Below are 57,671 nucleotides of genomic sequence, written 5' to 3' on the forward strand. Positions count from 1 at the left end.
CGCCGAACAATTTTTCAGCCTCAGGCCCCGAGTGTTATCACTCGGGGCCTGAGGCATTTTTGCGTTCAGGACGTTTTCCCTGAATCCCCTTGCCTGCTCGGCTGCATTCCTTCAGGAAGGAATGCAGCCGAGCAGCAGCAATTGCTCTTATTCGCCCGCCGCCCGTGCGAGCTCGATGTCGAGGGACTCGCGTCGAATGCGCTGGTCCATGTACAGCAGCGCCGTCATGCCGGCCGTGACCGGAAGCGTGATCGTGGCGCTGATGACCGCCGCTATACCGATGGAAATGAGAGAGGCCCAGTCGGTCGCATCGGCAGCCGACTGTTCTCCGTAACCGTGGATGAGGACGTCGAAGACGATAACGACGGCCTGGGCCATGAGAGCGACCAGCAGCGTGATCATCACGGACATGAGCTGGATTCCGAAGACCCGCCACCAGGCGCCCTGCACCAGCTTCGCCGACCGCCTCATTGCTCCGAGCACGCTCTGCTTCTCCAGCATCAGCGCCGGTGCGGCGAGGCTGTAGCGAATCCAGAGCCAGGTCGCCACGGCCATGGACACCAGGCCGCCCAGAGCCATGAGCGACATCCCTGCCTGCTCGGCTCCGGCCGCGGCCGCCAGCAGGCCCCAGACGATACCTACGGCGAACACACCCACCAGGAGCATCGGCACCAGGACCAGTAGCCCCGCCATCCGTGCCAGCTGCGGCCTGGCGCTCCGCCATGCCTCCCGGGCGGTGACCGGGCGGCCGAGCACCGCTCGGCTGACGATCACCGTGAGCAGGGCTGCGGCGGTGATGGAGCCGACCAGGCTGAGCAGCCAGGTCACCCCGAGGCTGCCGAGGCCGTTGCCTATGGCGTCGACCAGTTCCTTCGGCGTCTGCGGGGTCTCCCCGTTGAGCGCGTCGAGCTCCTTCGTGCCGCGTGGCCACAACCGCTCGATCACCGTCGCCACGGTCTGCGTGCCCACGGCCACCGTCAGGGAGATGCCGACGACCGAGCGCCAGTGGAGGCGCATCGTGCGGACCGAGCCCTCCACGATCTCCCCGGTCTGCAGCGGGCGCAGCGGGATCACCCCGGGCTGGGGCGCCTGCGGCCGGCCCCCCGCCCACTGGTTCCAGCCCGGCTGCGGTCCCGCACCACCACGGCTTGCCCGGTTCTGTGGGCTCGGTGTACCCGGTGCACCCGCACCCGGCGCCCCCGGCGCTCCCGAGGACGTGTTCGCCCGGGCGCGTGTGCGCTGGCGGGGCGGGCTCGGGGAGGAGGTCGACCAGTCACCCGGTGGCGGCTGTTCCTGTGCCCACTGGGCTCTTTCCTGCGCCTGTGCCTGCCCTTGGGTCTCTGTCTGTGCCTGTGCCTGCTCCGGCTGCTTCTGTTCCTGTGTCGCCTCCTGCGTCGCCGCCGGGTCGCGCTCGTCGGACGGGGAGGATCCGGGCGAGGTCCGGCCCGGAGAGTCAGTCATGTGCGTCTCGCTCCTTCTCAGTGCCCGCCCGTCCGCCGGTTCGGCGGCGAGCGACTTCCGGCAATCGTGTCACGGTGATCCGAGCGGCTCGCGAGCTCGTACGAGGGAGTAATCCCAAGGCGACCTTCAATAGTCGGGGCACGAGCGGCAGACTGGATGGATGGCTGATCAGTTCGCGGCATCCATGGCGTCCGTCGAGCCCGGCTCCGTTCCAGCGCTGAGATGGGAGGAGCCGCCGGAGGGACCCGTGCTCGTGGTCCTGGACCAGCGCCGGTTGCCCGCGGAGGAGGTCGGGCTGGTGTGCACGGACGTGCCGGCGCTGGTCGACGCGGTCCGTGTGCTCGCCGTGCGGGGCGCTCCGCTGCTGGGCATCGCCGGGGCGTACGGGGTGGCGCTGGCCGCCGTCCGCGGCTTCGACGTCGTGGAGGCAGCCGACCTGCTCGCGCACGCACGCCCCACGGCCGTGAACCTCGCCTACGGGGTGCGGCGTGCCCTGGGGGCGTACGAGAAGGCCCTGAAGGACGGTGGCGGGCCCGAGGAGGCCGCCGCGGCCACGCTCGCGGAGGCGCGTGCCCTGCACCGTGAGGACGCGGAGGCGAGTGCGCGGATGGCGGCGCACGGGTTGGCCCTGCTGGAGGAGCTGGTGCCCGGCGGCGGGTTCCGGGTTCTCACGCACTGCAACACCGGTGCCCTGGTCTCCGGGGGCGAGGGCACGGCGCTGGCCGTGGCGGGCGCGGCGCACCGTGTGGGGCGGCTGAGGCGCCTGTGGGTGGACGAGACGCGACCGCTGCTGCAGGGGGCGCGGCTCACCGCGTACGAGGCGGCCCGGGCCGGGATGGCGTACACGCTGCTCGCCGACAATGCGGCGGGGTCGCTGTTCGCCGCGGGCGAGGTGGATGCCGTGCTGATCGGTGCGGACCGGATAGCCGCGGACGGTTCCGTGGCGAACAAGGTGGGCAGCTATCCGCTGGCTGTGCTGGCCCGCTATCACCACGTGCCGTTCCTCGTGGTGGCGCCGGTGACGACCGTGGACCTCGGTACGCAGACGGGTTCGGAGATCGAGGTGGAGCAGCGCCCGGGGCACGAGATCACGGAGTTTACGGTCGTGCCGCCGGGGGCAGGCGCGGAGCCGGGCACGGGGGTGCCGGTGGCTCCCCTGGGGACGCAGGCGTACAACCCTGCGTTCGACGTCACACCACCGGAACTGGTGACTGCCATCGTCACGGAGAACGGAGTCGTCTCGCCGGTGACCCGGGCGGGGCTGGCGGAGCTCTGCGGCAGGTCACAGCGGGGATCCGGGAGTGGGCCGGCCTGATCCGCACGTGTACTGTCCACCCCTGGCGGCGAACGCTGTCGGTGTCCCGGGTCAACGGGACACACCGAAGTGTGTCAGTCGCGCCAGGTGAGCTCCGTCACCCGGCTCTATGGACCGGATGCGAAAATGGGATGATGTCGATATGAAGGGACGCGTCCTTGTCGTCGACGACGACACCGCACTGGCCGAGATGCTCGGCATTGTGCTGCGTGGTGAGGGGTTCGAGCCGTCGTTCGTAGCGGACGGCGACAAGGCACTTGCTGCTTTTCGTGAGGTCAAGCCCGATCTTGTGCTGCTCGATCTGATGCTGCCCGGCCGGGACGGCATCGAGGTCTGCCGGCTCATCCGCGCCGAGTCCGGCGTGCCGATCGTGATGCTGACGGCGAAGAGCGACACGGTCGACGTCGTCGTCGGCCTGGAGTCGGGGGCCGACGACTACATCGTCAAGCCGTTCAAGCCGAAGGAGCTGGTGGCGCGGATCCGCGCCCGTCTGCGCCGCTCCGAGGAGCCCGCGCCGGAGCAGCTGGCGATAGGGGACCTGGTCATCGACGTGGCCGGGCACTCGGTCAAGCGCGACGGGCAGTCGATCGCGCTGACGCCGCTCGAGTTCGACCTGCTGGTCGCGCTCGCCCGCAAGCCGTGGCAGGTCTTCACCCGTGAGGTGCTCCTGGAGCAGGTGTGGGGCTACCGTCACGCGGCCGACACCCGCCTCGTCAACGTGCACGTGCAGCGGCTGCGCTCCAAGGTCGAGAAGGACCCGGAGCGGCCGGAGATCGTGGTGACCGTCCGTGGTGTGGGCTACAAGGCCGGGCCGAGCTGACATGTCGGGCAACGGTGCCGCCCCGGAGCGGGGCGTGGGGCGGCCCGTCGAGACGGCGGGCGGCATATCTTTCTTCCGGCGGCTGTGGCGGGCCGGGCGGATGCTGTCCGACGGCGCGGCCGCAGGGCCGGTCCACCCGGTACTGAGGCTGTACGTGCGCTGGGTGCGCCGTCCGCTGCTGCCCGCGATGCGCCTGTGGCGGCGCAACATCCAGCTGCGGGTCGTCGCGACCACGCTGCTGATGTCGATGGGCGTGGTGCTGCTGCTCGGCGTCGTGGTCATCGGGCAGGTCCGCAACGGCCTGCTGGAAGCCAAGCGGCATGCGTCGCAGAGCCAGGCCGAGGGCGGCTTCAAGGCGGCGCGGGACGCCGCCGACACCGCGGGGGACACCCGCGGGCAGGACGCCCAGTCGGGCAGCCGCGGCGGCACGGATCCCGGGGCCTGGCTGACGGCCCAGGTGCAGCAGCTCTCCAGCGGCGGGCAGGGCGTCTACCACGTGGTGGCGCTCAGCTCCGGCGGCGGCGACCTCGTCTACGGCGACCTGGGGTACAACGACATGACGTCCGCCGGAGCGCGCGGCCCGCGGGCCTCCGGTGACATCGACCCCGAGGCCAGCATCCCCGCCGACCTGCGGAAACAGGTGGATTCCAAGACCGGGGCGCTGTGGAAGTCCGCGTCGGTCAAGCACAACTCCTCGGACGAGGGCGAGCCGGCGCTGGTCGTCGGCAAGCGGATGTACGACCCCAACGGCAAGGCGTACCAGCTGTACTACCTCTTCCCGTACACCCAGGAGGAGAAGTCGCTGAGCCTGGTCAAGGGCACGCTCGCGACGGCCGGGGTGTTCGTGGTCGTGCTGCTCGGGGCCATCGCCTGGCTCGTGGTGCGGCAGATCGTCACGCCCGTGCGGATGGCCGCGAGCATCTCCGAGCGGCTGGCGGCGGGCGTCCTGCAGGAGCGCATGAAGGTCACCGGTGAGGATGACATCGCGCGCCTCGGTGAGGCCTTCAACAAGATGGCGCAGAACCTCCAGGTCAAGATCCAGCAGCTGGAGCAGCTGTCGCGGATGCAGCGCAGGTTCGTCTCGGACGTCTCGCACGAGCTGCGGACGCCGCTGACGACCGTGCGCATGGCCGCCGAGGTCATCCACGAGGCCCGTGAGGACTTCGATCCGGTCACCGCGCGCTCGGCGGAGCTGCTGTACGGGCAGGTCGACCGCTTCGAGTCGCTGCTGGCCGACCTGCTGGAGATCAGCCGGTTCGACGCGGGGGCCGCGGCCCTGGAGGCCGAGCCGATCGATCTGCGGGACGTCGTCAACCGTGTGATCGAAGGGGCGCTGCCGCTCGCGGAGCGCAAGGGCAGCAAGCTGCTGGTGCAGGGCGCCGAGCAGCCGGTGATCGCGGAAGCGGACTCCCGGCGCGTGGAGCGCGTGCTGCGCAACCTGGTCGTCAACGCTGTGGAGCACGGCGAGGGCCGGGACGTGGTCGTGCGGCTGGCTGCGGCCGGCGGCGCGGTCGCGGTGGCCGTCCGCGACTACGGCGTGGGTCTCAAGCCCGGCGAGGCGGTCCGGGTGTTCAACCGCTTCTGGCGGGCCGACCCCGCGCGCGCCCGCACCACGGGCGGTACGGGCCTGGGCCTGTCGATCGCCGTGGAGGACGCGCGGCTGCACGGCGGCTGGCTGCAGGCGTGGGGCGAGCCGGGCGGCGGTTCGCAGTTCCGGCTGACGCTGCCGGGCACGGCCGGCGAGACCCTGCGCGGATCGCCGATCCCGCTGGAGCCGGAGGACTCCCGGCGCAACCGCGGGCTGAGCGAGGCCGGGGTGCCGGTGGCCGTGGCCGGGCGGTCCGGCGGCGTGCCGCCGCAGGGCGCCGGGCTGACGCCCGTACCGCCGCAGAACAAGAACGTGCCCGCCGTGGATCCTGCGGCGCTGCCGGGCAGTGGTGCCCGTGTGGTGCGCCCGGGAAGCCAGGACGGCGGCAAGCCCGCGGCTGGGGCCGCGGGGGAACGTGAGGGGCGGGCGCGTGGGCGCTGAACGCAATCGCCGCAGACGGGCGGGCAGCCCGCGGCGGCGGACCGCGGGGTTCGGCGCGCTCGCCGTCAGCGCCGCGCTGCTGGCCGGGTGCGCCTCGATGCCCGACAGCGGCGAGGTGACGGCGGTCGACTCGTCGCAGCGCGCCGACGCGGACTCGCAGGTGCGCGTCTACGGCGTGCCGCCGCACAAGGGCGAGCGGCCGCAGGAGCTGGTGACGGGCTTCCTGGAGGCCACCACCAGCGACGATCCGGACTACGGCACGGCCCGCATGTACCTGGCCAAGGGCAAGCAGCGGGAGTGGGACCCCTCGTGGGGCACGGTCGTGCTGGCGGAGCCGCCGCAGGTGCAGGTGGAGCACTCCGGCGACCGTGACCGGGACTACACGATCACCCTGATCGGCAAGCAGGTCGCCAGGATCGACGCCAAGCACGCCTACAAGCCGGAAGAGGCTTCGTACAAGGAGCGGATCCACGTCGCGCGCGAGGGCGGCGAGTGGCGCATCGACAGGCTGCCGGCCGGGCTGGTGCTCGGCCTCGCCGACTTCCAGCGGATCTACCGGTCCGTCAACAAGTACTACTTCGCGGAGCTGGGCACGTCCGGCTCCGGCAAGGGCCGGGACGTGCTCGTCGCCGACCCCGTCTACCTGCGCAAGCGCATAGACCCCGTGACGTCCACGGTCAACGCGCTGCTGGACGGGCCGACCAACTGGCTGGACCCGGTCGCCGCGACGGCGTTCCCGACGGGCACCAAGGTCGTGGACCGGCGGCTCTCCGTGGACGACTCCAACGCCCTCAGGATCCGGCTCAACGATAAGGCCGCGGGCACCAACCAGGCGCAGTGCCTGCGCATGGCCGCGCAGCTCCTGTACACCGTCCAGGACCAGTCGGCGAAGGTCGGCCAGGTGGTGCTGCAGCGGGACAACGGCTCGCAGCTGTGCTCGCTGGGACGGGAGGACGCGCGCAAGTACGCGCCCGACCAGGCCGCCGGCCGCGGCGCCGACCAGCAGTACTTCGTGGACGCGCAGCACCGGATGGTGAGCCTGGCCGACGGCGACGAGGAGCCGCGGCGGGTGCCGGGACCCTTCGGAGCCGACGGGGCCGTGCAGCTGAGGTCGGTGGGAGTGGACCGCAGCGAGCACCACGCCGCGGGCGTGGCCGCCAACGGCCAGGCGCTGTACGTCACCCGCCTGGAGACCGGATCGGCGCTGGGCGAGCCCCGGGTGACCGCGCGCGGCGGGGCGAAGGCCGGGCTGACCGCCCCGAGCTGGGACGGGCTCGGCGACCTGTGGGTGGCCGACCAGGACCCGGAGCGGCCGCGGCTGCTGCGGCTGCCCGGCGGCACGGGCACCCCGGAGGAGGTCCAGGTGCCCCGGCTCGACGGGCGCATCACCGGGTTGCGGGTGGCGGCCGACGGCGTGCGGATCGCGCTGCTGGTGACCAAGGACGACCGTACGAGCCTGAAGCTGGGGCGGGTCGAACGGCACGCGGGCTCCGGGCGGCTGAGCCTGTCGGTGCAGGAACTGCGCTCGGTGGCCCCGCGGTTGGAGCAGGTCGACGCGGTGTCGTGGGCCGGCGGGAGCCGGCTGCTGGTCGCGGGGAACGAACAGGGCGGGCTGCAGCAGCTGCAGTACATCGACACGGACGGCTCGCTGTCGAACACCTCCGCACTGCCCGGCATCACGGGAGTGCGGGGCGTAGCGGCCTCGGAGAGCACGGCGAAGGCGCCGGCGCTGGTGGCCGAGCGGGACGGCGGGATCGTACGCCTGCTGCCGGACAGCAACTGGAAGCTGGTGACCAAGGAAGGCTCCGCGCCGGTCTACCCGGGTTAGCCGCCGGGCGCGGTTGCGCAGCGCAGGGTTTTCCACAGGGGTGGCGGGGCGCCGCGGCCGGCGGGACAGTGGATCTGTGCGCGCGTGGTGGCAGGAGATCGCGGGCCTGGTGCTGCCGGGCGAGTGCGCGGGGTGCGGACGGCCGCGGTCCGTGCTGTGCGAAGCGTGCCGGGCGGCGCTGGGCGGAGGCGCGGTGCCGGGCGCGGGTGCGGCGTGGCGCGTCAGGCCGGATCCTGTGCCGGCCGGGCTGCCGCCGGTCCATGCCGCCGCGCGGTACGAGGGCCCGGTGCGCTCGGCCCTGCTCGCGCACAAGGAGCGCGGAGCGCTGGGGCTGGCGGGGCCGCTGGGGGCTGCCCTGGCGGGTGCGGTGCGCGCTGCGGCCAGTTGTCCGGGTGGTGGCCGGTGGGGCGGGGGAGGGGCCCTGGAGGCCGGTGAAAGACCCTTGCTGCTCGTTCCCGTCCCCTCGGCCCGCCGTGCCGTCGCGGCCCGGGGCCACGATGCCGGCCGGCGCCTGGCCCTCGCCGCCGCGCGGGCCCTGCGTGCCGGCGGCCTGCCCGCCCGCGCGGCGCCCGTGTTGCGCCAGTGCAGGGCCGTCGCCGATCAGGCCGGGCTGGGCGCCCGGCAGCGCAGGGCGAATGTGGCCGGTGCACTGGGGGTACGCATGGGAGGAGAGGGACTCTTGATGCGCGAGGGGCCGGTGGTGCTGGTAGACGATCTGATGACCACGGGGGCTTCGCTCGCCGAGGCGGCCCGTGCCGTCTCCCTCGCGGGCGCAGAAGTGCTGGGCGCCGCCGTCGTGGCCGCGTCCGGAGTTCCCCCGCGCGAGGCCGAAAAGAAGCGGAACTGAAGGGCAACGTCATTCGTTGCTGATGGTAACGGCAGGGAAACACCTGAATGGAGGTACGTCCCGGTAGGGGCTACCGACAGGCGTCCGAGCGAGATATGTTCGGTTGTGAGGAATGGCAGGGGCTATGCCTCGCATTTCCGAATGGCGCGCTTCGCTCGCTTTCACGGAAGCTTGAAGTCGATGGGGTGCAGACCTTGCCGATGGGGGAGGAGGAGGTGAAAACCGCCAAGTCGGTGGCTCCGGGTATCCCCGGAGTCTGATGCAAGAGGGATGCGCTCCGCACCTTCGGCGGGGCGATCCGGGAACGGAGTTCTGCGTGGACATCGTCGTCAAAGGCCGCAAGACCGAGGTGCCCGAGCGCTTTCGCAAGCACGTGGCCGAGAAGCTGAAGCTGGACAAGATCCAGAAGCTCGACGGCAAGGTGATCAGCCTCGACGTCGAGGTGTCCAAGGAGCCCAACCCCAGGCAGGCCGACCGCTCCGACCGGGTGGAGATCACGGTGCGTTCCCGTGGACCGGTGATCCGGGCGGAGGCCGCAGCAACCGATCCGTATGTCGCACTGGACCTGGCCACCAGCAAGCTCGAAGCACGACTGCGCAAGCAGAACGACAAGCGCCACACCCGGCGGGGCAACGGCCGCATCCCCGCGAGCGATGTCGCTTCGACCGTCATCGGCGCCGCCGAGCTCACCGACAGCGGTGAACTCGCCGTCGAGCACGCGTCGGACGGGGTGCCGGTCACCCGCATGGGATCCCTGGAGATCCGGGGCGAAGGCCCCCTGGTGGTCCGCGAGAAGACCCACGCCGCAGCGCCCATGACCCTCGACCAGGCGCTGTACGAAATGGAGTTGGTCGGGCACGACTTCTACCTGTTCGTCGACTCCGACACCAAACAACCCAGTGTCGTCTACCGGCGGCACGCCTACGACTACGGCGTCATCCACCTCAATGCCGACCCGCTCTTCGAAGGAGAGCCCGGTGGTGCGGGCGGGGAGCTGGGCGGCTGAGCCGGGAGGCTCCGGCCTCCCGCGCCATCTGCCGTAACCGTCGGTCCGGTGCCCTCGGGGCGCGCCCCCCGCGCCCCCGGGGCGCCGTCGTGCGACGACGGAAGCGGCATCCGGCCCCCCGGCATGAAATCATGACCCGACGGCCAACCACCGGCGCCGGGGAACCGGTTGGGCGGCGCAGCACGCAACACAGTGCAACCGCGAGGGGCTCTGGGCCTTCAGGGGTCTTCAGGGGGAGGAACAATGGCGGACAGGTTCGGGCCCGTACTCGAGCCCGGCGAGGACGACGACGAGGCCTGCACGGGCAGGGGAGCGGCGCGCGAGGAGCCCATCCGGGTCCTGGTCGTGGACGACCACGCGCTCTTCCGCCGGGGCCTGGAGATCGTCCTGGCGCAGGAGGAGGACATCCAGGTCGTCGGCGAGGCCGGGGACGGCGCGGAGGCCGTGGACAAGGCGGCGGACCTGCTGCCCGACATCGTGCTGATGGACGTACGCATGCCCAAACGCGGCGGCATCGAGGCGTGCACCTCCATCAAGGAGGTGGCCCCCAGCGCGAAAATCATCATGCTGACGATCAGCGATGAGGAAGCCGACCTCTACGACGCCATCAAGGCCGGGGCGACCGGCTATCTCCTCAAGGAGATCTCCACCGACGAAGTGGCGACCGCCATCCGGGCCGTTGCCGACGGGCAGTCGCAGATCAGCCCGTCGATGGCGTCCAAGCTGCTCACCGAGTTCAAGTCGATGATCCAGCGCACGGACGAGCGCCGGCTGGTGCCGGCGCCCCGGCTGACGGACCGCGAGCTGGAAGTCCTCAAGCTCGTCGCCACGGGAATGAACAACCGCGATATCGCCAAGGAATTGTTCATCTCCGAGAACACCGTCAAGAACCACGTGCGCAACATCCTGGAGAAGCTGCAGCTGCACTCCAGGATGGAGGCGGTGGTGTACGCGATGCGCGAGAAGATCCTGGAGATCCGTTAGCTAATCCAGGGCGGTGATCAGCGCTGCGGCCAGCTTCGCGTCGTCGCAGCGCTCGATCCGGACGGCGTCGCAGCCCACCCACTCGGCCGCCTCGCGCAGCGCCGCGGCCATCGGGGCCACGGCCTTGGGCCCGTCGAGGGAGACCTGGCGGGCCACCAGCGTGGCTCCGTCGCGCGCGGGGTCGACACGCCCGAGCAGCCGGCCGCCCGACAGCAGGGGCATCGCGAAATAGCCGTGTATCCGCTTCTCCCTCGGGACGTACGCCTCCAGGCGGTGCGTGAAGCCGAAGATCCGCTCCGTGCGGGGGCGGTCCCAGACCAGCGAGTCGAACGGCGACAGCAGCGTCGTGCGGTGCCGGCCGCGCGGCTGTTCGGCCAGGAGCGCGGGGTCGGCCCACGCCGGCTTCGCCCAGCCCGCCACCTCGACCGGCACCAGACCGGTGTCGTCGATGACGGCGTCCACCTGCTCGCCCTTGAGGCGGTGGTAGTCCGCGAGGTCCGCCCGGGTGGCCACGCCCATCGCGGCACCGGCCTGCGCCACCAGGCGGCGGATGCACGCGGCGTCGTCCAGGTTGTCGTGGAAGAGGGCGGTGGGGACGGCGCGCTCCGCCAGGTCGTACACGCGCTTCCAGCCGCGCCGGCGGGTGCACACCACCTCGCCGGTGTCCAGCAGCCACTCCACCGCGATCTTCGTCTCGGACCAGTCGTACCACTCTCCCCCAGCTACCGCTGGGAGGTGCCCCCAGCCGTTCTTGGCGCCGCCCAGCTCCGTGGCCGTCAGCGGGCCGTCGGCCTTGAGCCGGTCGCGGACCGCCGCGCACGAGCGCTCGGCGTCCTCCATGACGTGCCAGCGGTGGCCGCGGGCCTGGAAGGCCCGGCGGCGGAAGGCGAACAGCGGCCACTCCTCGACGGGCAGGATGCACGCGGCGTGCGACCAGTACTCGAAGGCGTGGTCCCCCGACCAGTAGGCCTCCTCGACCGTGGACCGGCCGACCGCGCCCAGCCGTGCGTACGGCACCAGCTCGTGCGAGCGGGCCAGCACCGAGATCGTGTCCAGCTGGACGGCCCCCAGGCGCCGCAGCACGCCGCGCGTGCCCGCCCGCCGGTCCGGCGCGCCCAGCAGGCCCTGGGCGCGCAGCGCCAGCCGGCGCGCGTCATCGGCGGACAGGTGGTGCTCGGGCTTACGGGCCTTGGCGGAGGCGGCAGTTGTCATGGCGGCCACCCTAGGCGGGGGCACTGACAACGGCCGGGCTCGCGCCCGGGGCCGCCAGGCAGCCGGTCAGCCGCGCTCGGGAAACGGCAGGTAGGGGGCGGCGGTGGGCAGGCCCAGGTCCGAGGGGAGCAGGGAGCCGGTCCACGCGTCGCGCCGCGTGCCCCCGTAGACGATCTTCGACCGCATGACGCCCTCCATCCGGAAGCCGGTCTTCAGGGCCACCGCGCGCGAGCCCTCGTTGCCCGCCTCCGCGTACCACTCCATGCGCTCGACGCCGAGGGTCCCGAAGGCCCAGCGGACCACCGCGCGGGCCGCCTCCGCGGTGTACCCGCGGCCGCGCCGCTCCTTGGCGGTCCAGTAGCCGAGCTCGGCCTGGCGTTCGGGGGAGCGCAGCTGTGCGAGCCGCACCAGGCACATCGAACCGGCGAGCCGGCCGTCCTCCCGGGTGAAGGCGCCCCAGGTGTAGAGGGTGTCGTCGCGCCAGCCGGCCGGGCAGGTCTCCTCGATGAAGGTCCGGGCGTCCTCGGGCGTGTACGGAGAGGGCACGCTCGTGTACCGGGGGATGTCCGGGTCCTGGCAGGCGGCGTGCACCGCGTCCGCGTCGGAGGGGGCGAAGGGACGCAGCAGCAGACGCTCGGTCGTGAGCTCCATGGGGTCCATGGGCGGAGTGTAAAGACCCTCAGCCCGGCACCTTCGGGATTATTCGCTCGTTCCATAACCGGGTGACACCGCGGGTGACACCCGGCCCGGGTGATGACGGACCTCCCGGCGCAGCGGGGTCCTCGCTTACGATGGCCGTTGCGGCGGGGACTGTCCCGTCGTGCCCGCGTACCCGCCCCCTGCCCACGGCGGGGGAGAACCGGTGCCAGGCCCGACCGGCAAGGAGCTAGCCTACGTGTCCGTCTTCGGCAAGATCATGCGTGCAGGAGAAGGCAAGATCCTGCGCAAGCTGCACCGCATCGCGGACCAGGTCAATTCCATCGAAGAGGACTTCCTCAACCTCTCCGACGCCGAGCTGCGCGCCCTGACCGACGAGTACAAGCAGCGCTACGCCGACGGGGAGAGCCTGGACGACCTGCTCCCCGAGGCCTTCGCGACCGTCCGCGAGGGCGCCAAGCGCGTCCTCGGCCAGCGTCACTACGACGTCCAGCTCATGGGCGGCGCCGCCCTGCACCTGGGCTACGTGGCGGAGATGAAGACCGGTGAGGGCAAGACCCTGGTCGGCACGCTGCCCGCGTACCTGAACGCCCTGTCGGGCAAGGGCGTCCACCTCATCACGGTCAACGACTACCTGGCCGAGCGCGACTCCGAGCTGATGGGCCGGGTGCACAAGTTCCTGGGCCTGTCGGTCGGCTGCATCCTGGCGAACATGACGCCGGCGCAGCGCCGCGAGCAGTACGGCTGCGACATCACGTACGGCACGAACAACGAGTTCGGCTTCGACTACCTGCGCGACAACATGGCGTGGTCGCAGGAGGAGCTGGTCCAGCGCGGGCACAACTTCGCCGTGGTCGACGAGGTCGACTCGATCCTGGTCGACGAGGCCCGTACGCCGCTGATCATCTCCGGCCCGGCCGACCAGGCCACCAAGTGGTACGGCGACTTCGCCAAGCTGGTCACGCGCCTGAAGAAGGGCGAGCCGGCCAACCCGCAGAAGGGCGTCGAGGAGACCGGCGACTACGAGGTCGACGAGAAGAAGCGCACGGTCGCCATCCACGAGGCCGGCGTCGCCAAGGTCGAGGACTGGCTGGGCATCGACAACCTCTACGAGTCGGTCAACACCCCCCTCGTCGGGTATCTGAACAACGCCATCAAGGCGAAGGAACTGTTCAAGAAGGACAAGGACTACGTCGTCATGGACGGCGAAGTCATGATCGTCGACGAGCACACCGGCCGTATCCTCGCCGGCCGCCGCTACAACGAGGGCATGCACCAGGCGATCGAGGCGAAGGAAGGGGTGGACATCAAGGACGAGAACCAGACGCTCGCCACGATCACCCTGCAGAACTTCTTCCGCCTCTACAGCAAGCTGTCCGGCATGACCGGTACGGCCATGACCGAGGCCGCCGAGTTCCACCAGATCTACAAGCTCGGCGTGGTGCCGATCCCGACCAACCGGCCGATGGTCCGCATGGACCAGTCCGACCTCATCTACCGCACCGAGGTCGCCAAGTTCGACGCCGTGGTGAAGGACATCGCCGAGAAGCACGAGAAGGGGCAGCCGATCCTGGTCGGCACCACTTCCGTGGAGAAGTCGGAGTACCTGTCCCAGCAGCTCGCCAAGCGCGGCATCCAGCACGAGGTGCTCAACGCCAAGCACCACGAGCGCGAGGCCTCGATCGTCGCGCAGGCCGGCCGCAAGGGCGCCGTCACCGTCGCCACGAACATGGCCGGCCGCGGCACCGACATCAAGCTCGGCGGCAACCCGGACGACCTCGCCGAGGCGGAGCTGCGCCAGATGGGTCTCGACCCGGTGGAGCACGTCGAGGAGTGGGCGGCCGCGCTGCCCGGCGCCCTGGAGCGGGCCGAGGCCGCGGTCAAGGCCGAGTTCGAGGAGGTCAAGGACCTCGGCGGCCTCTACGTGCTCGGCACGGAGCGCCACGAGTCGCGCCGTATCGACAACCAGCTGCGCGGTCGTTCCGGCCGTCAGGGCGACCCGGGCGAGTCCCGCTTCTACCTGTCCCTGGGCGACGACCTGATGCGCCTGTTCAAGGCCCAGATGGTCGAGCGCGTGATGGCCATGGCCAACGTGCCCGACGACGTGCCGATCGAGAACAAGATGGTCACCCGGGCCATCGCCTCCGCGCAGTCCCAGGTCGAGCAGCAGAACTTCGAGACGCGCAAGAACGTCCTGAAGTACGACGAGGTGCTCAACCGCCAGCGCGAGGTCATCTACGGCGAGCGCCGCCGCGTCCTGGAGGGCGAGGACCTGCAGGAGCAGATCCAGCACTTCATGGACGACACCATCGACGACTACATCCGCCAGGAGACCGTCGAGGGCTTCGCCGAGGAGTGGGACCTGGAGCGGCTGTGGGGCGCCTTCAAGCAGCTCTACCCGGTGAAGGTCACCATCGACGAGCTGGAGGAGGCGGCGGGCGACCGCGCGGGCATCACGGCCGAGTTCATCGCCGAGTCCATCAAGGACGACATCAACGAGCAGTACGCGGCGCGCGAGGAGCAGCTGGGCTCCGACATCATGCGCGAGCTGGAGCGCCGCGTGGTGCTGTCGGTGCTGGACCGCAAGTGGCGTGAGCACCTCTACGAGATGGACTACCTCCAGGAGGGCATCGGCCTGCGGGCCATGGCCCAGAAGGACCCGCTGGTGGAGTACCAGCGCGAGGGCTTCGACATGTTCCAGGCCATGATGGAGGGCATCAAGGAGGAGTCCGTCGGCTACCTGTTCAACCTGGAGGTCCAGGTCGACCAGCAGCTGGAGGAGGTCCCGGTCGAGGAGGCCGCGCCGTCCCTGGACAAGGTCCAGGACACCATCCCCGCCGCCCGTCCCGAGATCCGTGCGAAGGGTCTCGCGCAGCCGCAGCGGCCGGACCGGCTGCACTTCTCGGCCCCGACGGTCGACGGTGCGGGCGGCACGATCGAGACCGACTACGCCAGCGACGACACCGGCGAGTTCCGCTCGGCGGCGGACGGCATGACCCGCGCCGAGCGCCGCAAGGCGCAGAAGAACAGCGGCGGCCGTCGCCGTAAGAAGTGATCCCGGCGGTTCGCCGGGCGTGAGCCTTCGGGCATGAGCCTTCGGGCATGAGCCTTCGGGCATGAGGCGGGGCGGGACACCCAGGTGTCCCGCCCCGCCTCACGCGTGTCAGCGGCGGGTGCCGCCGAGCTCCACGGCCGAGCACCGCCAGCGCTGGTCGGCGCAGCGCTCCAGGCGGAAGGCGAGCGCGAGCAGCCGGTCCCCGGAGGTGATCCGGGCGAAGGCCTCGATGACGCCGGGGGAGGGGCGGAACTCGTCGCAGTGCCTGACGGCGGGGCTGCGGCCCGGCGGGGCGGGCAGCAGCGGCGCGTGGGGCGCCATGGCGGCCAGCTGGTCGTAGGCGGCGCCCAGGGTGTGGCCGAGCATCCAGTGGACGGGGCGCTGGCCGCTGAGGGTGAGCAGGAGCCGCTCGGCGAACCAGTAGCGCGGCAGGCGCTCGCGTTCGCGGCGGCGTGCGGCGGGGTCCGGGGCCGGGCGGCGGGAGTCGGTGCGCCGCGCGGGTGCCGTCCGGGCGGCGGGCCTGCCGGTGCGGGCGGTCGTCCTGCCGCCGGTGGTCCTGTTGATGCCGGTCCTCATGCTGGCCGCCCCCTCGCGGTGCCTGGCCCGGTGGGATTACCGGGCGGTAGCTTCCGTCGGGTGATCTTCTATCGGGGGTGGCGGAGGGCGGCAAGGACGGAGCCCGGGCCCGTGCCGCCCACGGGTGTTTCACCTATTCGGGGGACCCGGGGGCGGCGCGGGGCGGCCGGGTGCCGCACGGCACGACACGGGGTGCCGAGGAGCCGCCCGCAAGCGGCTCACCTGCACTTCGAAGGGGGACCCGCGCCCGTATGCTGACCTCACAACCGAAACGTCCCCAGGATCGAAGGAAAGCGGCGGTCATGCGCGTCTACGTCCCCTTGACCCTCCCCGGTCTCGCCGAGGTGCACAAGGCGGGAGTGCTGGGCCCGGCCCCGCTGGACGCCTTCGCCGTCACTCCGGCCCTGCGCGAGTGGTACCGCTCCGACGACGTCGAGGAGCTGGAGTACGCGGCCCTGGGGCGCGCCGCCCAGGGTTCCCTGCGCCTGCTCGCCGCCGACCCGGAGGCGCCCCGCCGCCGCGTGGTCGTCGCGGTCGACGTGCCCGAGGGCGCCGTGGCCACCGACCCCGAGCGCGGGCTGGACCAGTCCGCGTACGGCGAGGTGCGGCTCGCGGAGGCGGTGCCGCTGGCGAAGGCCGCGGCCGTGCACATCGACTCCGGCGACGCCGAGGAGGACGTCGCGGCGGCCGCCGCGGCGCTGGGCGCCGCCGACCGCGGTGACGACGACGCGCAGTTCACGGTCGACGGGGCCGAGGACCACGAGCTGATGTGGTTCGGCGTGCAGGAGATCCCCAACCTGATGTAGGACCGGCTCCGGTTCAGGGCCGGCTCCGATCCGGGGGCGGCGTTGTCACAGCCGCCCCGTACAGTTTCCGCATGGGGAAGCACGAGGCCCACATCGTGTGGGACTGGAACGGCACGCTCTTTCACGACGTCGACGCGGTCATGACGGCGACGAACGCCGCCTTCGCGGAGATCGGCCTGGAGCCGATCACCCTGGAGCGCTACCGCGCGCTGTACTGCGTCCCCATCCCGCGCTTCTACGAGCGGCTGATGGGCCGCCTCCCCACCGCCGCCGAGTGGGAGCACATGGACGGGGCCTTCCAGCGGCACTACCACGACCACCACCTGCGCTGCGGCCTCGCGGACGACGCCGAGAAGCTGCTGAAGCACTGGCAGGAGTCCGGCGGCACCCAGTCGATCATGTCGATGTACGGGCACGAGGACCTCCTGCCGCTCGTGCGCATGTTCGGCATCGAGCGGAGATTCGTCCGGGTGGACGGGCGGACGGGCCCCTCCGGCGGCAGCAAGGCCGAGCACATGGCCCGCCACATCGCCGGCCTGGCGGGCGAGGGCATACCCGCGGCGCGCACGGTCGTCATCGGCGACGCCCTCGACGACGCGGTGGCGGCGGCCCACGTGGGTGCGCACGCGGTGTTGTACACGGGCGGCTCGCACGACCGGGCCGGGCTCGCCGGGGCCGGGGTGCCCGTCGTGGACACGCTGGTGGAGGCCGTCGCGGAGGCTGAGCGGCTGACCCGCTGACCGCGCTGTCCATATCGTCAAAGATGGGCCCCGGGTTTTGTACACAAACCGCTCGTGACGCCTCCCGGGGGAAGAGCGATAGCCTTACGGGGTGATCAGCGCGATATCCAGCGGGGGCGACGGCGCCCCTGTCCTGCGCCCGGAGTGCCACGGCACCCGGGAAGCCGCTGGTCGCCCGGGCGGAGCGCATTCGGCCGAATCGGCCCGGACCGCTCCGGTCATCCCTCATTCCGGCATACCGTCGAAGACGACCGGAGACCCCGCGTCGCGGCGTGATGCCTTCACCACCTATGTCACGCAACGGCGCGCGACAGGAGCCAGAGGACATGCAGACCAAGCTGGACGAAGCCAAGGCAGAGCTGCTCGAGAGGGCGGCCCGCGTCGCTGAGAACAGCCCTGCCGGGGGGCAACAACCGACCGGGCCGAAGGGCGAGGCGGGACTCGACCAGGAGACCCTGACCGCGTACCTCCAGCGCTACTACCTGCACACGGCGCCGGAGGACCTCACGGGTCGCGACCCGGTCGACGTCTACGGCGCCGCGGTCTCGCACTACCGCCTCGCCGAGAACCGCCCGCAGGGCACGGCCAACGTCCGGGTGCACACCCCGACCGTCGAGGAGAACGGCTGGACCTGCAGCCACTCCGTCGTCGAGGTCGTCACCGACGACATGCCCTTCCTGGTCGACTCGGTCACCAACGAGCTCTCCCGCCAGGGTCGCGGCATCCACGTCGTGATCCACCCGCAGGTCATCGTGCGCCGTGACGTCACCGGCCGCCTGCTCGAGGTCCTCGGCTCCAACTGCGAAGCCCACGGCAGCGGCAAGGACGCCGTCCTGCCGCACGACGCGCTCACCGAGTCCTGGATCCACGTCGAGATCGACCGCGAGACCGACCGCGGCGACCTCAAGCAGATCACCAACGACCTGCTGCGCGTCCTCTCCGACGTCCGCGAGGCCGTCGAGGACTGGTCCAAGATGCGCGACGCCGCCCTGCGCATCGCCGACGACCTCCCCGGCGAGCCCCTCCCCGGCGATGTCGCCGCGTCGGACACCACCGAGGCCGGCGAGCTGCTGCGCTGGCTGGCCGCGGACCACTTCACCTTCCTCGGCTACCGCGAGTACGAGCTGACGAAGGTCGCCACCGAAGGCGGCGAGGAGGACGTGCTCAGCGCCGTCCCCGGCACCGGCCTCGGCATCCTGCGCTCCGACCCCCACCACGACGAGCAGCAGCGCGCGGGCGGCCCGCACTCGCACCTGCCCCGCCCGGCGTCCCCCTCGTTCAACCGGCTGCCCGCCGACGCCCGCGCCAAGGCCCGCGAGCACAAGCTGCTCGTCCTCACCAAGGCCAACAGCCGCGCCACGGTCCACCGCCCCTCCTACCTCGACTACGTCGGGGTGAAGAAGTTCGACGCCGACGGCAACGTGGTCGGCGAGCGCCGCTTCCTCGGCCTGTTCTCCTCCGCCGCGTACACCGAGTCCGTGCGCCGCGTGCCCGTCGTCCGCCGCAAGGTCCAGCAGGTCCTCGCCGACGCCGGCTTCACGCCCGACAGCCACGACGGCCGCGACCTCCTCCAGATCCTGGAGACCTACCCGCGCGACGAGCTCTTCCAGATCGCCGCCGAGCAGCTGCGCTCCATCGCCACGAGCGTGCTCTACCTCCAGGAGCGCCGCCGGCTGCGGCTGTACCTGCGCCAGGAGGAGTACGGGCGCTACTACTCGGCGCTGGTCTACCTCCCGCGCGACCGCTACACCACCGGGGTGCGGCTGCGCCTGATCGACATCCTCAAGGAGGAGCTCGGCGGTTCCAGCGTCGACTTCACCGCGTGGAACACCGAGTCGGTCCTCTCCCGGCTGCACTTCGTCGTCCGCGTCGAGCCGGGCGCGACCCTGCGCGAGCTCACCGACGCCGACGCCGACCGCATCGAGGCCCGCCTGGTCGAGGCCGCCCGCTCCTGGGCGGACGGCTTCGCCGAGACGCTGACCGCCGAGGTCGGCGAGGAGCGCGCCGCCGAGCTGCTGCGCCGCTACGGCCAGGCCTTCCCCGAGGGCTACAAGGCCGACCACAGCCCCCGCAGCGCCGTCTCCGACCTCGGTCACCTGGAGAAGCTCACCGTCGCCGGCGGCGACCGCGACTTCGAGCTCAGCCTGTACGAGCCGGTCGGCGCGGCCCCCGGCGAGCGCCGCTTCAAGATCTACCGCACGGGTGAGCCCGTCTCGCTGTCCGCCGTGCTGCCGGTGCTCCACCGCCTCGGCGTCGAGGTCGTCGACGAGCGCCCGTACGAGCTGCGCTGCTCGGACCGCACCACCGCCTGGATCTACGACTTCGGTCTGCGGATGCCCGAGCGGATCGAGGGCGACGACGCCCGCATCCGCTTCCAGGAGGCCTTCGCGGCCGTGTGGACCGGCGCCGCGGAGAACGACAACTTCAACAACCTGGTGCTGCGCGCCGGCCTGGACTGGCGGCAGGCCATGGTGCTGCGGGCCTACGCCAAGTACCTCCGGCAGGCCGCCTGGCCGTTCAGCCAGGCGTACATGGAGGACACCCTCAGCAACAACGTCCACACCACCCGCCTGCTGGTCAACCTCTTCGAGGCCCGGATGTCGCCCGCGCTCCAGCGCGCCGGCAACGAGCTCATCGACGGCCTGCTGGAGGAGCTGGACGGCGCCCTGGACCAGGTCGCCAGCCTGGACGAGGACCGCATCCTGCGGGCCTTCCTCACGGTCATCAAGGCCACGCTGCGCACCAACCACTTCCAGCGCAACGCCGACGGCACGCCGCGCCCCTACCTGTCCCTCAAGCTCGACCCGCAGGCCATCCCCGAGCTGCCGGCGCCCCGCCCGGCCTTCGAGATCTGGGTGTACTCGCCGCGGGTGGAGGGCGTGCACCTGCGCTTCGGCAAGGTCGCGCGCGGCGGTCTGCGCTGGTCCGACCGGCGCGAGGACTTCCGCACCGAGATCCTCGGCCTGGTCAAGGCCCAGATGGTGAAGAACACCGTCATCGTGCCGGTGGGCGCCAAGGGCGGCTTCGTCGGCAAGCGCCTGCCCGACCCGTCGGTGGACCGCGACGCGTGGCTGGCCGAGGGCATCGCCTCGTACAAGACGTTCATCTCCGGTCTCCTCGACATCACCGACAACATGGTCGGCGGCGAGGTCGTGCCCCCGAAGGACGTCGTCCGCCACGACGAGGACGACACCTACCTCGTCGTCGCCGCCGACAAGGGCACCGCGACGTTCTCCGACATCGCCAACGAGGTCGCCCAGTCCTACGGCTTCTGGCTCGGCGACGCCTTCGCCTCCGGCGGCTCGGCCGGCTACGACCACAAGGGCATGGGCATCACCGCCCGCGGCGCCTGGGAGTCGGTCAAGCGCCACTTCCGCGAGCTGGGCCACAACACCCAGACGCAGGACTTCACGGTCGTCGGCGTCGGCGACATGTCCGGTGACGTCTTCGGCAACGGCATGCTGCTCTCCGAGCACATCCGCCTGGTGGCCGCCTTCGACCACCGCCACATCTTCATCGACCCGACCCCGGACGCGGCCGTCTCCTACGCCGAGCGGCGCCGCCTGTTCGAGCTGCCCCGCTCGTCCTGGGCCGACTACGACACAGGGCTGCTCTCCCAGGGCGGCGGCATCCACCCGCGCACCGCCAAGTCGATCCCGGTCAACGCCCACGTGCGGCAGGCCCTCGGCATCGAGCAGGGCATCACCAAGATGACCCCCGCCGAGCTGATGAAGGCCATCCTGCGCGCCCAGGTCGACCTGCTGTGGAACGGCGGCATCGGCACATACGTCAAGGCCTCGGCCGAGTCCCACGCGGACGTCGGCGACAAGGCCAACGACGCCATCCGCGTCGACGGCCAGGACCTGCGCGTCAAGGTCGTCGGCGAGGGCGGCAACCTGGGCCTGACCCAGCTCGGCCGGATCGAGTTCGCCTCCAACGGCGGCCGGATCAACACCGACGCCATCGACAACAGCGCCGGCGTGGACACCTCGGACCACGAGGTGAACATCAAGATCCTGCTCAACGCGCTCGTCATCGACGGCGACATGACCGTCAAGCAGCGCAACAAGCTCCTCGCCGAGATGACCGACGAGGTCGGCGAGCTGGTCCTGCGCAACAACTACGCGCAGAACGTGGCCCTGGCCAACGCCGTGGAACAGGCCCCCAGCCTGCTCCACGCCCACCAGCGGATCATGCGCCGCCTCGGCCGGGACGGCCACCTGGACCGGGCCCTGGAGTTCCTGCCCAACGACCGGCAGATCCGCGAGCGGCTCTCCGCGGGCCGCGGGCTGACCCAGCCGGAGCTGGCCGTCCTGCTGGCCTACATCAAGATCACCACGGCCGAGGAGCTGCTCGGCACCGGGCTGCCGGACGACCCGTACCTGGAGCGGCTGCTGCACGCCTACTTCCCGCAGGCGCTGCGCAGCGGCTTCGCCGAGCAGGTCGACGCCCACGCCCTGCGCCGGGAGATCATCACCACCGTCCTGGTCAACGACACCGTCAACAGCGGCGGCTCGACCTTCCTGCACCGCCTGCGGGAGGAGACCGGGGCCTCGCTGGAGGAGATCGTCCGGGCGCAGGCCGCCGCCCGCGCCATCTTCGAGCTGGGCTCCGTGTGGGACGCCGTCGAGGGCCTGGACAACGTGGTCGCGGCCGACGTGCAGACCCGCATCCGGCTGCACTCGCGGCGCCTGGTCGAGCGCGGCACCCGCTGGCTGCTCAACAACCGGCCGCAGCCGCTGGAGCTGGCCGGGACGATCGAGTTCTTCCACGACGGCGTCGCCAAGGTCTGGGCCGAGCTGCCCAAGCTGCTCAAGGGCGCCGACATGGAGTGGTGGCAGTCCATCCGCGACGAGCTGGTGGACGGCGGGGTGCCGGACGAGCTGGCCGTGCGCGTGGCGGGCTTCTCCTCCGTCTTCCCGGCCCTGGACGTCGTCGCGGTCGCCGACCGCGCCGGCAAGGAGCCGCTGGACGTGGCCGAGGTCTACTACGACCTCGGGGACCGGCTGCACATCACCCAGCTGATGGACCGGATCATCGAGCTGCCGCGCGCGGACCGCTGGCAGTCCATGGCCCGCGCCTCCATCCGCGAGGACCTGTACGCGGCCCACGCCGCGCTGACGGCCGACATCCTCTCGGTGGGCAACGGCTCCTCGACGCCGGAGCAGCGCTTCCAGGCCTGGGAGGAGAAGAACGCGGCGATCCTCAGCCGGGCGCGCACCACGCTCGACGAGATCCACGGATCGGACGCGTTCGACCTGGCCAACCTGTCGGTGGCCATGCGGACGATGCGCACCCTGCTGCGGACGCACACCTGAGCGGTGTGCCGGAGCGTGCGCCCGGGCAGCCCGCCCGGGCCGCGCGCCGCGGCGAATTGACGCACGGCTGACGCCGGAGTGAACAAAGGACGGCCCTGGGGACAAAACCCCCGGGGTCGTCCTTTTGCCGTGCTAAGAGGGACGGATGAAGGCCGTTTCCCGGTTGACGTCCGGGCCCTCCTCCGATGCCCTGTCCGACGGCGCGCGCCGCGCCGCGCCGCCCCCGCCGCCCGCGCTCCCGCGCCACGGGACGGCCCGCGCGGTGGCCCTCTACCTGGCGGTGTCGGCGGTCGGATTCGCGGTGCTCCTGCTGGTGAGCCGCCATCTCGGGCGAGGCCCGGAGGTGCTGCTGTACCGGTGGGACAGCGGCAACTACCTGCACATCGCCAAGCGCGGCTATCCGGGGGAGATCCCCTACGGCCCGGACGGGGAGCCGAAGTTCAGCAGGCTCGCGTTCTTCCCGCTGGTGCCCGGGCTGATCCGGTCGGTGCGGCTGGTGACGGGGCTGTCCCTGGCGTGGTCCGGGGTGGTGGTGTCGTGGACGGGCGCCGCGGTGGCCGCCGCGGGGGTGTTCCGGCTCGTGCGCGCCGTCGGCGGGCGTCCGGGCGCCGGGTACGCGTGCGTGGCGCTGTGGGCCTGCTCGCCGTACGCGTTCGCGCTGTGGGTGCCGTACTCGGAGGGCGTGTTCAGCGCGGCCCTGATCTGGGCGCTGGTGGCCATACTGGCGCGGCGCTGGCTGACGGCGGCCGCGCTGTGCGTCGTGGCGGGGACGGTGCGGCCGAGCGCCACGGTGCTGGTCGGCACGGTCGTGCTGGCCGCCGGGTGGGAGCTGGTGCAGCGCCGGGGCGGCCGGCGGGCCTGGGTCGCGCTGCTGACGGCGCCCCTGGGGCTGCTGGGGAGCTGGCTGTACCTGGGGAGCAAGGTGGGCCGGGTGGACGGCTGGTTCGAGGCGGAGCGCGCGTGGGGCCAGTCCTTCGACTTCGGCGCGGGCACCGTGCAGGTGCTGAAGGGGATGCTGCTCTACCGGCACGCGGGCCGGATAGGCGACCTGCGGTCGGCCGCGGTGATCGCGGTGGTGGTGCTGGGGGCGATCGGGGTGCTGGCGCTGGCGCGGGACCGGAAGGTGCCGTGGCAGCTGGTCGTGGCGGTCGCCGGGGCGTGGGTGCTGATGGTGGGGACGCCGGGTTCGCCGCTGTCCAAGCCACGCTTCATGCTGCCGTTCCTGCCGGTTCTGCTGCTGTTGGCGGCCAGGCCGCTCGCCCGTGCTCCGCTTGGGGTGCGGGTGTGTCTCTACGGTGGGGGTGCGGTGGTCTCGGGGTGGTACGCGGCGGGGTTGCTGGTGCTGTTCGAGGGGTCGCCGTGAGGGGCGCCGGGCGCCAGGGCCCTGAACACCCAGGCGCGGTAGGACCAGAAGCGGAAGAGCGTGGCGGCGCCGATGCCCAGGAACTTGAAGAGGTTGTTCTGGAACGGGGTGTCCCAGCCGAAGGAGTACGTGGCGACGTAGAGCACCCCGTTCTCGATGACCAGCCCGATGGCGCTGAAGGCGGCGAAGAGGGCGACCTGGCGGCTGCGCCGGCTCCGGTCGCGGTCGCGGTAGGCGAAGTGACGCAGGCCCAGGTAGTTGAAGGCGATGGCGACCACGGTCGCGATCACGCTGCAGCGCACCACCGGGAGGCCGGTGACGGTACGGCAGAGGTTGAAGACCGCGAGGTTGACGACGATGCCGAGGCCGCCGACGGCGCCGAACTTGGCGAATTCCCGGCCGAGGGCCGCGAGCCCCGACGTCGCCGCTGGTCGCAAGGGTCGCAAGGGCCTCTCCCATTACGGTCGTCCCGGTATGGCCGCCACGCAAAGCAGACATTTGCCGCAGAGAACTGATTGTAGTGTAAATTGCCGCAAAAACTGACACAGTGCGAAGATGACGGCGAGGACAGTGGCATGACAGAGGCGGTACTGCTCGTCGGCGGCAAGGGGACCCGGCTCCGGCCGCTCACCCTCAACACGCCGAAGCCGATGGTCCCGGCCGCCGGAGTGCCCTTCATCGCCCACCAGCTGGCCCGCGCCCGGGCCGCCGGCGTCGGCCACGTCGTCCTCGCCACCTCCTACCTCGCCGAGGTCTTCGAGCCCTACTTCGGCGACGGGACCGCCCACGGCCTGCGCCTGACGTACGTCACCGAGAAGGAGCCGCTCGGCACCGGCGGCGCCATCCGCAGCGCGGCGGAGGCCCTCACCACCGGCCCGCGCGGCCCCGTCCTCGTCTTCAACGGCGACATCCTCACCGGGCTGGACATCCGGGGCCTGCTGCGCCGTCACGAACAGGCCCGGGCCGACGTCACCCTGCACCTGACCAGGGTGGCCGATCCCAGGGCCTTCGGTCTCGTCCCCACCGACGCCGACGGGCGCGTGCTGGCCTTCACGGAGAAGCCCGGCCGCCCCGAGGAGATCGTCACCGACCAGATCAACGCCGGCGCCTACGTCTTCCGCCGCGACGTCATCGACACCATCCCCGCCGGCCGCCCGGTCTCCGTCGAGCGCGAGACCTTCCCCGGCCTGCTGGCCTCCGGCGCGCTGCTGCACGGCGTGGTCGACGCCTCGTACTGGCTGGACCTCGGCCGCCCCGCCTCCTTCGTCCAGGCGTCGGCCGACCTCGTCCGCGGGGTGGTCCGCTCGCCCGCCGTCCCCGGCGAACCGGGCGAGCACCTGGTGCTGCCCGGCGCCCGCGTCGAGGAAGGGGCCCGCCTGTCCGGCGGGACCGTCGTCGGCGCCGGTGCGCACGTCGAGGCCGGTGCGGACGTCGAGGGGTCCGTCGTGCTGGACGGCGCGCACATCGGGGCGGGCGCCCGGATCCGCGCCAGCATGATCGGCCGGGACGCCCGGGTCGGCCCGCGCACCGCCCTGGACGGCGTGGTGATCGGCGACCGTGCGGAGGTCGGCGCCGACAACGAACTGTGCGACGGCGCCCGCGTCTGGTGCGGCACGGCCATCCCCGACGCGGCCATCCGCTTCTCCGCCGCCTGACGCCGGGTCGGCCCCGGCTCCCTCCGGCTCCCAGAAGTCTCCGATGTCTCCGATGCCTCCGACGCCCTCCGGCCCCTGCAGTCCCCCTGCCGACGAACCCACGAGGACCGAGCCCATGAGCGCACCACACACCCCCGCCGCGGCGCCCCCGCTGCCCGCCGAGTGGGGCAGCACCGCGACGACCGTCGTCATGCCGACGTACAACGAGGCGGCGAACCTGGCCACCATGGCGGAGGCGCTCATGGCCCTGCCGCTGGAGGGCCTGCGGCTGCTGGTCGTCGACGACAACAGCCCCGACGGCACCGGGGCCATCGCCGAACAGCTGGCCGAGAAGTACAACGAGCCCGGCCGGACCCGGGTGGGCGTCCTGCACCGCACCACCAAGGACGGGCTCGGCCGCGCCTACGCCGCCGGCATGGCCCGGGCCGTCGCCGAAGGCGCCTCCTACGTCCTGCAGATGGACGCCGACGGCAGCCACCCCGCGGAGAAGATCCCCGAGCTGCTCGGGGTCGCCCTCGCCACCGGCGCGGACGTCGTCGTCGGCAGCCGCTACGTGCCCGGCGGCTCCCTCTCCGACGCGTGGGGCGCGCACAGAAAGGCCCTCTCCCGCTGGGCCAACGCCTACGCCAGCACGATCCTGGGCACCCGCGTGCGGGACATCACCGGCGGCTTCAACCTCTGGTCCGCCGCCGCCCTGGACGCCATCGACCTGGAGACCGTCGACAGCGCCGGCTACAGCTTCCAGGTGGAGATGAAGTACCGCGCGCTCAAGGCCGGGTACACGGTCATGGAGGTGCCCATCCACTTCGAGGACCGCACCGCCGGCGAGTCGAAGATGAACCTGGCCGTCCAGCTCGAATCGGTGGTCATGCCGTGGCGGCTGCGCACGAGGTCGGCCCGTGCTTCCGGCCACCGTCCCCGCTGAGCGGGCGGCCCCGCCCGGGGCCGCCCGCCCGGCCCGCGCAGCGGCGGCCCGCGGGCCCGCTGCCGCCGCCGTCCTGCTGCTGGCCGTCCTCCTGCTGCTGATGACCGTACGGCTGCCGTGGTCCGGCGACCTCGGCATGCACGCGGCCGTCCTCGAACGGCTGCGCGCCGATCCCCTCCACCCCGGCAACCCCCTGGTCGACGCCCCGACCCCGAGCCCGTACTACTCGCCGTGGACCGTCCTGCTCGCCCTCACCGGATCGGCCACCGGCTGGGGCACCTTCACTGTGCTGCGCCTGGGAGCGCTCGCCGGGCTCGTCCTCCTCGGCACCGGCGTCCACGCCTTCGTGCGGACGTTCACGCGCAGTAGGACGGCGGTGCTGCTGGCGGTGCTGTGCCTGCTCCTGCTGTACGGAGTGAGGCTTTTCGCGTGGAGCGGCGTCCTCGGGCTCACCTCGATTTCGCTCACTCTCGCCTACCCGAGCACGTTCGCCTTCGGCATGGCCTTCCATCTGTGGGCGCTGCTGCGGCGCGGCCCGGCCGCCGCGTGGGGCACGGCGGCCTTCCTGGGGCTCGGGCTGCTGCTCGCCGGGATCCTGCTCACCCATCAGTTCACGGGCGCCGTCGCGGCGCTCGGGGCCGCCGCGGTGCTGCTCGGCGCGCGGCCGTGGCCCGGACGGGCGGTGTGGGTACGGGTCGCCGCAGCGTGCGCCCTGGCCGCGGCGGTGCTCGCCTGCTGGCCGTACTACGCGTTCTTCTCCCTGCTCGGGACGGGCGGCCTGGACGGCATCCACCGGCCGCTCTACGACCACCTCGCGACGAAGTTCTGCCTGATCGGTCTCGGCGCGGCCGCGCTCGTGCTGCGGGCCCGGCGCGACCGCCGTGACCCGCTGGTGATCTTCTTCTTGCTGGGGCTCGCCGTCTTCGCGGCCGGCGGCCTGAGCGGCCATCAGGCGTGGGGCCGGATCCTGCCCGCCGTCCTCGTCCCCGCACAGCTCGCCCTCGCTCTCGAAGCGGCCACCGGCAGCCGCCGCACACGGATGGCGCTCGTCCCGCTGACGGCCGTCGCCCTGTTGGCGGGCGCGTGGACGCAAGCGGGGGTGCTCACGTACGTCCTGCGCCCCCAGGCCCTTCCGCCCGTCCTGCGCCACATCCACACCGTCGCGCTCTGGCCGCGGTTCACCTGGGCGGCGCGTGAGGTGCCCGCGCGGCAGACGGTGATGACCGACAACTACTACGCGCTGCGGATGCTGCCCGCCTACGGGCCGTACACCGTCGCCCCCGCCTATCCCGACGTCTTCCTCCGCGACGCGGCACGCCGCCACGACGCGACCCGCCGCTACTTCGCCCCGGCCACCTCCCGGGCCGAGCGGCTCGGCATCCTCAAGGAGTACCGCGTGCGCTGGGTCCTGCAGAAGAACGGCGGGCCGGGCCTGGACCGGGGCGATCCGGCCCTGCGCCGGACCGTCCGGGGCCCGGCCGGCTTCCTCCTCGCCGAGGTCGCGCCGTGAGCGCCGCGGAGGCCGCGAGCCGCCCCGACGCCCTCGGGAGGTGGCTGCGCGGACGGGCCCCGTGGCCGGTGCTGTCCGCGGCCCTGCTGGTGCTCGCACTGGACGTCGTGCGGGTGGTGCAGGGGCCGCGGATGCCCGGGATAGACAACGCGGTGGTCGTACGGGCGGCGCGGGCGCTGCTCGACGGCGGCTCGCCGTACGCGGACAAACGGTTCCTCTATCTGCCGGGCGCGGTGTTCGCCGCGGTCCCCGAGACCGTGTTCGGCAACGAAGCGCTGGCCAGGGCGGTGCCCGTCGTCACCGCGCTGCTCGTCCTTGCCGGGGTGGTGCTGGCCTTGCGGATCTTCGGGGTACGGGCCGACAGCCGGCTCGCGGCGGGCGTCGTCGCGGCGCTCGGCGTCTTCGAGCCCTTCCACGGCGTCGTCTACCTCGGCAACTGGACGGCCCTGTCGGCCGTCGCCTTCCCCGCCGCCCTGCTGCTCGCCCGCCACGGGCGCTGGTGCGCGGCCGGGGCGGTGGTGGGGGCGGCCATAGCGCTGAAGCCGATGCTCGTGCCGCTGCTGCTGCTGTTCGTGCTCGCCCGGCGGTGGCGGGCGCTGGCCTGGGCCGTGGGCGTTCCCGCCGCCGTGTCGCTGGCGGCGGCCCTGGCGATGCCGCGGCCCGGGCTGTTCTTCACCCGGACGCTGCCGTTCCTGCTGCGCGGGCAGGACGCGTACGCCCGCCCGTTCGACGCCGCGTGGCCGTCCGTGCTGCCCCGGCTCGGCGTGCCGGAGCCGCTGGCCCTCGCGCTCGCGGCCGGCGCGGCGGTCGCGGTCCTGCTGTGCGCCCGCCTGCGGTGGCGGGCCGGCGGCGATCCGGCCCTGCGGCTGGTGGAGTGCGCGTCGCTGCTGATGCTCGCGGCGTTCCTGGTGTCACGGCCGTCGTTCCAGCACTACATGCTGGTCGTGCTGCCCTCGCTCGCCGCGTCGCTGGTGGTGCGCGCCGCCGCGGCGCGCTCGGTGTGGCTGTGGCTGCCGCTGCTGCCGGAGGTCGCCGGGGTGTCGTGGCCGCACCTGGAGACGGCCCGCAGGCACGCCTTCCGCGACGTCGTACTGATCACCGGGGTGACCGCGGCCCTGGCCCTGCACGCCTGGCGCACCCGCTCGGACCCCTCGGGGGAGGTGACTGTCAGTGCTCGCGTCTACGCTTTGAGTAATCGCGAATCCGTCCGCGCGGATGGCGGGCCGCCCGAGCGTGCCCGCGATGCGCCGGACCGCACCGAGACGAGGTGACCGTGACCGCCGCACATCCCGCCCCCGGCCCCGATGTCAGCGTCGTCGTGATCGTCCACAACGACGCCGACCGCCTGCCGCGCGCCGTGCGGTCGGTCCTCGCCCAGTCCCTGCGCAACCTCGAAGTGATCATCGTCGACGACTGCTCGACGGACGGTACCTTCGCGGCCGCCGAGCGCCTCACCACCGCCGATCCCCGCGTGCGGCTCATCCGGCTGCCCGTCAACAGCGGCGGCTGCGGCGCCCCGCGCAACGCCGGGATCGACGCGGCCCGCGCCCCCCACCTCATGTTCCTCGACAGCGACGACGAACTGCCGTACCACGCCTGCAAGTCCCTGCTGCTCACCGCCGAGGAGACCGGCGCCGACCTCGTCACCGGCGAGGTCACCCGCCTCTTCGAGGAGTCCGGCACCACCGGCCTGTGGTACCCCGAGCTCTTCGGGGACGTGCGCCTGGTCCACGGCATCCGCTCCGCCCCCGAGTTCTTTCTCGACCACCTCTCCACCAACAAGCTCTACCGCGCGGACTTCCTCGCCCGCCACGGCCTCCGCTTCCCGGAGGACATGCACTACGAGGACCAGCTCTTCACCGCCCGCGCCCTCACCCTCGCCCGCACCTTCGCCGTCGTCCCCTGGCCCGTCTACACCTGGCGGCTCGCCGCCGACCCCGCCACGCTCTCCATCTCCTCCAGCCGCCACAAGCTGCGCAACGCCGTCGACCGCATCAAGGCCGCCCGGCTCATCGATGCCTTCCTGGAGGAGTCCGGCAACGCCGCCCTGCGGCCCGCGAAGGACGAGAAGTTCCTCCGCCACGACTTCCGCCTCTACCTCGGCGACCTCCCCTTCCGCGACCCCGAGTGGATCGCCGGCTTCGCCGCCGCCGTCACCCCCTACCTCGCGGAGATCGCCCCCGAGGCCCTCGCCGCCATGCCCCGCGAACAGCAGATCTGTCAGTTCCTGCTGTGCGCCGGGCGGTACGAGGAGGCCGCCGAGTGCGCCCGCACCCTCGACCGGCCCCGGCTCGCCCCCCGCCACGTCGTCCGCGAAGCCGGCCGCACGTACTGGGGCCTGTCCCTGCCGCTGAACGCCGAGGAGGCCGCCGGCCTCGACATCACCGCCTGGCGCCTGGACGACCAGCCCTTCACCGCCGGCCCCCTGCGCCACGAAGTGGCCGAAGTCGCCCCCGACGGGCCCCTCCTGCGGATCCGGCTGCGCACCTACGACCCCGCCCTGCTGCTCACCGCACCGAGCCCGGTCGGCACCGAGCTGCGCATCGCCACCACCGGCGAGCCGCTGACCGTGCCCTTCGCGTACGACCCCGCCGCGCCCGGCGAGGACGGCCGCTTCGCCTACCGCACCGCCGAGGCCGTTCTCGACCTGCGCCGCATCCCCGTCGGCCCCAAGGGCTTCCGCGGCCGCAGACACCCCGTCGTCGTCCTCGAACGCCTCGGCCTCACCCGCACCGACCCCCTGCTGGCCCCCGCGGGCCTCGCCCCGCTGCAGGCGAGGATCCCCCAGCGCGGCCCGCTCGCCGCCCACACCGTGCGCGTGGCCTGCGAGGGGCACGGCGCCGGCCGGCTGGAGCTGTCCTGGGAGCGCGCCGGCGCCCTCGGCCGGGCGGAGGCCGCGGCCGGTCGGCTGCAGCCCGTCCGGCGCAGCGTCCAGCGGCTCACCCGCCGCGTCACGGGCCCCCGCATCAAGGCCCTCACCTACCACGAGCTGCAGAAACTGCCCGTGGACGAGGGCCTCGTCGTCTTCGAGGCCCTGGAGGGCCGCGGCTACGCGGACAGCCCCCGAGCCATCCACGAGGAGCTGCAGCGGCGCGAGCTTCCCCTGCACGCCGTCTGGTCCTACTCCGGCAACCGCTCCTCCTACCCCGAGGGGCTCCCGCTGGTCCGCCGCGGCAGCTGGGAGTACGTCCACGCCCTCGCCCGCGCCCGCTACTGGGTGGACTCCCACGGCTTCCCCACGCTCTACGGCAAGCGCCCCGCCACCCGCTATCTGCAGACCTGGCACGGACAGGCCTTCAAGCACATGGGTTTCGACGTGCCCGAGCTGCGGCTGGCCGGCCCCGAGCGGCGGCAGCGCCACCGCGAGACGATCGCCCGCTGGGACGCCCTCATCGCCCCCAGCGAGGAGTTCGAGCGCACGTTCGTCCGCGCCAACGGCTACACGGGCGAGCTCCTGCGCACCGGCCTGCCCCGCAACGACGACCTCGTCCGCTGGGACGACCCCGGCCGCCGCGAGCGCGCCGCCGCCACCCGCGAGCGCCTGCAGATCCCCGACGGCCGCCGCGTCCTGCTCTACGCCCCCACCTTCCGCGACGGCGCGCGCGGCAGCGGCGAGTCCGTCCGGGCCGACCTGGCCGAGCTCGTGCGCTACCTCGGCGAGGAGTGGACGATCGTCGTCCGGCCGCACTACTACGAGCGGTACACCGTCCCCCGCGAGCTCGGCCACGCCGTGCGCGACGGACGCGACTTCGCCGACCTCAACGACCTCCTGCTCGCCTCCGACGCCCTCCTCACGGACTACTCGTCCCTGATGTTCGACTACGCCAACCTCGGCCGCCCCATCCTCTTCTTCACCGACGACTACGAGCACTACCGCGCCACCGCCCGCGGCACCTACTACGACCTGCCCGACATCGCGCCCGGCCCGATGCTCACCACGACCGACCAGCTCATCGCCGCCCTGCGGGACCTGAAGGCGGTGCAGGAGGAGTGGGCCGGGGCCTACGCCCGCTTCCGGGAGCGGTTCAACCCCTACGAGACGGGCAAGTCGAGCGAGACCGTGGTGGACCTGTTCTTCGCACGGGTCCTCGCAGGGGGCGAGGCCCGGTGAAGCGGCGCAACCTCTTCCTCCTCGGGATCGACGTCGACTCCATGGGCGGCTCGCAGCGCGTCCTGCACACGCTCGCCCAGGGCTTCGCCGAGCGCGGCCACCGCGTCGAACTCATCGGCATCCGCCCCAGCCCGGAGCCCCACACCTTCCTGGCCGCCCCCGCCTACCGCCGCACCACCCTCTACCGCACCCCGCCCCCGCCCGCCTGGCGCGCCGTCTCCTTCGGCGAGCGGCTGAGCCCCGCGCGGCTGCGGGCGGCGCGCGCCGAGCGGCAGGAGCGGGAGCGGGCGCGGGAGCGGCTGGCCCGCCGTTTCGCCGACGTCCGCGACGGCATGGTCGTCATCGGCTCGCCCTGGGCGGCGGTGTGGCTGCAGGCGGTCGAGTGGTCCCACCTGAAGGGCATCGGGCAGTACCACGAGTCCTTCCACCAGGCGTGCACCTCCGAGAACCTCCAGCTCATCCTGCGCCACTACCCGGCCCTGGAGAAGGCGGTGTTCCTCAGCGAGCCGGACGCCGCCGAGTTCCGGCGCCGCCGGCTGCCCAACGCCACCGTCCTGCCCAACCCCCTGCCCTTCGCCCCCACGGGCCGGGCCTCCCTGGACACCCGGCGCGTCGGCGCGGTCGGCCGACTGGAGGCCGTCAAGCGCCTGGACCGGCTGCTCGACGCCTTCGCCGCGGCCGCCGCCGCACAGCCGGGGGAGTGGGAGCTGCACCTCTTCGGGGACGGCCCGCTGGAGCAGGAGCTGCGCGCCCGGGCCGACCGCCTGGGCATCGCCGGGCGCGTCCACTTCCGCGGCAGCGTGCGGGACATGGCGGCCGCCTACCGCGAGCTCTCCGTCGTCGCCCTCACCAGCGAGCGCGAAGGCCGTCCCATGGCGCTCGCCGAGGCCTCCGCGCTCGGCGTCCCCTGCGTGAGCTTCGACCTGTCGGGCGGCGTCCGCGAGCTGGTCCGCCACGGCCGCACGGGCACGCTCGTGCCTCCCGGCGAGGTGGAGGCCTTCGCCGCCGCGCTCGGGGAGCTCATGGCGGACGGCGCCCTCCGCGAGCGTTACGGCTGCGCCGCGCGTCAGCACGTCTCGCCGCTGCAGTTGCCTGCCGTGCTCGACCGGTGGGAAGCGTTGTTCGAGGAAATCGACCGTTAGCCGATGGCAGGGGGGAACATGGGCATGAAGCTCGACTGCGAGTTGTCCGTGGCTGGGCGCGCAGTTCCCCGCGCCCCTTTCGGGGCGCGAAGCCGCCCCGGCCTGTCAGCGCCGCGCCACCGCCCACGCGCCGCGCACGCCCGACGCCAGGCGCAGCGCGAGCGAGCCGTTCACCGTCGCGTAGGGCCGGGCCAGCAGGACGCCGTGGCGGAGGCTCGGCAGGGCCGCGCGGTGCAGCCCGCCGCCCACGGCCCGGACGGTCGTGCGGAACGCCCCGCCCGCGCACTGCACCCGCACGCGCACGTCCCACGTCTGCGGCGGGGCCGCGCCGTCGCGGCGGTCGCGGCCCGCGAGCACGGACAGGGGCAGGACGACGCGCGCGGTCCACGCCGTGCCCTCGTCCGCCAGCGGCACGGCGCGCCGCAGCACCGGCCCGCCGTCCCTGCGGCGCAGCTCGACCTCCGCGGCCTCGGGACGGATGGTGGCCAGCCGCCCGTAGAGGTCGTGGACGCGCAGCTGCAGCCGGGCGCGGGCCCGGGCCGCGAGGCGCAGTTCGGCGTCCACGGTCACCGGCAGGTGGTGCGGCGGCACGGCCTCCGGCCCGAGGACGCCGTCCAGCGCGGCCCCGGGCAGGTCCGCCGACCAGACGGGGACGGCGTCGTCCTCCGCGTACGGCGGCAGCAGCCGTGCGGGCCGGGCGGCGAGCTGGGCCAGCCGCCCCAGGTCCCGCGGGGCCTCCGCGGCCAGCACGACCCGGGCGATCCAGCGGGCCGGCGGCCGGGCGGCGCTCAGCTCGGCCTCGTCGTAGCCGGCGAGGTAGCCGCGGGTCACGCGCCACCACGCGTGCCGGTATCCGGCGCTGCGCAGGGGCAGTTCGCGCACGTACATCCGCAGGTCGTGGTCGAGGAACTTCACCCGGGCGGCGCGGGCGAGGGGCTTGCTGCCCGCGTCGAGGAAGACGTCGACGCTGCGCCGGTGGGCGGCCACGCGCGCCTGCCAGTTGGCGATGCGCTCGCGGTCCAGGGACATGGAGGGCGCGGCGGCGTCGCGCCGCACGTGCCAGATGTAGACGGTGTCGGTGACGGTCGCCACGCGCGGCGCCGCCGCCATGACCCGGGCCGTGAAGACGAAGTCCTCGTAGAGGAAGCGGCCTTCGGGGAAGGCGATGCCGTGCTCGGCCAGGAAGCCCCGCGCGTAGAGCTTGTTGACGCACAGGGTGTCGCGCAGGAGCGCCGGGCGGGTCTCGGGGCTGCTGTGCACGGCGGCCCGCCGGTAGAGGGCGGGCTGCCAGCCGGTGTCGCGCCGCTGGGGGAGTTCGCGGCGCACGCACAGGCCGGCCGCCACGGGGGCGCGGTGGCGCAGGGCGGCGCCGAGGAGGGCGTCGACGGCGCCCTCGGGGAGGGTGTCGTCGCTGTCGAGGAACATCACGTACGGGGCCGTCGCGGCCCGTACGCCGTCGTTGCGGGGGGTGCCGCAGCCGCCGCTGTTGGCCGCGCGGTGGATGACGCGCAGGCGCGGGTCGCCGTCGGCCAGCTCGTCGAGGATCGCGGCGGTGCCGTCGGTGGAGGCGTCGTCGACGGCGATGACCTCGGCGACGGCCGGCCCCTGGGCGAGTGCGGAGCGGACGGCGTCGCGGATGTGGCCGGCGTCGTTGAACCCGATGACGATGACGCCGACCTGCGCGCTGGGCAGGGTTCCGCTCTCGTTCACTGTCACGAAAGACAGTTTTACCGATGAATATGTATAAAGCGGGGCATTGGGAATTCCGGGTGTGGCCGGGTCTCCGGCGGGGGTCCGGCCGGGGCAGGGAGGGGCAGTGGCCGTGGGAGTGACGGGATCGGCGGGGCAGGCGGGACCGGCCGGGCCGGCGGAGTGCGCGGAGGCGGGGCGGGAGCCGGGCGGGCCTGCCGGGAGCGGGGCGGAGGTGCCGTCGCCCGGCGAGCGGGGCAGCGGTCCGTCGGACGGCCCGTCCGGCGCGCCGTCCGGTAATCGGCGCGGTGGCCTCTCCGGCGGCCCGTCCGATGGTTCCCCCGGTGGTCTGTCCGGTGGGCCGTCCGGCGGTTCCTCCGGCAGCCCGTCCGGTGGTCCGTCCGCCCGGCCCGCGCCAGCCGCCGCGGGCACCCCCGCCCGCCGGCCGGCCGGGCTGCGCGGTCTGTGGCTGATTCCCCGTCAGGCACGGCCCGATGCCGGGCCCCGCGCCGCCGCCCGCCCCCGCCCCGTCCGCCGGCCCACCCGCCCCACCCGCGCCGCCGTCCTCGCCGTGTCCGTCCCCGCCGCCGTCATGCTCGTCCTCGGCCTGTGGGGGCTGGACCGCGGGACGATGTGGCGGGACGAGAGCGCCACCTTCCAGGTGGCCCGCCGGTCCCTGCCGGAGCTGTGGCACGTGCTCGGCACGATCGACGCGGTGCACGGCCTGTACTACGCGCTGATGCACGCCGTCCTCGCCGTGCGCCCCGACGAGATCGCGCTGCGGCTGCCGTCCGTCGCCGCGTCCGCCGCCACCGCCGCGCTCGTCGGCGCCCTGGGCTGCCGGCTGGCCCGGCCCCGTGTCGGCCTGTGGGCCGGGCTGCTCTACGCCGTCACCCCGTTCGTCAGCCACTACGCGCAGGAGGGCCGCTCGTACGCCCTCGTCGCCACGGGCGCCGCGCTCGCCACCTGGATGCTGGTCCGTGCGGCCGAGCACGGCTCGTACGGGCGGTGGGCAGCTTATGGCGCGGTGGTCGCCGGCACGGCGCTCCTGCACGAGTTCGCGGTCCTGCTCCTCGCGGCCCACGCCGTGACCCTGCTGCTCTCCCGGGTGCCGTGGAGGACTTGGCGGCGCTGGGGGTGCGCCGCGGCCGCCGCCTGCCTGCCGCTGATACCGCTGGTGATCGTCTCCCGGGGGCAGAGCGCCCAGGTCTCCTGGATCCGCACCCCGGGCCGCCCCGAGGCCGAGGCGCTCGTGAAGGCGTTCGCGGGCCCCGGACAGCCCGTCCTGGGCGCCGTGCTCCTCCTGGCCGCGGTCGCACTCCTCGCCCCCGCGCGCGGGCGGCTGCCGGCGTCGCCGCGCCGCGGGGCCCTCGGCCTCACCGCGGTCGCCCTGCCCTGGGCCCTCGTCCCACCCGTCCTGCTCTACGCCGCCGCCCAGTACCAGCCGCTCTTCCTCGACCGCTATCTGCTGTTCTGCCTGGCCGGCATACCCCTGCTCGCCGCGGCCGGCGCCGACCGGATCCTGGGGCTCGTCCCGTGGCGGCGGACCGTGACGGCGGCCGGTGCCGTGGCCGTCCTGGCCGCCTTCGTGGCACAGCTGCCGCTGCAGGAGCGCGAGCGCCTGCCCACCAGCCGGGGCGACGAGCTGGCCCCGGTCGCCGCGGCGGCCGCGCAGCGGGCGAGGCCGGGGGACGCGGTGCTGTTCCTGCCGCTGTACGAGCGCCGCGTGGCCCTCGCCTATCCGCGTGACTTCACCGGCCTGCGCGATCTCACCCTCAAGCGGTCACCGGCCGCCTCCGGCACGCTCTTCGGCGAGGAGGTCACCACCGCCGTGCTGCGCGACCGGCTGGCCCGGCTGCCGTCCGGGAGCCGGGTGTGGGTGGTGGGGGACACCAACACCGTGGGCACCCGGTGGTTCCGCGCGCAGCGGGGGGAGCACGCGAAGACGACCGCCCTGGAGGAGTTCTGCCGGGAGGAGAGGGAAGCGGCGGTGTTCGTCCGCGGCGGTTCGGTATCGCTGTACGTACGCCGTTAGGAGGCGGCGGGATGCGGGTGGTGGCAGCGGTGTCCGAACATTCCGCCGGACTCTCGCCGCGGTGGTGGAGCGCCGCGGCGGAGGCAGGGCTTTCCGCGGTCCGCGCCCGGCACGGGCACGGGCACGGGCTCGGCCGTCCGCCGGCAGGCGCCCGCGTGGCGGAGCGCCCGCCCGGCGAGCCGCCCCGTCACTTCACCGCCCCCGCCATCACCCCGCTCACGAACTGCCGCTGGAAGGCGAAGAAGACCGCGAGCGGTACGGCCATCGAGAGGAAGGCTCCCGAGGCGAGGATGTCGATGTTGTCGCCGAACTGCCGCACCTGCTGCTGCAGGGCGACCGTGACCGGCGGGTGCCCGCTGTCCGCGAAGATCAGCGCGATCAGCATGTCGTTCCACACCCACAGGAACTGGAAGATCCCCAGCGAGGCGATGGCCGGCCCGCCCAGCGGCAGCACCACCCGCAGGAACAGCCGCAGTTCGCTTGCCCCGTCCAGCCGGGCGGCCTCCAGCAGCTCCCGGGGGATCTCCGCGAAGAAGTTCCGCAGCAGGAAGACGGCGAAGGGCAGCCCGAACGCGGTGTGGAAGAGCACCACGCCCGGCGTGCTCTCGAAGATGCCGAGGGTGTTGAAGAGCTTGGCCACGGGGATCAGCGCCACCTGCACCGGCACCACCAGCAGCCCCACCACCGCCATGAACCACCAGTCCCGGCCCGGGAAGTCGAGCCAGGCGAAGGCGTATCCGGCGAAAGCGCCGATGAGGATCACCAGCGCCGTCGCCGGCACGGTGATCAGGGCCGTGGTGCCGAGGGACTCCATCACCGTGTCGTTGCCGAAGAGATTGCCGTAGCTCTCCGTGGTCAGCTGCGCCGGGTGGGAGAAGACCTCCCACCAGCCCGACGCCGCGATGTCTCTCTTGTCCCGCAGCGAGGACAGGAGCAGCCCCACCGTCGGCGTCAGCCAGAACAGCCCGACCACGACGAGGAAGACCCGCATCACCCCGCCGCCCAGCCGCGCGGCGATCCGCGCGGGAAGCGACTGCCTGGCCCGTACGGCCGTGTCCAGCGTGGTCATCGCTGCCGTCCCCTCGTGGCCCTCGTGGTCATCGGCGCCGCCCCCGTAAGCGCTCTCGTAAGCGCCTCCCTCATCGCCGCCGCTCCCTTCGGATCCGCCGGAGGTTGACGTACATCACCGGCAGGACGAGCACGAGCAGGAAGACCGCGATCGCGCTGCCCACGCCCTGGTTGACGTCCGTACCGAAGGACGACTGGTACAGCTGCAGGGCCAGCACGTTCGCCTTGTCGAGGCTCGCGCCCGGCGCGATGATGTAGACGAGGTCGAAGATCTTCAGCACGTTGATCATCAGCGTGATCAGCACGACCGCGAGCACCGGCGCCAGCAGCGGCACCGTCACCCTCCGGAAGACCTGCCACTCGCTCGCGCCGTCCACGCGCGCCGCCTCCAGCAGCTCCCGCGGCACGCTCGCGAGCCCGGCCGCGATCAGCACCATGGCGAAGCCCGCCCACATCCAGATGTACGCCCCGATGATGGCCGGGGTGACGAGCGAGGGGCCCAGCCAGTCGACGCCGTTGTAGGGCGCGGCGAAGTTCGAGGCGGGCAGGCGCAGCAGGGCGCCGTCGGCCGCGGCGGGCAGGGTGAAGGTGCCGTCGGCGCCAGAGGTGGCCGAGGCGACCGTCCGGCCGTCCTTGACCGCCTCCACCGTCACGCCCTCCAGGGCCTTCTCGCCCTGGTCGATCCTGCCCGGCGTGCCCCCGCCGCCGCGCGTGAAGTCCCGCCACACCGTCCCGGTGACCTTCCCGGCGACGTCCCGCGCCGGAACGGCGTCCTTCGCGCCCTTCATGTCCGCGGGCTTCGCGCCCACCAGCGGAAGCGCGGTCGCACCGCCCGCCTTCACCACCGCCTTGGTCGTGAACGCCCCGCGGCTCTCCGTCAGCAGCCCGTCGTCCCTGGGGTGCGCGCCCGGGAAGGGCGCGGGCGGCGAGAAGGTGTCGTGGACGCCCACCCACACCGCGTTCGCGACGCCGCGGTCGGGGTTCTGCTCGTAGACCAGCCGGAAGATGATGCCCGAGGCCAGCATCGAGACCGCCATCGGCATGAAGACGACGAGCTTGAACGCCGTGCCCCAGCGCACCCGTTCGGTGAGCACCGCGAAGATCAGGCCCAGGGCGGTGGCCACCGACGGCGCGACGACCACCCAGATGATGTTGTTCTTCAGGGCCGTACGGATCCGGTCGTCCGTGAAGACCTCGTGGTAGTTGTCCACGCCCACGAAGCCGTCGCCGCTCGCGTCGAAGAGGCTGCGCCAGACGGAGTAGCCGATCGGGTAGACGACGAGCGCGCCGAGCAGGACCAGCGCGGGCAGCAGGAACAGGGCGGCCACCCAGAGGCGGGTGCCCGCCACGCTCCGGGACTTCTTCGGCGAGGGGCTCGCCGAGGGGCTCGCCGGGGGACCCGCGGGCCCCGGGCTCGTGGAGGGGGTGCCGGAAGGGGTGCCGGAGGGGCGGGGCGGCCCGGAGGCCGCGTCGCCGCCCGCGTTCGCGGTCGACATGGTGCGGGGCTCCCGTCAGCTCTTGAACGCCTTGGCCGCGTCGGACTCCAGCCTCTGCTGGGTGCCCGCCACGTCGCCGGGGTTCTTCAGGAAATCCTGGAGGTGCTTCCACTCGCCCTGGCCCGGCTTGCCGCCGAAGGAGGCGGGGGCCAGGTCGGACATGTCGAAGCGGAAGTCGTCGCCCGCGGCGACCACGGCCCTGGCGATGGAGCGGAGCACGTCGCCGGGATAGGCGTCGAGGGCGAGGTTCCTGTTGGCGGACAGGAAGCCGCCCTGCCCGGCCCACACCTGCGCCGCGTCGGCCGAGGCGAGGAAGGTCAGCAGCGCCTGCGCGGCCGGGCCGTCCTTCAGCGCCACGCCCACGTCGCCGCCGGTCACCACCGGCGCCTTCGCGCCCACCGCGGGGAAGGGGAAGACCTTGGCCTCCTTGCCGATCCGCGCCCCGGCCCCGGTGACGTTGGCCGCCGCGAAGTCGCCCTCGAAGACCATGGCGGCCTTCGGCTCCTCCCCGCCGGTGAACGTCTGGGTGACCGAGGTGGGGAACTGCGTCTGGATCGCCCCCGCGTTGCCGTCCGCCAGCAGGCCCTTCCCGCCGAAGAGCCGGCCGAGCGCCGTCAGGGCGTCCTTCACGGACGGGTCCGTCCACGGGATCCGGTGCTGCGCCAACTGGTCGTACTTCTCCGGGCCCGCCTGGGAGAGGTAGATGTTCTCGAACCAGTCGGTGAGCGTCCAGCCGTCCGCCCCGCCCACCGAGACCGGCGGGATGCCGTAGTCCGCGATCAGCTGCGCGGTGCTCAGGAACTCCGGCCAGGTCTTCGGCTCCTTGGCCCCGGCCCCGTCGAAGACCTTCGTGTTGTACCAGACCAGGGACTTGTTGCTGACCTTGAAGTAGACGCCGTAGCGCTTGCCCCCGTACGAGCCGAGCTCCTGCCACCCCTTGGTGAAGTTCTTGTCCAGCTCGGCCGCCGCCTCGCCGCCGAGCGGCTTGAGCCAGCCCTTCTGCGCGAACTCCCGCAGCGCCCCGGGCTGTTGCAGCATGGCCACGTCCGGCGGGTCGCCGCCCGCGATCTTCGAGCCGACGAAGGCGGACATGTCGTCGCCGCTGGGCACGTAGGCCACCTGGGCGCCCGTGCGCCGGGAGAACTCCTCCAGGACCTTCGTGAAGCCCTTCTGCTCGGCGCCCGTCCAGACCGCCGTCACCTTGAGCTTCTGCCCGTTCAGCCTGGGCAGTCGCACGGTCTGCCGGATCGCGTCCGACGTCGGTCTGCCGCTGTCCGGCGCGCCCCCGTCGTCACTGCACCCGGCGGCCGACAGGGCGAGCGTCCCGGCCGCGAGGAGTGCCAGAGCGCTGCGCGCCCCGCGCACCGAACGAAGCGAAGTCCGCATTGCCGCCCCTCCCGTACGAGCTCCCCGCCGACGGTCCCGCGCCGCACGTCACCGCGGCCCGCGGTCGTCTCCCGTGCGACAGGTCTACGCCCGGTCACCGGCCGCCGCAATACCGTCTTCGCTGTCAACTCGGTGATCGTGACCGGGCTGTGATGGGCCGTCACGGGCGCACGGGAGCACTCAGAGCAGCGGTGGCGCCGCCTCCGCTCCCGCCGACTGCGCGGCGCGCTGCAACGCGCTCGCGAGCAACGCCAGGTCCGTCGGGCCGTTGCCCAGCTCGCGCACCTGACGCCGGGTGGGCGGGTCGCCCATGCGCTGCCAGTCCACCGTCACGACCGTCGGGCGGAGCGTCGCCGTCCGCGGGATGCGGCCCGTCACCCGGCCCGCCTGGAACGGCGTCGTCGCGTCGTCGTCCGGCCGCATCAGCCGGCCGCGGCCCGGAGCGGGCTCGCCCGCGCCGCTCCCGTCGCCCGGCGTGCCGTCCGCCGACGGCGGCGCGATCTCCAGCGTCGCGCGCAGCCCGGCCCGCTCGACCGCCGCCGTGTCGGCCGTACGGTCCGGGCGGCCCGACGCCGCCACCAGGTGGACGCCCAGCCGCTCGCCGTCCCGGGCCACCGCCTCCAGCGCCCGCACGACCGAACCCGCCGCCGGGCGGCCCGTACTGCCCAGGGCCGGGGCGACCAGGGCGTCGAAGTCGTCCACCAGCACCACCAGGCGCGGCAGGGCCGTCTGGGCCGTGAGCGACGGGCCGTCCTTCTGCGTACGCAGCTTGAGCGTCCCCGTCGGCAGGGAGTCCAGGTCGCCGGAGCCCTCCGCCGGGCGGCGGGGCGCGACCGCCTGCACGGCGGACGCGGCGGCGTGCTGGGTGTGCCACGCGGTGAAGTCCAGCCGGCCCAGCAGCTCCGCGCGGCGCTTGAGCTCCGAAGTGAGCGCCTGGGCGAACTCCCGCATGCGCACCGGGTCCGCGGCCGCCAGATACGTCGAGACGTGCGGCAGGTCCGTGCACACCCGCAGGCCCTCGCCGCGCTCCGCGCCCGCGCCGTCCACCAGGACGAGCGAGAGCCGGTCGGGCCGGTCGGCCGCCGCCAGCGACGCGGCGAGCGAGCGCAGCAGCTCGGTCTTGCCGCTGCCCGGACAGCCCTCCACCAGCAGGTGCGGGCCGTCCGCCGCCAGGTCCACCGACAGCGGGCCGTGCGGGCCCGCGCCGAGCACGGCCACGGCGCGGCCGCCGGGGCGCGTGCCGCGGTCCGTGGCCGCCGCCCAGCGGGCCGTCAGCGAGGCCGGCGTCGCGCGCGCCAGACCCAGCTCGTCCAGCAGGCGCGCGCTCCGCGGAAGCGCCGCCGCCACCCGCGCCGCCGCGCCGTGCAGCGCGCCGTCCGCCATCCGCAGCGGCGCCAGCGCCCGCGCGAACCGCTCGGCCCACGCGCGCGACACGGCGTCGACGGCCGCGATCACGGCCGGACCGGCCGGCGCCTCGCCCTCGCCCGCGGCCCCGCCCCCGCCCGGCGCCCGGTGGATCACCTGCACCACCGTGGCGACGTCACCGCTCAGCAGGGCCACCGCACCGCAGTACGGGAACGCCGGGGACGCCGTACGGGCCGTGGCCAGCGTCGACGGCACCGGGGACGCCGGCGTCGTCGCCGGGGCGTCCGCCAGGCACACCAGGTGGATGCCCGCCGCGGGACCGCCCGCCGCCAGCCGCCCGACCGTCTCCCGCAGCTCCGCCGAACCGGGGTCGCCGTCCACGATCACCACCGTGTACGGGCCCGCGTGGCGCTCGGCCGCGGCCGCCACCGCCGCCGGGGCCGCCGCCGGCCAGTGCGGGCCCAGCGGGCCCTCGTCCAGACGGCGCACCAGCTCCGCGGTGCGGGCCGCGGCCTGCTCGCGGTCGTAGGCGACCAGCAGCCGGCAGTCCTGCCCGCGCACCGGGCGCAGCTGCGGCAGCCAGCCCAGCCAGGACCACTCCGCCAGCCGCTCCTCGACCGGGCGCGCCCGGTCCGCGCTGATCAGTACGAACTCCAGGGACGCGGGGGCGTGCAGCGCCGCCAGCTGGGCCAGCACGGAGCGGGCCAGCGCGGACAGCCGCCCGCGCGGCCCGGCGAGCCCCAGCGAACCGGCCTCGCGCAGCCCGACCGTCACCGGCACGGAGGGCAGCAGGGCGCCGCTCTCCGGCGCGTGCCGGTCGGCCGTGCCCAGCCGTACGGTCAGCAGGTCGGGGTGGTCCGGGCCGCGCTCCCACAGGCGGGGGCCCGGGCCCAGCGCCGTCAGCAGCACCGACGCGGGGTCGGGCCAGCGCTCGCGCAGCGCGGCGGCCTCGGCGCGGGCGGCATCCGCGGCGCCGGCATCGTCGCGGCCGTCACCCCACTCGTCCTCGCCCGCTCCCCGGCCGCCGCTCCGGCCGCCGGTGAGCCGCCGGGCCCATGCGCCTATGCCGCGGCCCCGGGGGCGCTTGCCGGCTTCGCCGGGCTGTCCGGTTCCGGCGCTGCCGTGGCCGCCGTGCCCGGCGGGACCGTCGTGGACACCCGGGCCGCCGGCGGAACCGCCTTCGTAGGGGCTGCCGGTGCGCCCCGGGGCGTGAGGGCCGGCCTCGCCGGCCGGGTTCGCGTGACCGGCTGCGGAGTACCCGTCAGGGTGACCGGAACCATCCGGCTGACCGGGCTGACCGGGCTGACCGGGCTGACCGTACGGGCCGGCCTGTCCGGGCAGCCCGGAGCCGCCCGCCGGGCCCGGGTACGCGCGCTGTCCGGGCAGCCCGCCGCCGAAGCCGCCGGGCCCGCCGGACTGCCCCGGCTGCTCCCCGGCACCGGCTCCGCCGCCGTACGGGTTCACGCCGCCCGGCTGTCCCGCCGCGCCGGGTCCGCTTCCCATTCCGTACGGGCCCGCGCCGCCGTCCTGGCCGACCCACCCGGCCTCGCCCGCCCGGCCCGGCTGCCCTGCCGCGCCGCTCTCGCTTCCCGTGCCGTACGCGCGCGTGCCGGAGTCCTGTGCCGTTCCGCCGGCCTGCCCCGTCCAGCCCGGCCGGGCTGCCGCGCCGCGCGCCCCGTGCGGGCCCGTGTCGCCGTCTTGGCCCGTCCTTCCGGTTTCGCCGTGCCGGCCCGGCTGCCCTGCCGCGTCGGCGCCGCTTCCCGCGCCGTACGCGCGCGTGCCGGAGCCCTGGGCTGTTCCGCCCGTCTGACCCGTCTGACCCGTCCAGCCCGGTCGGCCCGCCGCGCCGCGCGCCCCATGCGGGCCCGCCTCGCCGTCCTGGGCCGTCCCGCCGGCCTCGCCCGCCCGGCCCGGCTGTCCCGGCGCACCGGTTCCGCTTCCCGTGCCGTACGGGTCCGTGCCGCCGTCGTAGGAGGTCCTGCGGGACTCGCCCGCCCAGCTCGGCCGGCCCGTCGTTCCTGCCGGTCCTCCGGCCGCGTACGGGTCCGCGCCGCCGTCCCGGGCCGTGCCGCCGGTCCCGCCGGGCCGTGCTGCCGTGCCCCTCGCTCCGTAGGCGTCCGCCGGGCCGGGCTCTGCCGCCCCGCCCGGCCGGACGGGGCGGCCCGGCACCGGCGCTCCCGACGGCCCCGGCTGGGCCGGGACGCGGACCGACAGGCCGCCCGCGCCCGCGTCCCGCAGCGCGAAACCGCGGCCCCCGTGCGTCACCGGCTCCTCGTGGCCGGGGTTCGCGTCGGCCGCCGGGCCGGCCGGCGCGCCCAGCCAGGCGCCGCGGACCGGCGGGGCGACCGCGCCCGTCGGGGTCGCGGGGCCCGCGACCGGCAGGCCGCCGCCGACCCGCAGGTGGCCCTCGCCGTCGGGGGCGGCCGGAAGGACGCGCGGGGAGGCGTCGTCCGCGGCGTGCAGGCTCAGCACCGACTCGCCCACCCGCAGCAGCTCCCCGGCGGGGAACCGCACCGGCTCCTCGCCGACCGGCTCGCCCGCGAGGACGGTGCCGTTGGTGGAGCCCAGATCGCGCAGCGTGACCGTACCGTCGTCGTGGAGGACGACGGCGCAGTGCAGCCGGGAGACGTCGGGGTCGTCGAGCGGGATGTCGGCCGTGGCGGAGCGCCCCACGTGCACCTCGCCGCCGTGCAGCAGGTGCACGCCGCCCGCGTCGGGCCCGGAGACGACGTGCAGCCGCGCCGCGGCCTCCGGCACGCCGGACATCAGCACGCCCGCGTGCTCCTCCGGGTCGGCCGGGGCGCACAGGGACAGCACGGCGCCGTCGATCAGGGGCGGCTCGCCGAGCGCGCTGCGCTGCGGGTCGAGCCGCTCGGCCCCGGCGTAGACCACGACGGCCCCGGTGCCGAGGTCGGAGCCGGCCGCGGCCACGGCGGCGGCCAGGCCGCTGGTCACCCCGGCCAGCGCGGTCCCCGCGGGAGCGGTCACCAGCACGTCGCAGGCGCACTTCGCGGTGGGCGCGGCGGGCGCGGTGGTGTGGTGGCCGCTGAGCGGCCCGAGGACGGTCAGCCTGATCTGCATCGCCGTCAACGGTCCCTTCTGCCCCGGTGCGCGGGCGGGGGACAGGAGGCTTCACGCGGCCTTCCCCCACCGTGCACGGGCGCGTCGGCACGTACAGGTCACCACGTCACGCGGGACGTACCGGAAGCACCGGCCCCGCCCCTCCGCATCGTGCTGCGAGCATCCTCGCACCTGCCGGTGACGACGCGCCCGGCGACAGCCAATTCGTGATCTTGAACGACCGCCGGAGGGTACGAAGGAAGCGGAAGGCGATCGAATCGTTCCGTGGTCATCTCATGATCGGTTCGTAGGGAGTCCGTTTTCGAACGCGTCGTACAGAGTTTCTTTCGCGCCGGAGACCCGGAGGACGCGCCGTCCCAGGCCTTCCGCACGCCCCTGAGCAGCCCGCACACGGCGCCCGCGCGCCGCGTGGCAACCAACCGCCCGCTCCCCGCGTCTTCCCTTCAGCCCCCCGGATTCGGCAAACCGGAGGTCCGTACAGCGGCACTACAGTGGGCGGAAGGCCGGGCACGACGGAGGCCATCGCAAAGCATGACGACGATGACGATCAGGGAGCGCATGACGTGCGGCCGGTAGGCAGCAAGTACCTGCTCGAGGAGGTGCTCGGTCGCGGAGCGACCGGCACCGTCTGGCGAGCGCGCCAGCGGGAGGCCGCGGGCGCCGAGGCCGCCGTGGCCGGGCAGCCCGGCGAGACCGTCGCGATCAAGGTGCTCAAGGAGGAGCTCGCCAACGACGCGGACGTCGTGATGCGCTTCCTGCGCGAGCGCTCCGTCCTCCTGCGGCTCACCCACCCCAACATCGTCCGCACCCGCGACCTGGTCGTCGAGGGCGATCTGCTCGCCCTGGTCATGGACCTCGTCGACGGCCCGGACCTGCACCGCTACCTGCGCGACAACGGGCCCTTCACCCCGGTCGCCGCGGCGCTCCTCACCGCCCAGATCGCCGACGCGCTCGCCGTGAGCCACGCCGACGGCATCGTCCACCGGGACCTCAAGCCCGCCAACGTCCTCCTGCGGAGCGACGGCGGCCAGATGCACCCGATGCTCACCGACTTCGGCATCGCGCGCCTCGCGGACTCCCCGGGCCTCACCCGCACCCACGAATTCGTCGGCACGCCCGCCTACGTGGCGCCCGAGTCCGCCGAGGGCCGCCCGCAGACCTCCGCCGTCGACATCTACGGCGCCGGCATCCTGCTCTACGAGCTGGTCACCGGCCGCCCGCCGTTCGCGGGCGCGACCGCGCTCGAAGTGCTCCACCAGCACCTCAGCTCCGAGCCGCGCCGCCCCACCACCGTTCCCGAGCCGCTGTGGACGGTCATCGAGCGCTGCCTGCGCAAGCGGCCCGAGGAGCGCCCGAGCGCGGAGAACCTGGCCCGGGCCCTGCGCGTCGTCGCCGCGGGCGTCGGCGTGCACGCCTCCCCGGCGCAGGCCGAGGCCGCCCTCGGCGTCGCCGCGCTGCTCGCGCCCGACCCGGAGCCGGCCGTCGTGCCCGGCACCGGCACCGGCCAGGGCTCCGGCCCCGGCGCGGGTGACGCCGACCCCACCCAGGTGCTGCCGTCGACGGCGGGCTCCCCGGGGGCCCCGGGCTCCTACGACCCGAACGCCGCCACCAGCCTCCTGCCGAGCGCCTCCGCCGGAGGCAACGGCCCCGACGCCGACGCCACCCGCGTCATGCCCGCCGGCTCCGGCCCCGGCGGCGCCGACCCGACCCGCGCCATGCCGCCCGTGCCGCCGCTGCCCCCGGAGGGCGACGGCGCCCACCCCTGGCAGACCCAGCTGCGGGCCGCCCGCGACCGCAACGACCAGACCCAGGTGCAGTACCTCGACCCGAGCGAGGACCCGCTGCGCCGCCGCCCCCAGCGGCGCCCCGGACAGCCGCAGCCGCAGCAGCCCCCGCAGCCGCCGCGGGGCGGACAGGGTTACGGGCAGCAGGGTTACGGGCAGCAGGGCCACGGTGGCCAGGGCTACGGCGGGCAGTACGCCCCCCAGCCGCATCAGGGGCACCAGCCCCCGCCCCCGCAGCACTACACGCCGCCGCAGTCGTACGCGCCGCAGCAGCCCCAGCAGCCTCAGCAGCCGCAGCAGCCGCAGCAGCCTGCGCCCCGCAGACGGCAGCAGCGGCAGCAGCCCCAGCCGCGCTACCAGCAGCCCCCGGCGCCCCAGCCGCAGCCGTACGCCCCCGAGCCGCCGGCCCCGCGCCGGGAGCCGCGGCCGCCGCGGCAGCGCAGTGCGAACCCGATGCGGATCCCCGGGCTCGGCTGCCTCAAGGGCTGCCTGTTCCTCATCGTCATCCTGGTGATCGGTTCCTGGTGCATCTGGGAATTCACCCCCTTGAAGGACTGGGTCGCCGACGGCAAGAGCTTCTGGGACGCGACCTGGGACTGGGTCACCGACGTCAAGGACTGGATCTCGGGGCTCGCCTCCAGCAAGTGACGCCGACGGCGTCGGTGTCGCCGATGCCATCGATTTGTCGACACCCGGGGGGCGATTTACACCTCGGGGGTGAGCGTTGGCAGTAGCTTGGTCGCCAGCGCGCCTGTCGGAGACGAGGAGTCGGGGAACAGTCTTGGCACGGAAGATCGGCAGCCGGTACACCGCCCACCAGGTCCTCGGCCGCGGCAGCGCGGGCACGGTCTGGCTCGGCGAGGGGCCCGAGGGCCCGGTCGCCATCAAGCTCCTGCGGGAGGATCTCGCCTCCGACCAGGAGCTCGTCGGCCGGTTCGTCCAGGAGCGCGCCGCGCTCCTCGGACTCGACCACCCGCACGTGGTCGGCGTCCGCGACCTCGTGGTCGACGGAGCCGACCTCGCGCTCGTCATGGACCTCATCCGGGGCACGGACCTGCGCACCCGGCTCGACCGCGAGCGGCGGCTCGCGCCCGAGGCCGCGGTCGCCATCGTCGCCGACGTCGCCGAGGGCCTCGCCGCCGCCCACGCGGCCGGCATCGTCCACCGCGACGTCAAGCCCGAGAACGTCCTGCTCGACATGCAGGGCCCGCTCGGGCCCGGCGGCGCGCACCCCGCGCTGCTCACCGACTTCGGCATCGCCCGCCTCGTGGACGCCCCCCGGCCCGCCCGGGAAGGCCGCGGGCCCGGCCCGCGCAGCGTCATCGGCACGCCCGACTACCTCGCCCCCGAGATCATCGAGGGGCTGCCGCCGCGCGCCTCCGTCGACGTCTACGCCCTCGCCACGGTCCTCTACGAGCTGCTGGCCGGCTTCACGCCCTTCGGCGGCGGGCACCCCGGCGCCGTGCTCCGGCGGCACGTCACGGAGACCGTGGCGCCGCTGCCCGGCATCCCCGACGAGCTGTGGCAGCTCGTCGTCCAGTGCCTCGCCAAGGGGCCCGCGTCCCGACTGCGCGCCTCCGAGCTCGCGGCGCGGCTGCGGGAGCTGCTGCCCGGGCTCGCCGGCATACCGCCCCTCGACATCGACGAGCCCGACGACGACGCCGCGGCGGACGCCGAGGGCGCGGAGGCGCCGCAGGACGGGGCCGCGGCGCCCGTCGCCGCACGGCGGCGCGGGGTCGTGCCGCTCGTGCCGGGCGCCGTCGCGGACTCCAGCCGGGACACCCACACGAGCATGCGCGTGCCCACGCCGGCCGAGCTCGCGGGAGGCGCCCACGGGACCGCCCGCGCACCCCGCGCGGCCGGCCAGCGCCGCGCCGGCTCGGCCCGCCACCGCTCCGCCGCCGAACAGCGCCGCCGCCGCATCCGCCTCGGGGCGGCAGCGGTGGCCCTGGCGGCGGTCGCGGGCGTAGGCGGCTGGTTCGCCACGGCGGACCACGACGGCGCCGACGCAAAGCCGGGCATCCACCACCCGGACCCCAAACGCTGACCCCTCCGGCGGGGGCGGCCCGGCCCGACGGCGCGGCCGGGACGCCTGCGTGGCCGGGCCCGCTTTCACGTTCCGGCGGGCGCCGCATCCCACCTCCGCCGCTCGGGCCTCCGCCCGGGGCCGGGGCCGGTTCGGCACCGCCGGATTCCGGAGTGGGGCTTGATCGCCGCGGCGGCGGAAGGGGGCGTGCGGGATCGTCGGAGAGACCGGCCTCGGGCGCGGGGGACTCGCAGGGGCGTACACGCCTTGCTTTTCGGCGGCGTCGCATCAAGATCCGCCGCAACGGCCCCCGGCCCCCGCGGCGCGGCCCGGCGGTGCCGGCCGGGGCTTTGTCCGGGCCCGGGCCGGGCCGGGCTTCGGCCCGGTCGGGGGCGGTGATAAGGCCCCATCGGGGCCTTGAGGGCGGGGAAGCGCGGCGCAGCCGTTAGGCTGGGTGCGTGGCAGTCGTTGATGTATCCGAAGAGCTGAAGTCCCTCTCCTCGACCATGGGGTCGATCGAGGCCGTCCTGGACCTCGACAGGATGAGGGCTGACATCGCCGTGCTCGAGGAGCAGGCGGCCGCCCCGTCCCTGTGGGACGACCCGGAGGCGGCGCAGAAGATCACCAGTCAGCTGTCGCACCTCCAGGCGGAGCTGCGCAAGACCGAGACCCTGCGCGGCCGCATCGACGACCTCGGGGTGCTCTTCGAGCTCGCCGAGGCCGAGGCCGACGCCGATACCCAGGCCGAGGCCGAGGCCGAGCTCGCCTCGGTCCGCAAGGCGCTGGACGAGATGGAGGTCCGCACCCTCCTCTCCGGCGAGTACGACGCGCGCGAGGCCCTCGTCAACATCCGCGCCGAGGCCGGCGGCGTCGACGCCTCCGACTTCGCGGAGCGCCTGCAGCGCATGTACCTGCGCTGGGCCGAGCGCCACGGCTACTCGTCCGAGATCTACGAGACCTCGTACGCGGAAGAGGCCGGCATCAAGTCGACCACCTTCGTCGTCAAGGCCCCGTACGCCTACGGCACGCTCTCCGTCGAGCAGGGCACCCACCGCCTCGTGCGCATCTCGCCCTTCGACAACCAGGGCCGCCGCCAGACCTCCTTCGCGGGCGTCGAGGTGCTCCCGGTCGTCGAGCAGTCCGACCACGTGGAGATCGACGAGTCCGAGCTGCGCGTCGACGTGTACCGCGCGTCGGGCCCCGGCGGCCAGGGCGTCAACACCACCGACTCCGCGGTCCGGATCACGCACATCCCGACCGGCATCGTCGTCTCCTGCCAGAACGAGCGCTCCCAGATCCAGAACAAGGCGAGCGCCATGAACGTCCTCCAGGCCAAGCTCCTCGAGCGCCGCCGCCAGGAGGAGCAGGCCAAGATGGACGCGCTCAAGGGCGACGGCGGCAACTCCTGGGGCAACCAGATGCGTTCGTACGTCCTGCACCCGTACCAGATGGTCAAGGACCTCCGTACCGAGTTCGAGGTCGGCAACCCGACCGCCGTCCTCGACGGCGACATCGACGGCTTCCTCGAGGCCGGTATCCGCTGGCGCAAGCAGCAGGAGAAGTAACCCCAAGCACCCCCATAGCCGGACATCCTGCCCGTAACCGGCTTGACGCTACGTCAAAAACTGGAAAGGCTGGCGCGCGGCACGCGTAGCACTGGGGCGCGTGTGGCGGGGGCAAGCGGACCGGTCGACAGTGCCGCCATTTCGTGCGGCAGGCCGGCCGGCTGTGCCAGGCCTTTCAGAGCGCCACCGCCCCGTGCAGAGCTGCTCCAATGACGAGTTAGCTACTGGGGGTAGCAGGCATATGACGAAGAAGACGCGACTGCGTGTCGCGCGCATAGCCGCCGGCGCAGTCGTCGCCGCGGGCGCTTCGCTGACTGCCGCCGGCGCGGCATCGGCCGCCGGCGTCAACGTCCAGGTTGCGGGTGTCGGTGTGAAGGCGGGCGTCCACGGCGTCGCCTCGCCCGACGACCCCGACCAGATCCCGCAGCCGCCCACCTCGGGCGGCAGCACCACGGGCACCACCGGTTCCACCGGCACCACCGGCACCACGGGTTCCACGGGTGAGACCGGCACCACCGGTTCCACGGGCACCACCGGTACCACGGGCACCACCGGTACCACTGGGTCTACGGGCACCACCGGCTCCACGGGCACCACCGGCAGCGTCGGCGGCGGCTCGGGCGAGACCACCGGCAGCTCGGGCACCACCGGCTCCACCGGCACGACGGGCAGCACGGGCTCCACCGGCACGACCGGCAGCACCGGCTCGACCGGTACCACGGGCTCGACGGGCTCCACCGGTACCACCGGCGAGACGGGCAGCACGGGCTCCACCGGCACGACCGGTAGCACGGGCTCCACCGGCAGCACGGGCTCCACGGGCTCCACGGGTTCGACCGGTTCCACCGGCTCGACCGGCAGCACCGGTTCCACGGGCAGCACGGGTTCCACCGGGTCCACCGGCTCCACGGGCAGCACGGGCTCCACCGGTTCCACCGGCGAGACCGGCAACACCGGCGGCAGCTCCTCCTCCGGCAGCTCCTCCTCCGGCTCCGGTTCCACCGGCTCCGGCTCCTCCTCCACCGGCGGTGGCGAGGGCAGCACGGGCGGCGACCAGAGCGGCACCGCCGCCACGGGCGGCTCCGGCGGCGGCAGCGACTCCGGCGACCAGGGCAAGGTCTGCCCGGTCGACACCAGCAGCAACTGCGGCAACAACGCCGACCCGGACGGCGCGGGCAGCAAGCCCGTGCAGCAGGCCAAGCCGAAGGAGCAGCTGGCCGAGACCGGTGCTTCGCAGACCGGCTTCCTGGTGATCGGTGCCGCGACGATGATCGCGGGCGGCGTCGGCTTCCGGCTGCTGCCCCGCCTCATGACCCGCAGCGCGGGCGCGGCGGCCTGACCTCAGGCGTAGACGACGCCTGGTACGCAGGTGTGCAAAGGGCCCGGAGCGCTCAGCGCTCCGGGCCCTCGTGCATCATTCCGGCGAGTACGCACGTGAGCGTGCGACTACCCGGCGAATCCGTGTGCGAGCACGGCCACCGCCACCAGCGCCACCAGCAGGGCGATCAGCGCTGCAGGGGTCAGGCCGGCGAAGACGCCTTCCTGGTGCTGCAGCCGCTCCCTGCTGGCCCGGCACACCGGGCAGCGGCCCTCACTGACGGGGGCCGCGCAGTTGGCGCACACCAGTCGGTCGCATGTCATGCGATCTCCTCCTCCGGTACGTCCAACGCGCGGGAGAGCCGAGCGGTTCCCCCTACCACTGTGCCAGCTCCCGCGCCGAACGGCGCGTGCGGGCCGATTGTCCTCGTTTTGTCCCCGAACATGTCGGTAATAAACGCGCCGACCCCCTGCGCTGCCTGCGCGTGCACGGCTCGTTCGCGTATGGTCACGCACACCGAACGGAAGCCGTCTCCGCGGCGCTCCGTGCCCCCTATCCAGGTCGACGCGTGGTGCACTCGTGATCCGATTCGACAACGTCTCCAAGTCCTACCCGAAGCAGAACCGTCCGGCACTCCGTGACGTCTCGCTCGAGATCGAGAAAGGCGAGTTCGTCTTCCTGGTCGGGTCCTCGGGTTCGGGCAAGTCCACCTTCCTGAGACTGCTGCTCCGCGAGGAGCGCGCGAGCACCGGGCAGGTGCACGTGCTGGGCAAGGACCTGGCCCGGCTGTCCAACTGGAAGGTGCCCCAGATGCGCCGCCAGCTGGGCACGGTCTTCCAGGACTTCCGGCTGCTGCCCAACAAGACCGTCAGCGAGAACGTCGCCTTCGCGCTGGAGGTGATCGGCAAGCCGCGCGGGGAGATCCGGAAGGCCGTCCCGCAGGTGCTGGAGCTGGTGGGGCTGGGCGGCAAGGAGGACCGCAGGCCGGGTGAGCTCTCCGGCGGTGAGCAGCAGCGCGTGGCGATCGCCCGGGCGTTCGTCAACCGCCCGATGCTGCTGATCGCCGACGAGCCGACGGGCAACCTCGACCCGCAGACCTCGGTGGGCATCATGAAGCTGCTCGACCGGATCAACCGGACCGGGACCACGGTCATCATGGCCACCCACGACCAGCAGATCGTGGACCAGATGCGCAAGCGCGTCATCGAATTGGAAAAGGGACGCCTCGTACGCGACCAGTCGCGCGGCGTGTACGGCTACCAGCACTGAAAGGACGCCATGCGCGCCCAGTTCGTCCTCTCGGAGATCGGCGTCGGTCTCCGCCGCAATCTCACGATGACCTTCGCGGTGATCGTCTCCGTGGCCCTCTCGCTGGCCCTCTTCGGCGGGTCCCTGCTCATGCGCGAGCAGGCGAGCACGATGAAGGGCTACTGGTACGACAAGGTCAACGTCTCCATCTATCTCTGCAACAAGACCGACGCGGAGTCCTTCCCCTCCTGTGCCAAGGGAGCGGCCACGGAGGACCAGAAGAAGGAGATCCGCGCCGATCTGGAGAAGATGAGCGTCGTCCAGAAGGTCGAGTTCGAGACGGCCGACGAGGCGTACAAGCACTACAAGGAGCAGTTCGACAAGAAGTCGCCGATCGCGGGCTTCGTCACGCCGGACCAGATGCAGGAGTCCTTCCGCGTCAAGCTCAAGGACCCCACCAAGTTCGAGGTCATCTCGACCGCCTTCTCGCAGCGCCCGGGCGTGCAGATGGTGCAGGACCAGAAGGACGTCCTGTCGAACCTGTTCAACCTGGTCAACGGCATGAACTACGCGGCGCTCGGTGTGATGGCCCTGATGCTGGTCGTGGCGCTGATGCTGATCGTGAACACCGTCCGGGTGTCCGCGTTCAGCCGCCGCCGGGAGACCGGGATCATGCGGCTGGTCGGTGCGTCCAGCTTCTACATCCAGATCCCGTTCATCATGGAGGCGGCCTTCGCCGGGCTGCTGGGCGCGGGTCTCGCGTGCGTGCTGCTCGTCAGCGGCCACTACTTCCTGGTGAACAACTGGCTGGTCGACCAGATCGACCTCATCCAGTTCATCGGCTGGGACGCGGTGCTGGCCAAGCTCCCGCTGGTGCTCGCGATCGGGCTGCTGATGCCCGCGCTGGCGGCGTTCGCAGCGCTGCGTAAGTACCTCAAGGTGTGACGTGCGCCAAGGGTGCCGTACGGTCAACTCCCCGTACGGCGCGCCCTGGTGTCCTAGACTCACGCGCATGCCCGGCCCGTCGATGTTCCATCCGCAGCGCCGCGCCCGCCGGGGTGCCGCGCTGACGCTGGTCTTCGCGGGCGTGCTGGCCACCGGCGCCGCGGCCGGCTCCTGGACCCCGCAGGGACAGGACGGCCGGAAGGCGACGGAGGCCCGCGCGGCCGCGCGCACCGCGGCGAGACCCGCGGACCTCGCCGTCGCGGATCCGGGCGGCGGCGCGGGCGCCCCCGTGGACCACGCGGAGGTCGAGGCCGCCGCGGCGCAGGCCGTCGAGGACGGCCGGTCCGGCACCGAAGCCGCCGCCGAGGTCGTCGGCCGCAGCGGCGACCGCTGGAGCGCCGTCTACAGCGCCCGCGAGTACGAGGGCCTGGAGCGCGCCCTGGACGGTGCCTACATCGGGGTGGGCCTGTCCGCGCGGCGCGGCGGCGACGGCCGCACCGAGATCGACAGCGTGCGCCCAGGCAGCCCCGCGGACCGCGCCGGCCTCCGCTCCGGCGACCGGCTGCGCACCGTCGACGGAGCGCCCGCCGACGGCCGTCCCGTCACCGACGTCGTGGCCCTGCTGCGCGGCGACGGCGCGGCCGGCTCCGCCCCCGGCACGCCCGTGCGGATCGAGGTCGAGCGCGCCGGCCGCAGCTGGGCGCGCACGCTGTACCGGGAGCGGCTGGCCACCGAGAGCGTGACGGCCGAGCACCTCGTCCGGGGCGAGGTCGCCGCCCTGAGGATCAAGGTCGGTTCGTTCACCCGGGGCGCCGGCGACCAGGTGCGCGCCGCGGCCGCGGCGGCACAGCCCGGCGAGGGCATCCTGCTGGACCTGCGGGGGAACTCGGGCGGCCTGGTCGGCGAGGCGGTACGGGCCGCCTCCGCCTTCCTCGACGGCGGGCTGGTCGCCACCTACGACGTGCACGGCAGCCAGCGCTCCCTGGAGGCGCGGGCCGGCACGGTCACCGCCCTGCCGCTCGTCGTCCTGGTCGACGGCGGCACGATGAGCGCGGCCGAACTGCTGGCGGGCGCCCTGCAGGACCGCGGCCGCGCCGTCGTCGTCGGCTCGCGGACCTTCGGCAAGGGCTCCGTGCAGATGCCGAGCCTGCTCGCGGACGGCTCGGTCGCCGAGCTCACCGTGGGCCACTACCGCACCCCCGCCGGCCGCGCCGTCGACGGCGCGGGCATCGCCCCGGACCTGCTGGTCCACGGCGACGCCGAGGAGCGGGCCCGCACAGTATTGAGTGGCCTCGGGGGCGGGTCCTAGTGCGAGAATGGCGGCGCTATGGCTAAGACAGCGAAGAAAGAGACGGGGCGCAAGCTCGTCGCGCAGAACAAGAAGGCGCGGCACGACTACCACATCCTGGACACCTACGAGTGCGGCATGGTGCTGACCGGCACCGAGGTGAAGTCGCTGCGCCAGGGGCGCTCCTCGCTGGTGGACGGCTTCGTGCAGATCGACGGCGGTGAGGCGTGGCTGCACAACGCCCACATCCCCGAGTACACCCAGGGCACGTGGACCAACCACAGCGCGCGCCGCAAGCGCAAGCTCCTGATGCACCGGGCCGAGATCGACAAGCTCGACTCCAAGTCGCAGGAGACGGGGCACACCATCGTGCCCCTCGCCATCTACTTCAAGGAGGGCCGGGCCAAGGTCGAGATCGCCCTGGCCAAGGGCAAGAAGGAGTACGACAAGCGGCAGACCCTGCGCGAGAAGCAGGACACGCGCGAGTCGAACCGGGCCATCGCCGCGGCGCGCCGCCGGCAGCGGGCGTCCGCTGCGCGGGGTTAGCGGACCGTACGGGTCCGGCGGCGGTAATACGCTGGCACGGTCGTGCGTCGGTCACGTACGATGGAGACAGCACACGGGGTGGTACCCGGTGCGCAGATTGAACTGTGCTTGATAATTAAACACAGCAACATGGGGATGATCGGTTTCGACAGCGGATGTCGAAGCAGGGGAAGCGTGTCGAGGAAGCGGCAATGATCTCGTAAACCATATGTCGCAACCAATAATCGCCAACACCAAGCGCGATTCCTTCGCCCTCGCTGCCTAAGTAGCGACTTGCGAAGTGTCAGCCCGGGGCTGTTCCCGACCCGGATCCTGGCATCAGCTAGGGGACTAAACCACTAGGCCCGGTCACGGGGCCTGGTGGGAAATCAAACAGTGACTGAGCCCGTCGGAGACTTGTTCGCGTGATCTCCGGGGCCGAGAAAATCGCAGCGAACTGCACACGGAGAAGCCCTGATTCTGCACCGTTGGACGCGGGTTCGATTCCCGCCATCTCCACGGACGGATGGGTGGACTCCGCTCGCCGACAACGCGAGCGGAGTCCGTCCTTCGTAATCTCTGGGGGCATGGCCCCCAGATCCCGTCATCCCATGTGGGCAGCAGCCCCTGGTCCTCGGACCAGGGGCTTTTGTCATGCTTGGCGCCGACGGGCAACCGATGGGCCTGCGCGGCCCTCTTTCCTGGTGACGCTCCATGGCGAGGGGGTGGTGGCCCGGTGAACCGGATGCGCACGGCGGTGGCCGCCGTGCTGGCTGCGGGGGCCCTGTGGCTCGCCGGCGGGGCCGGCCCGGCCTCCGCCGACGGCGGTGACGACAGTGACGGCGGGGTGCACCTGCTGCTCAACAGCGCGTACGACAACCGCCCGGGCGAGCTCGTCGACATAGAGGTGCAGGGGATCCGTACGCCGGGCGACGTCACCGTCTCCTCGCCCGTCTTCCCGCGTCCCGTCCGGCTCGCCCTCCGCGACGACGGCCACCACGCCCGCCCGGCCATCGCGATGGCCACCGAGCCGGGTACGTACCCGCTGACGGTCCGGGCCGGCGGCCGGGTCGTGGCCGAGGAGCGCGTCGAGGTGAAGCCGTCGGAGCGGCCGAGCTTCTCGGTGACGTCGCCCGGCGAGGTGCTGCGCCCGGGGGAGCGGCTGTGGATGTCGTACGACGGTCTGTACCCGGGCGAGACCGGCCGCTCCTTCGCCGTCTCCTCGCCCGCCTTCCGCGCGCCGGTGCGGCTCGCGCACGACCCGTCGAGCACGGACTGGAACAACCCGCGGCTGTTCTCCGGCGCGGCCGAGCTGCCGCCGGGCACCCGCGACGGGACGTACAAGGTCACGCTGTACGGGCCGGGCGGCCGCGTCGTCGACGAGAAGCCGCTGGTCGTCCGCGCCGCACGGCCCGGTGACCGCGACTACGTGGGGCGCGCCCGCGGGCCGGAGTTCTTCGGCGCCTCGGCCGGGACCGGCCCGGAGGCCGCC

39 protein-coding genes and 1 other RNA gene (1 of these 40 running past the window's edge) are annotated in these 57,671 nt (G+C 73.3%); 29 read left to right on the forward strand and 11 right to left on the reverse strand.

All coding sequences use genetic code 11. The features are described 5' to 3' along the window. Nucleotides 1–147 precede the first annotated feature (147 nt). On the reverse strand, nt 148–1,074 hold the full coding sequence (locus AS857_RS39630) for a glycerophosphoryl diester phosphodiesterase membrane domain-containing protein (RefSeq protein ID WP_058044201.1): 927 nt from the start codon (nt 1,072–1,074) through the stop codon (nt 148–150). Nucleotides 1,075–1,621: 547 nt separating this feature from the next. On the opposite strand from AS857_RS39630, the gene mtnA reads away from it, so the two are divergent. The 7 genes from mtnA (at nt 1,622) to AS857_RS17190 (ending at nt 10,290) form a co-directional block, all read left to right on the forward strand. After that, complete coding sequence (gene mtnA / locus AS857_RS17160; protein WP_058044202.1) at nt 1,622–2,776, forward strand: S-methyl-5-thioribose-1-phosphate isomerase; 1,155 nt, start codon at nt 1,622–1,624, stop codon at nt 2,774–2,776. A 142-nt stretch (nt 2,777–2,918) separates the two neighbouring features. After that, entirely contained in the window at nt 2,919–3,596 is a 678-nt protein-coding gene (gene mtrA, locus AS857_RS17165) for a two-component system response regulator MtrA (RefSeq protein ID WP_055539974.1), read from the forward strand. Nucleotide 3,597: 1 nt separating this feature from the next. Then, a complete protein-coding gene (gene mtrB, locus AS857_RS17170) occupies nt 3,598–5,625 on the forward strand; it encodes an MtrAB system histidine kinase MtrB (protein WP_079110471.1) in 2,028 nt (675 codons plus the stop codon). Beyond that, entirely contained in the window at nt 5,615–7,453 is a 1,839-nt protein-coding gene (locus tag AS857_RS17175; RefSeq protein WP_058046862.1) for an LpqB family beta-propeller domain-containing protein, read from the forward strand. The genes mtrB and AS857_RS17175 overlap by 11 nt, the downstream gene beginning before the upstream one ends. Before the next feature lie 76 nt (nt 7,454–7,529). Next, entirely contained in the window at nt 7,530–8,300 is a 771-nt protein-coding gene (locus AS857_RS17180) for a ComF family protein (RefSeq protein WP_079110472.1), read from the forward strand. 316 nt (nt 8,301–8,616) lie between these two features. Continuing rightward, the gene (hpf, locus tag AS857_RS17185) at nt 8,617–9,306 is read left to right on the forward strand and encodes a ribosome hibernation-promoting factor, HPF/YfiA family (RefSeq protein ID WP_058044203.1); all 690 of its coding nucleotides are present in this window, start codon (nt 8,617–8,619) and stop codon (nt 9,304–9,306) included. Nucleotides 9,307–9,549: 243 nt separating this feature from the next. Continuing rightward, the gene (locus tag AS857_RS17190; protein ID WP_058044204.1) at nt 9,550–10,290 is read left to right on the forward strand and encodes a response regulator; all 741 of its coding nucleotides are present in this window, start codon (nt 9,550–9,552) and stop codon (nt 10,288–10,290) included. Here the strand turns inward: AS857_RS17190 and AS857_RS17195 are convergent, their stop codons facing one another. Both AS857_RS17195 and AS857_RS17200 read right to left on the reverse strand, forming a co-directional pair. After that, nucleotides 10,291–11,502, reverse strand: a complete 1,212-nt coding sequence (locus AS857_RS17195; RefSeq protein WP_058044205.1) for a winged helix-turn-helix domain-containing protein — start codon at nt 11,500–11,502, stop codon at nt 10,291–10,293. Between the two features lie 66 nt (nt 11,503–11,568). Next, the gene (locus AS857_RS17200) at nt 11,569–12,162 is read right to left on the reverse strand and encodes a GNAT family N-acetyltransferase (RefSeq protein ID WP_058044206.1); all 594 of its coding nucleotides are present in this window, start codon (nt 12,160–12,162) and stop codon (nt 11,569–11,571) included. Between the two features lie 235 nt (nt 12,163–12,397). Here AS857_RS17200 and secA point away from each other — a divergent pair, with 235 nt between their 5' ends. Further along, nucleotides 12,398–15,214 carry a preprotein translocase subunit SecA gene (gene secA / locus AS857_RS17205; RefSeq protein WP_058044207.1) on the forward strand — a complete coding sequence of 939 codons (2,817 nt, stop codon included), beginning with the start codon at nt 12,398–12,400 and terminating at the stop codon, nt 15,212–15,214. A gap of 108 nt (nt 15,215–15,322) precedes the next feature. Here the strand turns inward: secA and AS857_RS17210 are convergent, their stop codons facing one another. Beyond that, nucleotides 15,323–15,790, reverse strand: a complete 468-nt coding sequence (locus AS857_RS17210) for an Rv3235 family protein (protein WP_245700226.1) — start codon at nt 15,788–15,790, stop codon at nt 15,323–15,325. Nucleotides 15,791–16,092: 302 nt separating this feature from the next. Between AS857_RS17210 and AS857_RS17215 the strand changes: the two genes are divergently transcribed. The 4 genes from AS857_RS17215 (at nt 16,093) to AS857_RS17230 (ending at nt 24,017) form a co-directional block, all read left to right on the forward strand. Beyond that, nucleotides 16,093–16,596, forward strand: a complete 504-nt coding sequence (locus tag AS857_RS17215; RefSeq protein ID WP_058044208.1) for a DUF6912 family protein — start codon at nt 16,093–16,095, stop codon at nt 16,594–16,596. A 71-nt stretch (nt 16,597–16,667) separates the two neighbouring features. Next, the gene (locus tag AS857_RS17220) at nt 16,668–17,336 is read left to right on the forward strand and encodes an HAD family hydrolase (protein WP_058044209.1); all 669 of its coding nucleotides are present in this window, start codon (nt 16,668–16,670) and stop codon (nt 17,334–17,336) included. 326 nt (nt 17,337–17,662) lie between these two features. After that, nucleotides 17,663–22,654, forward strand: a complete 4,992-nt coding sequence (locus AS857_RS17225) for an NAD-glutamate dehydrogenase (RefSeq protein WP_058044210.1) — start codon at nt 17,663–17,665, stop codon at nt 22,652–22,654. A gap of 145 nt (nt 22,655–22,799) precedes the next feature. Then, nucleotides 22,800–24,017 (forward strand): hypothetical protein, encoded by a 1,218-nt coding sequence (locus tag AS857_RS17230; protein ID WP_144440877.1) that lies wholly within the window; start codon nt 22,800–22,802, stop codon nt 24,015–24,017. Here AS857_RS17230 and AS857_RS17235 read toward each other — a convergent pair. Further along, nucleotides 23,945–24,463, reverse strand: coding sequence for a GtrA family protein (locus tag AS857_RS17235; RefSeq protein WP_079110475.1), 519 nt, complete (start codon nt 24,461–24,463; stop codon nt 23,945–23,947). The genes AS857_RS17230 and AS857_RS17235 overlap by 73 nt on opposite strands. Before the next feature lie 129 nt (nt 24,464–24,592). Between AS857_RS17235 and manB the strand changes: the two genes are divergently transcribed. The 6 genes from manB to AS857_RS17265 all read left to right on the forward strand — a co-directional run bounded on the left by manB (nt 24,593) and on the right by AS857_RS17265 (nt 33,360). Then, a complete protein-coding gene (gene manB, locus AS857_RS17240) occupies nt 24,593–25,672 on the forward strand; it encodes a mannose-1-phosphate guanylyltransferase (protein ID WP_058044213.1) in 1,080 nt (359 codons plus the stop codon). Nucleotides 25,673–25,787: 115 nt separating this feature from the next. After that, nucleotides 25,788–26,597: a polyprenol monophosphomannose synthase gene (locus AS857_RS17245; RefSeq protein ID WP_058044214.1), complete on the forward strand. Its 810-nt coding sequence runs from the start codon at nt 25,788–25,790 to the stop codon at nt 26,595–26,597. Nucleotides 26,598–26,697: 100 nt separating this feature from the next. Then, complete coding sequence (locus tag AS857_RS17250; RefSeq protein WP_144440915.1) at nt 26,698–28,107, forward strand: hypothetical protein; 1,410 nt, start codon at nt 26,698–26,700, stop codon at nt 28,105–28,107. Further along, on the forward strand, nt 28,104–29,378 hold the full coding sequence (locus tag AS857_RS17255) for a glycosyltransferase family 87 protein (protein ID WP_058044216.1): 1,275 nt from the start codon (nt 28,104–28,106) through the stop codon (nt 29,376–29,378). The genes AS857_RS17250 and AS857_RS17255 overlap by 4 nt, the downstream gene beginning before the upstream one ends. A 2-nt stretch (nt 29,379–29,380) precedes the next feature. After that, a complete protein-coding gene (locus AS857_RS17260) occupies nt 29,381–32,218 on the forward strand; it encodes a bifunctional glycosyltransferase/CDP-glycerol:glycerophosphate glycerophosphotransferase (RefSeq protein WP_058046865.1) in 2,838 nt (945 codons plus the stop codon). Beyond that, nucleotides 32,215–33,360, forward strand: a complete 1,146-nt coding sequence (locus tag AS857_RS17265; protein WP_058044217.1) for a glycosyltransferase — start codon at nt 32,215–32,217, stop codon at nt 33,358–33,360. The genes AS857_RS17260 and AS857_RS17265 overlap by 4 nt, the downstream gene beginning before the upstream one ends. Nucleotides 33,361–33,465: 105 nt before the next feature. Here the strand turns inward: AS857_RS17265 and AS857_RS17270 are convergent, their stop codons facing one another. After that, nucleotides 33,466–35,076, reverse strand: coding sequence for a glycosyltransferase family 2 protein (locus tag AS857_RS17270; RefSeq protein WP_245700229.1), 1,611 nt, complete (start codon nt 35,074–35,076; stop codon nt 33,466–33,468). A 100-nt stretch (nt 35,077–35,176) separates the two neighbouring features. Here AS857_RS17270 and AS857_RS17275 point away from each other — a divergent pair, with 100 nt between their 5' ends. Then, on the forward strand, nt 35,177–37,084 hold the full coding sequence (locus AS857_RS17275; protein ID WP_245700232.1) for a glycosyltransferase family 39 protein: 1,908 nt from the start codon (nt 35,177–35,179) through the stop codon (nt 37,082–37,084). A gap of 187 nt (nt 37,085–37,271) precedes the next feature. Here the strand turns inward: AS857_RS17275 and AS857_RS17280 are convergent, their stop codons facing one another. The 4 genes from AS857_RS17280 to AS857_RS41510 all read right to left on the reverse strand — a co-directional run bounded on the left by AS857_RS17280 (nt 37,272) and on the right by AS857_RS41510 (nt 45,480). Next, on the reverse strand, nt 37,272–38,153 hold the full coding sequence (locus tag AS857_RS17280) for a carbohydrate ABC transporter permease (RefSeq protein ID WP_058044218.1): 882 nt from the start codon (nt 38,151–38,153) through the stop codon (nt 37,272–37,274). Between the two features lie 70 nt (nt 38,154–38,223). Continuing rightward, nucleotides 38,224–39,648 carry a carbohydrate ABC transporter permease gene (locus AS857_RS17285; RefSeq protein WP_058044219.1) on the reverse strand — a complete coding sequence of 475 codons (1,425 nt, stop codon included), beginning with the start codon at nt 39,646–39,648 and terminating at the stop codon, nt 38,224–38,226. Between the two features lie 15 nt (nt 39,649–39,663). Continuing rightward, nucleotides 39,664–41,034 (reverse strand): ABC transporter substrate-binding protein, encoded by a 1,371-nt coding sequence (locus AS857_RS17290; RefSeq protein WP_058044220.1) that lies wholly within the window; start codon nt 41,032–41,034, stop codon nt 39,664–39,666. A gap of 180 nt (nt 41,035–41,214) precedes the next feature. Next, nucleotides 41,215–45,480 (reverse strand): FtsK/SpoIIIE domain-containing protein, encoded by a 4,266-nt coding sequence (locus AS857_RS41510; protein WP_058044221.1) that lies wholly within the window; start codon nt 45,478–45,480, stop codon nt 41,215–41,217. 563 nt (nt 45,481–46,043) lie between these two features. Between AS857_RS41510 and AS857_RS17300 the strand changes: the two genes are divergently transcribed. The 4 genes from AS857_RS17300 to AS857_RS39045 all read left to right on the forward strand — a co-directional run bounded on the left by AS857_RS17300 (nt 46,044) and on the right by AS857_RS39045 (nt 52,194). After that, nucleotides 46,044–47,912, forward strand: coding sequence for a serine/threonine-protein kinase (locus tag AS857_RS17300; RefSeq protein WP_058044222.1), 1,869 nt, complete (start codon nt 46,044–46,046; stop codon nt 47,910–47,912). 133 nt (nt 47,913–48,045) lie between these two features. Continuing rightward, nucleotides 48,046–49,311, forward strand: a complete 1,266-nt coding sequence (locus AS857_RS17305) for a serine/threonine-protein kinase (RefSeq protein WP_058044223.1) — start codon at nt 48,046–48,048, stop codon at nt 49,309–49,311. Between the two features lie 437 nt (nt 49,312–49,748). After that, nucleotides 49,749–50,855, forward strand: coding sequence for a peptide chain release factor 2 (prfB, locus tag AS857_RS17310; RefSeq protein WP_058044224.1), 1,107 nt, complete (start codon nt 49,749–49,751; stop codon nt 50,853–50,855). Nucleotides 50,856–51,096: 241 nt separating this feature from the next. Beyond that, a complete protein-coding gene (locus AS857_RS39045; protein WP_058044225.1) occupies nt 51,097–52,194 on the forward strand; it encodes a hypothetical protein in 1,098 nt (365 codons plus the stop codon). A 107-nt stretch (nt 52,195–52,301) separates the two neighbouring features. Here the strand turns inward: AS857_RS39045 and AS857_RS17320 are convergent, their stop codons facing one another. Then, the gene (locus AS857_RS17320; protein WP_058044226.1) at nt 52,302–52,496 is read right to left on the reverse strand and encodes a hypothetical protein; all 195 of its coding nucleotides are present in this window, start codon (nt 52,494–52,496) and stop codon (nt 52,302–52,304) included. A 256-nt stretch (nt 52,497–52,752) separates the two neighbouring features. On the opposite strand from AS857_RS17320, the gene ftsE reads away from it, so the two are divergent. From ftsE to AS857_RS17345, 6 genes are all read left to right on the forward strand, one after another. Continuing rightward, the gene (ftsE, locus tag AS857_RS17325; RefSeq protein WP_058044227.1) at nt 52,753–53,442 is read left to right on the forward strand and encodes a cell division ATP-binding protein FtsE; all 690 of its coding nucleotides are present in this window, start codon (nt 52,753–52,755) and stop codon (nt 53,440–53,442) included. 9 nt (nt 53,443–53,451) lie between these two features. Then, nucleotides 53,452–54,366: a permease-like cell division protein FtsX gene (gene ftsX, locus AS857_RS17330; protein ID WP_058044228.1), complete on the forward strand. Its 915-nt coding sequence runs from the start codon at nt 53,452–53,454 to the stop codon at nt 54,364–54,366. Nucleotides 54,367–54,433: 67 nt separating this feature from the next. Next, a complete protein-coding gene (locus AS857_RS17335; protein ID WP_058044229.1) occupies nt 54,434–55,675 on the forward strand; it encodes a S41 family peptidase in 1,242 nt (413 codons plus the stop codon). An 18-nt stretch (nt 55,676–55,693) separates the two neighbouring features. Beyond that, nucleotides 55,694–56,200: an SsrA-binding protein SmpB gene (gene smpB / locus AS857_RS17340; protein WP_058044230.1), complete on the forward strand. Its 507-nt coding sequence runs from the start codon at nt 55,694–55,696 to the stop codon at nt 56,198–56,200. Between the two features lie 131 nt (nt 56,201–56,331). Then, nucleotides 56,332–56,701, forward strand: a transfer-messenger RNA (tmRNA) gene (ssrA, locus tag AS857_RS36715). Nucleotides 56,702–56,924: 223 nt separating this feature from the next. Beyond that, nucleotides 56,925–57,671: the 5' portion of a hypothetical protein gene (locus AS857_RS17345; protein WP_058044231.1), read on the forward strand. 435 nt of this gene lie beyond the right edge of the window; 747 of the gene's 1,182 nt are visible here — the first part of the coding sequence; the start codon lies at nt 56,925–56,927; its stop codon lies beyond the right edge, outside the window.

The sequence above is a fragment of the Streptomyces roseifaciens genome, assembly GCF_001445655.1.
In the GTDB taxonomy this organism is placed as follows: Bacteria; Actinomycetota; Actinomycetes; order Streptomycetales; family Streptomycetaceae; genus Streptomyces; species Streptomyces aureoversilis.

Coding starts and splice junctions, on each gene's coding strand:
- mtnA (WP_058044202.1), top strand. CDS start 1,622: ATGGCTGATCAGTTCGCGGCATCCATGGCGTCCGTCGAGCCCGGCTCC.
- mtrA (WP_055539974.1), top strand. CDS start 2,919: ATGAAGGGACGCGTCCTTGTCGTCGACGACGACACCGCACTGGCCGAG.
- mtrB (WP_079110471.1), top strand. CDS start 3,598: ATGTCGGGCAACGGTGCCGCCCCGGAGCGGGGCGTGGGGCGGCCCGTC.
- AS857_RS17190 (WP_058044204.1), top strand. CDS start 9,550: ATGGCGGACAGGTTCGGGCCCGTACTCGAGCCCGGCGAGGACGACGAC.
- AS857_RS17195 (WP_058044205.1), bottom strand. CDS start 11,502: ATGACAACTGCCGCCTCCGCCAAGGCCCGTAAGCCCGAGCACCACCTG.
- AS857_RS17200 (WP_058044206.1), bottom strand. CDS start 12,162: ATGGACCCCATGGAGCTCACGACCGAGCGTCTGCTGCTGCGTCCCTTC.
- AS857_RS17210 (WP_245700226.1), bottom strand. CDS start 15,790: ATGAGGACCGGCATCAACAGGACCACCGGCGGCAGGACGACCGCCCGC.
- AS857_RS17215 (WP_058044208.1), top strand. CDS start 16,093: ATGCGCGTCTACGTCCCCTTGACCCTCCCCGGTCTCGCCGAGGTGCAC.
- AS857_RS17220 (WP_058044209.1), top strand. CDS start 16,668: ATGGGGAAGCACGAGGCCCACATCGTGTGGGACTGGAACGGCACGCTC.
- AS857_RS17225 (WP_058044210.1), top strand. CDS start 17,663: ATGCAGACCAAGCTGGACGAAGCCAAGGCAGAGCTGCTCGAGAGGGCG.
- AS857_RS17230 (WP_144440877.1), top strand. CDS start 22,800: ATGAAGGCCGTTTCCCGGTTGACGTCCGGGCCCTCCTCCGATGCCCTG.
- manB (WP_058044213.1), top strand. CDS start 24,593: ATGACAGAGGCGGTACTGCTCGTCGGCGGCAAGGGGACCCGGCTCCGG.
- AS857_RS17245 (WP_058044214.1), top strand. CDS start 25,788: ATGAGCGCACCACACACCCCCGCCGCGGCGCCCCCGCTGCCCGCCGAG.
- AS857_RS17250 (WP_144440915.1), top strand. CDS start 26,698: ATGACCGTACGGCTGCCGTGGTCCGGCGACCTCGGCATGCACGCGGCC.
- AS857_RS17280 (WP_058044218.1), bottom strand. CDS start 38,153: ATGACCACGCTGGACACGGCCGTACGGGCCAGGCAGTCGCTTCCCGCG.
- AS857_RS17285 (WP_058044219.1), bottom strand. CDS start 39,648: ATGTCGACCGCGAACGCGGGCGGCGACGCGGCCTCCGGGCCGCCCCGC.
- AS857_RS17290 (WP_058044220.1), bottom strand. CDS start 41,034: ATGCGGACTTCGCTTCGTTCGGTGCGCGGGGCGCGCAGCGCTCTGGCA.
- AS857_RS41510 (WP_058044221.1), bottom strand. CDS start 45,480: ATGCAGATCAGGCTGACCGTCCTCGGGCCGCTCAGCGGCCACCACACC.
- AS857_RS39045 (WP_058044225.1), top strand. CDS start 51,097: ATGACGAAGAAGACGCGACTGCGTGTCGCGCGCATAGCCGCCGGCGCA.
- AS857_RS17320 (WP_058044226.1), bottom strand. CDS start 52,496: ATGACATGCGACCGACTGGTGTGCGCCAACTGCGCGGCCCCCGTCAGT.
- ftsX (WP_058044228.1), top strand. CDS start 53,452: ATGCGCGCCCAGTTCGTCCTCTCGGAGATCGGCGTCGGTCTCCGCCGC.
- AS857_RS17335 (WP_058044229.1), top strand. CDS start 54,434: ATGCCCGGCCCGTCGATGTTCCATCCGCAGCGCCGCGCCCGCCGGGGT.
- smpB (WP_058044230.1), top strand. CDS start 55,694: ATGGCTAAGACAGCGAAGAAAGAGACGGGGCGCAAGCTCGTCGCGCAG.